Annotated in this window: 50 protein-coding genes and 1 riboswitch (2 of these 51 only partly in view); of the genes, 30 read left to right on the forward strand and 20 right to left on the reverse strand. The window is 65.0% G+C overall.

From position 1 onward, the window contains the following. The 3 genes in view from FHW83_RS18580 to FHW83_RS18590 are tightly spaced (each overlapping or abutting the next) and all read left to right on the forward strand, a layout consistent with a single transcriptional unit that may run on beyond the window. On the forward strand, nt 1-245 hold the end of the coding sequence (locus tag FHW83_RS18580) for a YfiR family protein (RefSeq protein ID WP_176647823.1). The gene continues 322 nt to the left of window position 1, outside the view; only the last 245 of its 567 coding nucleotides appear in the window; its start codon lies off the left edge, out of view; its stop codon occupies nt 243-245. Continuing rightward, nucleotides 242-3,298, forward strand: a complete 3,057-nt coding sequence (locus FHW83_RS18585; protein ID WP_176647824.1) for a response regulator — start codon at nt 242-244, stop codon at nt 3,296-3,298. Before FHW83_RS18580 ends, FHW83_RS18585 begins: the two co-directional genes overlap by 4 nt. Next, nucleotides 3,295-5,934: an EAL domain-containing protein gene (locus tag FHW83_RS18590; RefSeq protein ID WP_176647825.1), complete on the forward strand. Its 2,640-nt coding sequence runs from the start codon at nt 3,295-3,297 to the stop codon at nt 5,932-5,934. The genes FHW83_RS18585 and FHW83_RS18590 overlap by 4 nt, the downstream gene beginning before the upstream one ends. Before the next feature lie 7 nt (nt 5,935-5,941). On the opposite strand, the gene FHW83_RS18595 is transcribed toward FHW83_RS18590, so the two are convergent. The 3 genes from FHW83_RS18595 to FHW83_RS31160 are packed head-to-tail and all read right to left on the reverse strand — an operon-like array spanning nt 5,942 to nt 8,413. After that, nucleotides 5,942-6,526 carry a TadE/TadG family type IV pilus assembly protein gene (locus FHW83_RS18595; RefSeq protein ID WP_176647826.1) on the reverse strand — a complete coding sequence of 195 codons (585 nt, stop codon included), beginning with the start codon at nt 6,524-6,526 and terminating at the stop codon, nt 5,942-5,944. Next, complete coding sequence (locus FHW83_RS18600) at nt 6,513-6,944, reverse strand: TadE/TadG family type IV pilus assembly protein (RefSeq protein WP_176647827.1); 432 nt, start codon at nt 6,942-6,944, stop codon at nt 6,513-6,515. Before FHW83_RS18600 ends, FHW83_RS18595 begins: the two co-directional genes overlap by 14 nt. Further along, nucleotides 6,941-8,413, reverse strand: a complete 1,473-nt coding sequence (locus FHW83_RS31160) for a pilus assembly protein TadG-related protein (protein ID WP_176647828.1) — start codon at nt 8,411-8,413, stop codon at nt 6,941-6,943. The genes FHW83_RS18600 and FHW83_RS31160 overlap by 4 nt, the downstream gene beginning before the upstream one ends. Before the next feature lie 144 nt (nt 8,414-8,557). Between FHW83_RS31160 and FHW83_RS18610 the strand changes: the two genes are divergently transcribed. From FHW83_RS18610 to FHW83_RS18650, 9 genes are all read left to right on the forward strand, one after another. Next, nucleotides 8,558-8,923: a VOC family protein gene (locus FHW83_RS18610; protein ID WP_176647829.1), complete on the forward strand. Its 366-nt coding sequence runs from the start codon at nt 8,558-8,560 to the stop codon at nt 8,921-8,923. A gap of 327 nt (nt 8,924-9,250) precedes the next feature. Further along, nucleotides 9,251-10,513 (forward strand): ABC transporter substrate-binding protein, encoded by a 1,263-nt coding sequence (locus FHW83_RS18615; RefSeq protein WP_176647830.1) that lies wholly within the window; start codon nt 9,251-9,253, stop codon nt 10,511-10,513. 51 nt (nt 10,514-10,564) lie between these two features. Further along, nucleotides 10,565-11,584 carry a LacI family DNA-binding transcriptional regulator gene (locus FHW83_RS18620; protein ID WP_176647831.1) on the forward strand — a complete coding sequence of 340 codons (1,020 nt, stop codon included), beginning with the start codon at nt 10,565-10,567 and terminating at the stop codon, nt 11,582-11,584. A 75-nt stretch (nt 11,585-11,659) separates the two neighbouring features. Beyond that, nucleotides 11,660-12,925, forward strand: coding sequence for a glycoside hydrolase family 5 protein (locus tag FHW83_RS18625; RefSeq protein ID WP_176647832.1), 1,266 nt, complete (start codon nt 11,660-11,662; stop codon nt 12,923-12,925). Nucleotides 12,926-12,929: 4 nt separating this feature from the next. Beyond that, on the forward strand, nt 12,930-14,294 hold the full coding sequence (locus tag FHW83_RS18630; RefSeq protein WP_176647833.1) for a GH1 family beta-glucosidase: 1,365 nt from the start codon (nt 12,930-12,932) through the stop codon (nt 14,292-14,294). 88 nt (nt 14,295-14,382) lie between these two features. Next, on the forward strand, nt 14,383-16,911 hold the full coding sequence (locus FHW83_RS18635; RefSeq protein WP_176647834.1) for an exo 1,3/1,4-beta-D-glucan glucohydrolase: 2,529 nt from the start codon (nt 14,383-14,385) through the stop codon (nt 16,909-16,911). A 20-nt stretch (nt 16,912-16,931) separates the two neighbouring features. After that, nucleotides 16,932-18,218 carry an L-fucose:H+ symporter permease gene (fucP, locus tag FHW83_RS18640; protein WP_176647835.1) on the forward strand — a complete coding sequence of 429 codons (1,287 nt, stop codon included), beginning with the start codon at nt 16,932-16,934 and terminating at the stop codon, nt 18,216-18,218. A 183-nt stretch (nt 18,219-18,401) separates the two neighbouring features. Further along, nucleotides 18,402-20,891, forward strand: a complete 2,490-nt coding sequence (locus FHW83_RS18645) for a discoidin domain-containing protein (protein WP_176647836.1) — start codon at nt 18,402-18,404, stop codon at nt 20,889-20,891. A gap of 83 nt (nt 20,892-20,974) precedes the next feature. Beyond that, nucleotides 20,975-21,973, forward strand: a complete 999-nt coding sequence (locus tag FHW83_RS18650; RefSeq protein WP_176647837.1) for a hypothetical protein — start codon at nt 20,975-20,977, stop codon at nt 21,971-21,973. Here the strand turns inward: FHW83_RS18650 and FHW83_RS18655 are convergent, their stop codons facing one another. The 3 genes from FHW83_RS18655 to FHW83_RS18665 all read right to left on the reverse strand — a co-directional run bounded on the left by FHW83_RS18655 (nt 21,974) and on the right by FHW83_RS18665 (nt 25,381). After that, nucleotides 21,974-22,438, reverse strand: a complete 465-nt coding sequence (locus tag FHW83_RS18655; RefSeq protein WP_176647838.1) for a hypothetical protein — start codon at nt 22,436-22,438, stop codon at nt 21,974-21,976. Between the two features lie 215 nt (nt 22,439-22,653). Further along, entirely contained in the window at nt 22,654-23,121 is a 468-nt protein-coding gene (locus FHW83_RS18660; RefSeq protein ID WP_176647839.1) for a DUF1854 domain-containing protein, read from the reverse strand. A gap of 1 nt (nt 23,122) precedes the next feature. Beyond that, nucleotides 23,123-25,381 carry an ABC transporter ATP-binding protein gene (locus FHW83_RS18665; RefSeq protein WP_176647840.1) on the reverse strand — a complete coding sequence of 753 codons (2,259 nt, stop codon included), beginning with the start codon at nt 25,379-25,381 and terminating at the stop codon, nt 23,123-23,125. A 206-nt stretch (nt 25,382-25,587) separates the two neighbouring features. Here FHW83_RS18665 and cphA (FHW83_RS18670) point away from each other — a divergent pair, with 206 nt between their 5' ends. The 10 genes from cphA (FHW83_RS18670) (at nt 25,588) to FHW83_RS18715 (ending at nt 37,101) form a co-directional block, all read left to right on the forward strand. After that, nucleotides 25,588-27,750: a cyanophycin synthetase gene (gene cphA, locus FHW83_RS18670; protein WP_176647841.1), complete on the forward strand. Its 2,163-nt coding sequence runs from the start codon at nt 25,588-25,590 to the stop codon at nt 27,748-27,750. A gap of 31 nt (nt 27,751-27,781) precedes the next feature. After that, nucleotides 27,782-30,352, forward strand: a complete 2,571-nt coding sequence (cphA, locus tag FHW83_RS18675; RefSeq protein ID WP_176647842.1) for a cyanophycin synthetase — start codon at nt 27,782-27,784, stop codon at nt 30,350-30,352. A gap of 135 nt (nt 30,353-30,487) precedes the next feature. Continuing rightward, nucleotides 30,488-31,942 (forward strand): catalase, encoded by a 1,455-nt coding sequence (locus FHW83_RS18680; protein WP_176647843.1) that lies wholly within the window; start codon nt 30,488-30,490, stop codon nt 31,940-31,942. 46 nt (nt 31,943-31,988) lie between these two features. After that, nucleotides 31,989-33,095, forward strand: a complete 1,107-nt coding sequence (locus tag FHW83_RS18685) for a patatin-like phospholipase family protein (RefSeq protein WP_229224255.1) — start codon at nt 31,989-31,991, stop codon at nt 33,093-33,095. 68 nt (nt 33,096-33,163) lie between these two features. Continuing rightward, nucleotides 33,164-33,772, forward strand: a complete 609-nt coding sequence (locus FHW83_RS18690) for an RNA polymerase sigma factor (protein WP_229224256.1) — start codon at nt 33,164-33,166, stop codon at nt 33,770-33,772. Nucleotides 33,773-33,784: 12 nt separating this feature from the next. Continuing rightward, the gene (locus tag FHW83_RS18695) at nt 33,785-34,255 is read left to right on the forward strand and encodes a hypothetical protein (protein ID WP_176647844.1); all 471 of its coding nucleotides are present in this window, start codon (nt 33,785-33,787) and stop codon (nt 34,253-34,255) included. 23 nt (nt 34,256-34,278) lie between these two features. Continuing rightward, nucleotides 34,279-35,130, forward strand: a complete 852-nt coding sequence (locus FHW83_RS18700) for a hypothetical protein (RefSeq protein WP_176647845.1) — start codon at nt 34,279-34,281, stop codon at nt 35,128-35,130. A gap of 57 nt (nt 35,131-35,187) precedes the next feature. Continuing rightward, complete coding sequence (locus FHW83_RS18705; RefSeq protein WP_176647846.1) at nt 35,188-36,315, forward strand: carboxypeptidase family protein; 1,128 nt, start codon at nt 35,188-35,190, stop codon at nt 36,313-36,315. A gap of 2 nt (nt 36,316-36,317) precedes the next feature. After that, nucleotides 36,318-36,782 carry a CYTH domain-containing protein gene (locus FHW83_RS18710; protein ID WP_176647847.1) on the forward strand — a complete coding sequence of 155 codons (465 nt, stop codon included), beginning with the start codon at nt 36,318-36,320 and terminating at the stop codon, nt 36,780-36,782. A gap of 28 nt (nt 36,783-36,810) precedes the next feature. Then, on the forward strand, nt 36,811-37,101 hold the full coding sequence (locus FHW83_RS18715) for a hypothetical protein (RefSeq protein WP_176647848.1): 291 nt from the start codon (nt 36,811-36,813) through the stop codon (nt 37,099-37,101). 106 nt (nt 37,102-37,207) lie between these two features. Here FHW83_RS18715 and FHW83_RS18720 read toward each other — a convergent pair whose 3' ends face one another. The 6 genes from FHW83_RS18720 to FHW83_RS18745 all read right to left on the reverse strand — a co-directional run bounded on the left by FHW83_RS18720 (nt 37,208) and on the right by FHW83_RS18745 (nt 46,281). Beyond that, nucleotides 37,208-38,470 carry a DUF2863 family protein gene (locus FHW83_RS18720; RefSeq protein ID WP_176647849.1) on the reverse strand — a complete coding sequence of 421 codons (1,263 nt, stop codon included), beginning with the start codon at nt 38,468-38,470 and terminating at the stop codon, nt 37,208-37,210. A 124-nt stretch (nt 38,471-38,594) separates the two neighbouring features. Next, nucleotides 38,595-40,751: a LamG-like jellyroll fold domain-containing protein gene (locus FHW83_RS18725; protein WP_176647850.1), complete on the reverse strand. Its 2,157-nt coding sequence runs from the start codon at nt 40,749-40,751 to the stop codon at nt 38,595-38,597. A gap of 154 nt (nt 40,752-40,905) precedes the next feature. Continuing rightward, nucleotides 40,906-43,614 carry an aconitate hydratase AcnA gene (gene acnA, locus FHW83_RS18730; RefSeq protein WP_176647851.1) on the reverse strand — a complete coding sequence of 903 codons (2,709 nt, stop codon included), beginning with the start codon at nt 43,612-43,614 and terminating at the stop codon, nt 40,906-40,908. Between the two features lie 59 nt (nt 43,615-43,673). Then, nucleotides 43,674-44,186, reverse strand: a complete 513-nt coding sequence (locus FHW83_RS18735; protein WP_176647852.1) for a hypothetical protein — start codon at nt 44,184-44,186, stop codon at nt 43,674-43,676. Nucleotides 44,187-44,197: 11 nt separating this feature from the next. Then, nucleotides 44,198-45,190, reverse strand: a complete 993-nt coding sequence (locus tag FHW83_RS18740) for a CoA ester lyase (RefSeq protein ID WP_176647853.1) — start codon at nt 45,188-45,190, stop codon at nt 44,198-44,200. A gap of 101 nt (nt 45,191-45,291) precedes the next feature. Continuing rightward, the gene (locus tag FHW83_RS18745) at nt 45,292-46,281 is read right to left on the reverse strand and encodes a malate dehydrogenase (RefSeq protein ID WP_176647854.1); all 990 of its coding nucleotides are present in this window, start codon (nt 46,279-46,281) and stop codon (nt 45,292-45,294) included. A gap of 237 nt (nt 46,282-46,518) precedes the next feature. Here FHW83_RS18745 and FHW83_RS18750 point away from each other — a divergent pair, with 237 nt between their 5' ends. From FHW83_RS18750 to gltA, 7 genes are all read left to right on the forward strand, one after another. After that, nucleotides 46,519-47,304, forward strand: a complete 786-nt coding sequence (locus FHW83_RS18750; RefSeq protein ID WP_176647855.1) for a GntR family transcriptional regulator — start codon at nt 46,519-46,521, stop codon at nt 47,302-47,304. A 207-nt stretch (nt 47,305-47,511) separates the two neighbouring features. Beyond that, complete coding sequence (sdhC, locus tag FHW83_RS18755) at nt 47,512-47,934, forward strand: succinate dehydrogenase, cytochrome b556 subunit (protein WP_176647856.1); 423 nt, start codon at nt 47,512-47,514, stop codon at nt 47,932-47,934. 1 nt (nt 47,935) lies between these two features. Then, a complete protein-coding gene (gene sdhD / locus FHW83_RS18760) occupies nt 47,936-48,307 on the forward strand; it encodes a succinate dehydrogenase, hydrophobic membrane anchor protein (protein ID WP_176647857.1) in 372 nt (123 codons plus the stop codon). A 2-nt stretch (nt 48,308-48,309) separates the two neighbouring features. Then, entirely contained in the window at nt 48,310-50,088 is a 1,779-nt protein-coding gene (gene sdhA, locus FHW83_RS18765; protein ID WP_176647858.1) for a succinate dehydrogenase flavoprotein subunit, read from the forward strand. A gap of 12 nt (nt 50,089-50,100) precedes the next feature. Further along, a complete protein-coding gene (locus FHW83_RS18770; protein ID WP_155463463.1) occupies nt 50,101-50,811 on the forward strand; it encodes a succinate dehydrogenase iron-sulfur subunit in 711 nt (236 codons plus the stop codon). 94 nt (nt 50,812-50,905) lie between these two features. Beyond that, nucleotides 50,906-51,187: a succinate dehydrogenase assembly factor 2 gene (locus FHW83_RS18775; RefSeq protein ID WP_176647859.1), complete on the forward strand. Its 282-nt coding sequence runs from the start codon at nt 50,906-50,908 to the stop codon at nt 51,185-51,187. A 52-nt stretch (nt 51,188-51,239) separates the two neighbouring features. Next, nucleotides 51,240-52,541 (forward strand): citrate synthase, encoded by a 1,302-nt coding sequence (gene gltA / locus FHW83_RS18780; RefSeq protein ID WP_176647860.1) that lies wholly within the window; start codon nt 51,240-51,242, stop codon nt 52,539-52,541. A gap of 12 nt (nt 52,542-52,553) precedes the next feature. Here gltA and FHW83_RS18785 read toward each other — a convergent pair whose 3' ends face one another. From FHW83_RS18785 to FHW83_RS18805, 5 genes are all read right to left on the reverse strand, one after another. Then, a complete protein-coding gene (locus tag FHW83_RS18785) occupies nt 52,554-52,895 on the reverse strand; it encodes a hypothetical protein (RefSeq protein WP_176647861.1) in 342 nt (113 codons plus the stop codon). A gap of 170 nt (nt 52,896-53,065) precedes the next feature. Next, entirely contained in the window at nt 53,066-53,197 is a 132-nt protein-coding gene (locus FHW83_RS31365; RefSeq protein ID WP_373997234.1) for a hypothetical protein, read from the reverse strand. 74 nt (nt 53,198-53,271) lie between these two features. Further along, nucleotides 53,272-53,607 carry a PilZ domain-containing protein gene (locus tag FHW83_RS18795; protein WP_176647862.1) on the reverse strand — a complete coding sequence of 112 codons (336 nt, stop codon included), beginning with the start codon at nt 53,605-53,607 and terminating at the stop codon, nt 53,272-53,274. 62 nt (nt 53,608-53,669) lie between these two features. Next, nucleotides 53,670-53,969, reverse strand: a complete 300-nt coding sequence (locus tag FHW83_RS18800; protein ID WP_176647863.1) for a hypothetical protein — start codon at nt 53,967-53,969, stop codon at nt 53,670-53,672. 40 nt (nt 53,970-54,009) lie between these two features. After that, nucleotides 54,010-54,113, reverse strand: a riboswitch (SAM-I-IV-variant riboswitch). Nucleotides 54,114-54,180: 67 nt separating this feature from the next. Further along, nucleotides 54,181-54,591, reverse strand: coding sequence for a hypothetical protein (locus tag FHW83_RS18805; protein ID WP_176647864.1), 411 nt, complete (start codon nt 54,589-54,591; stop codon nt 54,181-54,183). 115 nt (nt 54,592-54,706) lie between these two features. On the opposite strand from FHW83_RS18805, the gene FHW83_RS18810 reads away from it, so the two are divergent. After that, nucleotides 54,707-55,045 carry a hypothetical protein gene (locus tag FHW83_RS18810; RefSeq protein WP_176647865.1) on the forward strand — a complete coding sequence of 113 codons (339 nt, stop codon included), beginning with the start codon at nt 54,707-54,709 and terminating at the stop codon, nt 55,043-55,045. A gap of 409 nt (nt 55,046-55,454) precedes the next feature. Here FHW83_RS18810 and FHW83_RS18815 read toward each other — a convergent pair whose 3' ends face one another. The 3 genes in view from FHW83_RS18815 to FHW83_RS18825 are tightly spaced (at most 55 nt apart) and all read right to left on the reverse strand, a layout consistent with a single transcriptional unit that may run on beyond the window. Then, nucleotides 55,455-55,829 (reverse strand): BlaI/MecI/CopY family transcriptional regulator, encoded by a 375-nt coding sequence (locus FHW83_RS18815; RefSeq protein WP_176647866.1) that lies wholly within the window; start codon nt 55,827-55,829, stop codon nt 55,455-55,457. An 18-nt stretch (nt 55,830-55,847) separates the two neighbouring features. After that, complete coding sequence (locus tag FHW83_RS18820) at nt 55,848-57,134, reverse strand: leucine-rich repeat-containing protein kinase family protein (RefSeq protein ID WP_176647867.1); 1,287 nt, start codon at nt 57,132-57,134, stop codon at nt 55,848-55,850. A gap of 55 nt (nt 57,135-57,189) precedes the next feature. Then, nucleotides 57,190-57,671, reverse strand: partial view of an MBL fold metallo-hydrolase gene (locus FHW83_RS18825; RefSeq protein WP_176647868.1) — the 3' portion only. Its footprint extends 364 nt past the window's final position; the window shows 482 of its 846 coding nt (coding positions 365-846); its start codon lies beyond the right edge, outside the window; it ends in the stop codon at nt 57,190-57,192.

The following is a 57,671-nucleotide window of genomic DNA, read 5'->3' on the forward strand; positions in this document are numbered from 1 at the left end:
TGTTGTACATCGGCGCGCTGGACGGCGCGCGCCTGAGGCGGGCGCTGGACAGCGCGCAAGCGCCGGGCATGCTGGCCATCACCGATGGCGAAGGCACGCTGGCGGCCGGCAGCGCGATCAGTTTCGTGCAGATCGATAACCGCATCCGCTTCGACGTTTCGGTCGCGCACGCCGAACGCAGCGGCTTGAAGATCAGCGCCAGGCTGCTGGCGGTCGCACATAAAATCGAGGGGGACAGGCCATGAAGCTGCGGATACGCTCGGTGCGCCACAAGTTGCTGCTGCTGGTGCTGGTGACCAATCTGTGCGCGCTGGCGCTGGCCGGCGTCAGCCTGCTGTACCACGACCTGGGCGACAACCGCGACACCACGGTGCGCGAGTTGACCTCGATCGCCGCCATCCTCGGCCAAGGCAGCGCGCTGGCGATCGAGTTCGACGACGCCAAGGTGGCCAATGAAAACCTGGCGCTGCTGCGCGCCAATCCCAACATCCTGACGGCGGCCATCTACAACGCCAGTGGCCAATTGTTCGCGAGCTACCGGCGCGACGACTCGGCCCCGGCCGCGCCGGCGACGCTGAAGCCGGGCGACGGCGCGGCATTCGGCGCCGGCGACCTCACCGTGTTCCGCCGCATCGGCGAGGGCGAGGGGCTGCGCGGCACCGTGTATTTGCGCGAGCGCTACGACTTGGCCGCGTGGCTGCGCGGCTACCTGGCCATCCTGGCGGCGGTGCTGCTGGCCAGCCTGTTGCTCGGGGTGGGCCTGTCCTCGCTGCTGGAGCGCTGGATCTCGGGGCCGATCACCCGCGTCAGCGAGATCGCGCGCCAGGTCGTGCGGGAGCGCAACTATCGGCTGCGCGCGCCCAAGGTCGGCGAGGACGAGGTGGGGCAGTTGGCGGACGCCTTCAACGGCATGCTGCAGACGCTGGAGCACGAGATCACGGAGCGCGCCGCCGCCGAGACCGAGGTGCGCGCGCTGAACGCCGATCTGGAGGCGCGGGTGGCGCGCCGCACCGGCGAGCTGCAGGTGGCCAACACGGCGCTGGAGGCGCGCACCGAGGAGGCCGAGGCCGCCAATCGCGCCAAGGCCGATTTCCTGGCCAATATGAGCCATGAGATCCGCACGCCGATGAACGGCATCCTCGGGCTGGCGTATTTGCTCGAGCAGCGCCACCTGGACGCCGACGCGGCCGACCTGGTGCGCAAGATCCGCAACGCCGGCCGTTCGCTGCAGGCGATCATCAACGACATTCTGGACTTGTCCAAGATCGAGGCCGGGCGGCTGGAGATCGAGCGGGTGCCGTTCGATCTGTCGGACGTGCTCGACAACCTGGCCAGCATCATGGCGGCCAGCGCCGGCCACAAGGACCTGGAGCTGACCATCGCGCCTGCGCCGCGCATCGGCCAGCTGGTGGGGGACTCGCTGCGGCTGGAGCAGGTGTTGATCAACCTCACCGGCAACGCCATCAAGTTCACCACCCACGGTTCGGTCAGCATCGGCCTGCAGGTGCTGGAGCAGCGCGACAATCACGCGCTGTTGCGCTTCGCCGTCAGCGATACCGGCATTGGTATTCCCGAGGACAAGCTGCAACATATTTTCACGGCCTTCAGCCAGGCCGACACATCGACCACGCGGCGCTTCGGCGGCTCCGGGCTGGGCCTCACCATCTGCCGCTATCTGGTGGAGCACATGGGCGGCGAGATCGGCGTGAACAGCGTGATGGGGCGCGGCAGCGAGTTCTGGTTCACGCTGCCGTTCGACTGCGTGGCGGCCGGCCAGATGGAGCCGGCGGCGCTGACCAATCTCGACGTGCTGGTGGTCGACGACAGCGACATCTCGCGCGAGAATATCGCCTTGATGGCGCGCGGACTGGGCTGGAGCGCCAGCCAGGCCGTGTCCGGCGAGAGCGCGCTGGAGTGCGTGCGCCAGCGCCACGACGCGGATGGTGGTTTCGACGCGCTGTTGCTGGACTGGCAGATGCCGGTCATGGACGGCATGCAGCTGGCGCGCGAGATCCGCAACAGCTATCCCGAGGATGAGCAGCCGGTGCTGATGATGGTCACCGCCTACGCGCGCGATGAATTGCTCAGGCATCCCGACATTGAACTGGTGGACGGCGTGCTGACCAAGCCGGTGACCAGTTCCTGCCTGTACAACGCGCTGGCGCAGGCGCAGCAGCGGCGCGGCAGCGAGCATGTCAGCACGCAGGATTGGCCGGTCAGCCAGCGCGTGGCCGGGGTGCGCGTGCTGGTGACCGACGACAGCGACATCAATCGCGAGGTGGCCTTGCGCATCCTGAGCGCGGAAGGGGCGGTCGTCAGCCTGGCCAGCAACGGCCGCGAGGCGGTCGATTGGCTGGAGAACAATCCGGACGCGGTCGACGTCGTGTTGATGGACGTGCAGATGCCGGTTCTGGACGGTTACGAGGCGACGCGCCTGCTGCGGCAGTCGCCGCGCTTCGCCACGCTGCCTATCGTGGCGCTGACCGCCGGCGCCTTCAAGAGCCAGCAGGACGAGGCGCGCGAGGCCGGCATGGACGCGTTTGTCGCCAAGCCGTTCAACGTCGACGAGCTGATGGACGTGGTGCGGCGGCTGGCGCGCGTCAGCCCGGACCGGCCTGCGGGCGAAGGCGCGGCGCCGCCGGCGCCGGCGGACGAGCCAGCGCCAGTGGTGGCGCCGCTCGCCGCCCCCACGCCGCTGGCGGGCCTGACGCTGCCCGGCATAGACTGCCGGCGCGCCGCGCTGGTCTGGAAGGACAGTGAACGCTACGGCGCGGTGCTGGGGCGCTTCCTGGCCGATTTCGGCGACATCGCCGACCGGCTGGAGGCGGAGCTGGCGGCCTTCGGCGCGCCCGCCCTGGACGCCGCCGCCCACCAGCTGAAAGGCGTGGCGGGCAACCTGTCGCTGCCGGAAGTGACCCGCCTGGCGACCGCGCTGCAATACGCCGCGCACGGCCAGGGGGGCGATGCCGCAGGCCTGATCCGGTTGCTGCGCGAGGCGCTGGCCACCGTGGCCGCCTCCGCCGCGTCGCTCGCGCCGCGGGCGGGCGCGGGCCCGGCTTCGGACGGCGCCCCCGCCCGTCAAGACCCGCGTGACACCGGCGTCTTGCTGACCGAACTGTTGGCCTGCCTGGACCAGGACAATCCCGACGCCGCCGTGCCGCTGCTGGCGGCGCTGGCGCCACGCTGTCCGGCCGGCGCGCTGGCCGGGGTACAGGACCGGCTGGACGGCTTCGACTTCCGCGGCGCCGAGGCCGAGGTGCGCGCGCTGATCGCCCGGCATGCGGCGGGGGGCCTATGACCGCGCCGATCCTCATCATCGACGACGAGCCGGCCAACCTGGCCACGCTGCGCGCCATTCTGGGCGAGGACCACCCGCTGGCGTTCGCGCGCAACGGCGCCGAGGGCCTGGCGGCCGCGCGCAAGCATCACCCGGTGTTGATACTGCTGGACGTGCAAATGCCCGACATGGATGGCTATGCCGTCTGCCGCCAGCTCAAGGCCCAGCCGGACACCTGCGATATCCCGGTCATCTTTGTCAGCGCCATGAGCGAGGTGGGCGACGAGGCGGCCGGCTTCGCGTGCGGCGCGGTCGACTACATCGTCAAGCCGGTGTCGCCGGCGCTGGTGCGCGCGCGCGTGCGCACCCACATGTCGCTGGTCAACGCCAACCAGCTGGCCCACTATGTGCGGGAGCTGGAATCGCACCAGTTGAAGATCGCCCGGCTCAGCCGCATCAAGAGCGTGCTCAGCGGGATCAACTCGGCCGTGATCCGCATCCGTAACCGCGCCGCGCTCTACCACGAGGCCTGCCGCGTCGCCGCCGAGGATGGCGGTTTCGACACCGCCTGGATCGCCCTGCGCGACGGCGCCGGCATGAAGGCCGTCGCCTGGCGCGGCAGCACGCCGGAACGGCTCGAGCAATTGCTGGAGGCCATGGCGCGCGAGCCGGACGACGAGCGCAGCGCGCCGCGGCGCGCGCTGGCCCATGCGCGCGCCGCCTGCTGCAACGACCTGAGCGATCCCGCCCAGACCGGCGCGGCCTGCGCGGACGCGCGCGCGCATGGCTTCCTGTCGCTGATCGCGCTGCCGTTGATGCTGGGCCCGGCCGCCGCCGGGGTGATGGTGTTCTATGCGCGCGACGCCGGCTATTTCGACGCCGAGGAGCTGGCGCTGCTGGACGGCCTGGCCGGCGACATCTCCTTCGCCATGGAATACATCGCGCAGGAGGAGCGCGTCAACTACCTGTCCTATTACGACGCGGTGACGGGACTGCCCAACCAGGCCCTGTTCCAGGACCGGCTGGGCCAGATCATCCAGTCCGGCCGGCACGAGGGCGGCCATGCGTTCGTGTTCATGCTCAACCTGGACCGCTTCAAGCGGCTCAACGACGCGCTCGGCTCGCGCGCGGGCGACGAGGTGCTGCGCATCGTCGCCCAGCGCCTGCTCGACGGCTTGAACCGCCCCTGCACGGTGGCGCGGCTGGCCGGCGACATCTTCGTCATCGCCGGCGCCTGCGGGGCGGGCGAGGATCTGCTGCCGCTGATCGGCCACGCCGCCGAATTGATCGGGCAGGTGATCCAGCTGGATGGCAACGAGGTCCACCTGACCGTGCATGGCGGCATCGCCAGCTATCCGCGCGACGGCGCCGACGCCGAGGCGCTGTTCCGGCACGCCGAGGCGGCGCTCAAGCAGGCCAAGGCCGGCGGCGAGCGGCTGTCGTTCTATTCGTCCGAGATGAACGCCAACATGCTGGCCAAGCTGGAACTGGAGAACATGCTGCGCAGCGCCTGCGAGCAGCGCCAGTTCGTGCTGCATTTCCAGCCCAAGGTCGACCTGCACAGCGGCCGCATCGCCGCCGCCGAGGCGCTGATACGCTGGGTGCATCCGGGCCGCGGGATGGTCTCGCCGGCCGAATTCATCCCGCTGGCCGAGCAAACCGGCCTGATTCTCGAGATCGGGGCCTGGGTGATCGCCAGCGTTTGCGCGCAGCAGGCCGCGTGGCTGGCGGCCGGCGTGCCGGTGGTGCCGGTGGCGCTGAATTTGTCGGCGCTCCAGTTCGGCCACGGCGATCTGGCGGCGCAGGTCGCGAACGGCCTGGCGCGGCACGGCCTGGGCAGCGACCTGATCGAGCTGGAGCTGACCGAGTCGCTGGTGATGCACGATCCGGCCAGCGCCGAGCGCACCATGCGCCAGTTGCGCGGCATGGGGCTGCACCTGTCGCTGGACGACTTCGGCACCGGCTATTCCTCGCTGGCGCACCTGAAACGCTTCCCCTTCAACAGCGTCAAGATCGACCGCGCCTTCGTCACCGACCTCACCAGCAACCCCGACGACGCGGCCATCGCCTCGGCCATCATCGCCATGTCGCACAACCTGCGCATGCTGGTGATCGCCGAGGGCGTGGAGACGGCGGCGCAACTGGAGCAACTGCGGGCCAAGGGCTGCGACCAGATCCAGGGTTATTATTTCAGCCCGCCGGTGGCGGCGGAGGCGTTCGCGGCGATGCTGCGGGCCGACCGCCACATCGACCTGCCGGCCACGGCCGACACCCAGGAGCGCACGCTGCTGGTGGTGGACCACGAACCGGCGCGGGCGGCGGCGGTGCAGCGCGCGCTGCGCTCGGAAGGGTACCGCATACTGGCCGCGTCCAATGTGGACGAGGCGCTGGAGGCGCTGGCGCGCACGCCGGTGCAAGTGATTCTGTGCGAGCATCGCCTGCCGGACGTGCCGGGCCCGCGCTTGCTGGCGATCGCGAGCCGCCTGTATCCCGACACCATGCGCCTGCTGCTGAGCGACCACGACGGGCTGGCGCCGGTGCTGGACGCGGTCAACAGCGGCGAAATCTACCGCTTCCTGACCCGCCCGTGCGACGATGCCCAGCTGAGGCTGGCGCTGCGCGACGCCTTCAGGCGGCACCAGCCGTCGCCGCCGTGACGGCTGCTCATGGGCACAGCGGGCTTCCGGGCTGGTAGCCCAGCGATTCGGCCTTGGCGATGGTGGTCGCCTGCGACAGGGCGTGGTGGATGCCGGTCAGGGGAAAGATTGGCTGGTAGTTGACCGCGTCGCAGTCCGTGCCCGGGGCGCACAGCCGCGCGCGCACGAAGCGGATGCAGCTGGGGCCGTAGGGGTTGGCGACGCAATTGAAGTGCGCGCGCGCCGGGCAGGCCGGCATGTCGGCGGCCGCGATCGGCGTCATGGCCAGGCCGCCGCCGTCCGCGCTGCGCGTCAGCGACAGGTAATCGATGCGGATATGCGCGTCGCTGACCGGCGCCCCCAGCGGCAGGTGGCCGGCGCCGCCGCGCAGCACGGCCGACTGGCGTATCGCGTCCATCACGGCGGGATTGCTGAAGTCGCTCACGGCGGCCAGGTAGGCGGCGCGGCGCGTGGCTTCCTGCAAGGTGTTCCACAGGTACAGCACGCGCATGGCTTCGATCACGAAGAACAGCGCGCCGAGGAACATCACCACGCTCAGTGCGAACTCGGCCACGGTGGCGCCGCGCTGCGGCTGTCGCTTAGTTGCCCACATAGCGCACGCTGCGGCTGATCCAGAGCCGCTGCCCCAGCAACTCCTGCACATAGCCGGGAAAAATGTTTGGCACGTCCACGATCACGGTGATCGAGATCTCGGTGGGCGCGACGCCGTTCAGCAGCACACACGGCACGCCGTTGCACGCCACCACGATCGCCGCGCCGCTGCCCAGCGTGTCGAGTTCGGCCTGCACGATGGCCTGGGTCAGCGCGCTTTCCTGCGTGGCCAGCGCCGGCGTTTTCAGATTCATCAACGGCGCGCTGGACAGGTAGCGCGTGCCGGCCTGCAGGGCTTTTTGCACCACCTCGTAATGATGCGTCAGGCGGCCGTAGTACAGCACCACGGCCAGCAGCGTCATCAGGGTGGGCAGGATCAGCGCCATTTCGAGCGCCGCGATGCCGCGCTGGCGCCTCATCGCAGCAACTCCACGGCGCCGGCCAGCGAGGCGGCCGGCGCGATGCCGGCGAACTCCGCGCTGAGGCTGGTGGCGGTGGCCGGCACCGTCATGAAGAAGCGGCCGACCCCCAGCACGGTGGCGCTGGTGATGGCGCCGGCCGGCACCGGGCAGGACAGCAGCGCCACGTTCAACACGCGCCGCCGCGCCAGCCCCGGCGGGTGCGTCGATGGCGCCAGGAAGTTGTTGCCGCCGCCGGTGCTGTAGGGCGTGGCGCCGGCGGTGGCGGAAGGGTAGCCGCTGGCGGCCGGCGGTCCCGGCGTGTACAGCTTGGACCAGTCGGCGGTGACGAAGGTGGCGTAGCCATTGGCGGGCTCGACCGGACTGGCGCTGTAGGCCGAGTAGGGCACGGCGCGGGCGTAGGACCACAGCGGCCCGTAAAGCGGCGCGGTGTTGCTGGCGTCGCCGGGCAGGGGATCGGCGCGGGTCCACAGCCGGGTGCCGCCGCTGGTCCAGGGCGCGGCCGTTTGCGTGCCGCTGGCCGGGTTCATCCAGGTGATGCTGGAGTACAGGTAGGCCTTGACGTTGCTGTCGGGCGGCGCGGCCTCGGCGACGCAGTGGTTGCCGGTGTAAATGTCGAAGCGCGAGTTCAGGTGCGGGTACAGCGCGGCCAGCGGGAAGTTGCGCTGCACGTGGAGCGCGCCGCCGGTGACGCTGGGCATCAGCATGGCGCCGGCGCACACGAACGGGCCGACCACGGCGGTGCTGAAGTTGGTGGCCGAGCCGGGCATGCCGGGCGGCGTCAGCGGGTCGATCAGGAAGTGTTCCGGGGTGGTGTCGTCGGGGTTCAGGTTCACCAGGTTGTAGGCGACGCCACGACGGAAGCCGTATTCCACCAGCTCGGTGTAGGCCGGCGCACTGGTGTTGGCGCGCGCCGCCTGCGCCGGCCCCTGGGCGCAGATGGCCAATGGCGTGACGGGTATCTTCAGGCGGCCGGCGATGGCGCGCGCGGCGGCCCGCAGCGTCGGCGGCGCGCCGGCGTTGGCGCGCATGAAGATCGACGGAACCTGGTTGAGGTGGCTGTCGAGCGCCGCCAGCGCGGCGGTGTCGACCCTGGCGTACAGCAACGTGGCCGGGGTGGCGGCGGCGCTGGCGGCGTCCACCCAGCCGGCATCGGGGCCGGCGGGCGCGGCCGCGAAACGCAGCGCGGCGTCCGACCACGGCACGGCCAGCGCGTTGTAGCGGTATTTGAAGCCGGCCGCCGCCGTCGCGGCGGCCTCGACCGCCTTGTCGACGCCGGCCGCCGTGCCGTTCAGCTCGCGCGCGGCGGCCAGCGCGGCGGCGTCCGCCAAGGCCTGCAGCTCGACCTTGCGGTTGTACGCCAGCGCCAGGTCCAGCGCCATCCCGGCCATGCTGAGCAGGGCCAGCACCATCATGGCGAACAGGATGAAGATGGCGCCGCGCTGGCGCGGCAAGCGGGTGGGGCGCATGCGGCGGTCTCCTTGGTGTGGACCGTTCGATTTTATCCATCAGGAAATTTCAACTTATTGACCTGACGCAAGCAGGCTCCTGACAGAAACTGTCAGCGCCGCGCCTTACACTGGCTTCATTGCCAACCTTGCACGGAGAATCACATGAGCCCGGACTATGTTCTGTTGTACGTCGACCAGCCCGCCGCCAGCGGCGCGTTTTATGCCGACCTGTTGAACCTGCAGCCGGTCGAGAGCAGCCCGACCTTTGTGCTGTTCGTGCTGCCGTCCGGGCTCAAGCTGGGGCTGTGGTCGCGCCATACCGCCGAGCCGAAGGTGCTGGCCAGCGGCGGCGGCAGCGAACTGGCGTTCGCGGTGCCGGACCGCAGCGTGGTGAACGACATGTACGCCGACTGGGCGGCGCGCGGCCTGGCCATCGCCCAGCGCCCGACCGCGATGGACTTCGGCTACACCTTTGTCGCGCTGGACCGCGACGGCCACCGCCTGCGGGTGCTGGCGCTGGAGGTGTGACCCCAAGTTAAGAGCCGGTCATTCCCGCGCAGGCGGGAATCCATGCTGAACTGATGATCACGCGCCCTATGGATTCCCGCCTGCGCGGGAATGACGGCTCATCGGTTTGCGGTCAAAAGGCTTGATTTAGCGGCACTGGTCCCGAATTTTGCATTTCCGTTGACACCCAAAAACAAGCGGTGTTATATTTCTCCATGGATTGGTAACGTTTCCAATCTCACCCTCGTCTCTTCGCCCCGCGGAGTTGCCGGCGCCTTTGGGCGGCGCCGGTTTTTTTGCCGGCGCGAAGGCGGTAGTATCGGGTATACGGATAACGACGGAGACTGGATGGACAAGCACACCACGGGCGCACCGCGCCGGGCAGGGACCTTGCTGGCCGCGCTGGCACTGGCGCTGGGCGCGGCCGGCGCCGCGCATGCCGCCGCCGCGCCCAAGGCGGAAGTGATGCACTGGTGGACCTCCAGCAGCGAGTCGGCGGCGGTGCGCAAGTTCGCCGAGGCCTACCGCGCCGCCGGCGGCGTCTGGGGCGATACCGCGATCGCCGGCGCCGATCAGGCCAAGGCGGTCGCCATCAACCGCATCGTCGGCGGCAATCCGCCCACCGCCGCTCAGTTCAACACCACCAAGCAGTTCCGCGACCTGATTGACCAGGGTTCGCTCAACAACGTCGACGACATCGCCGTGCGCGACCGCTGGGACCAGCTGATGCCGCAGCCGGTGCTGGACGTGATCAAGGTCAAGGGCCATTTCTACGCGGCGCCGGTGGACATCCACATGTCGACCTGGATCTGGTATTCCAAGGCCGCCTTCAAGAAAGCCGGCATCGACAAGGAGCCGGCCACGCCGGACGAGCTGTTCGCCGCGCTGGACAAGCTGAAGGCCGCCGGCCTGGTCGGCCTGGCGCACGGCGGCCAGCCATGGCAGGAGAACATCCTGTTCCAGGCCATGCTGGCCAACGTCGGCGGCAAGGAGCTGTACCTGCAGGTGCTGCGCGACCGCAACCCCAAGGCGATCAATTCGGAAGCGTTCAAGAAGGTGCTGCTGGCCTTCAAGCGCCTGCAAGGCTATGTGGACGCCGGCTCGCCCAACCGCAACTGGAACGACGCCACCGCCATGCTGATCAGCGGCAAGGCCGGCGTGCAGATCATGGGCGACTGGGCCAAGGGCGAATTCGCCGCCGCCAGACAGACCGCCGGCAAGGACTTCGGCTGCATCCCCGGCCTCGGCCCCAACGTGCCCTACCTGATCCAGGGCGACGCCTTCGTGTTCCCGAAAACCAGCCAGCCGGACGCGGTGCGCGCGCAAAAGCTGCTGGCCACCACCATGCTGGCGCCGGGCGCGCAGCTGGAATTCAACAAGATCAAGGGTTCGCTGCCGATCCTGAGCAATGTCGACACCTCCAGCATGGATGTCTGCGCGCAGGCCGGCATGGCGATCCTCAAGGACAAGACGCGCGCGGTCGGCATGATCGAGGTGTTCCTGACGCCCGACCAGAACGGCGCGCTGCAGGACGTGCTGACCACGTTCTGGAACACGCGCATGCCGGTGGAGAAGGCGCAGAAGGGGATCGCCTCGGCGTTGCAAGATTGACGGGGGCGCGTTATCCTTGCCGCCGCATAGACTGAACGGATAAGGGATCTCGTGGCAACCATCAAAGACGTAGCCCGGCTGGCGGGCGTGGGACTGGGTACCGCGTCGCGCGTTATCAGCGGCAAGGGATCGGTATCGCAAGCCACGACGGAAAAGGTGCGCAAGGCGATCGAGCAGCTGGAGTTCCGGCCGTCGCACGCGGCGCGCTCGCTGTTGTCGGGCAGCTCGCAGATGATCGGCGTGTACATCCCGTACCTGAGCGGGACGTTCTATACGCCGATCCTGCAGTCGATCTACACGGCGCTGCGGGCGGCGGGCTTGAACATGGTGGTGGCGTTCGGCGTCGGCGACGGCGATGCCCGCAACCAGGCGATCGAGGGCGTGAATTTCCTGATCGAGCGGGGCAGCGATGGCCTGATCGTGATGAGCAACGCGATGGAGGACGAGGACTTTGTGGCGTTGGGACCGTTCCAGTCCAAGGTGGTGGTGATCAACCAGGATTTCGCCAGCATCTCGGAGCAGTGCTTCACGGTGGACCACGAGGCCGGCGGACGGCTGGCGGCGCGCACCTTGCTGGAGCTGGGCCACCGCAAGATCGCGGTGATCGCCGGCCGCGCGGCGGCGCCCGACAACCAGCAGCGTATCGCCGGCTTCAAGGCGGAGCTGGAGGCGGCCGGTGTCGACACGCGCAAGATGTGGATGGCCGACGGCGAGTTCACGCCGGAAGGCGGTCTGGCGTGCGCGGAGAAGCTGCTGCGGTCGGGCGAGGAATTCACGGCGGTGTTTTGTGCCAACGATGAAATGGCGGTGGGGGCCTTGTCGATGTTCCAGAAGGCGGGCGTGCAGGTGCCGCAGCAGGTGTCGGTGCTCGGCTACGACGATACGCACAGCGCGGAATTCACCGCGCCGCAGCTGACCAGCGTGCATATCCCGTGGAGCGAGATGACCCTGAACGGGCTGAATTATCTGCTCAACCGCTGCTACGACTTGAAGCGTCCGGTCGAGCGCGAATACAAGCTGCATGTGGCGCAACGGGCCTCTTTGGCGCCGTTGAAAGGTAAAAAGAAGTAAAGATCAAGAGCACGCGACGACCGCATGCTCTTTTTTTAAAGTGACCTGGAAACGATTCCATAAAATGGAGGCGGGATGTTCATAAAACGATTGCTGGGCATGGCCATGCTGCTGGCCGGCAGCGCGCAAGCGGCGTTGCCAATGCTGCACACCGAGGGCACGAAGTGGCTCGATGCCGACGGCCGGCAGCCGGCGTTGCGCGGCGTCAATCTCGGCAACTACCTGATCCAGGAGTTCTGGATGATGGGCCAGGAGACCAAGGCGGTGGACGACCAGTGCAAGCTGGAGGCGGTACTGGACCAGCGCTTTGGCTACGAAGAACGCCAGCGTTTATATGGCGTCTTCCGCGACAACTGGATCACGCAGCGCGACTGGGATCTGCTGCCGAAGATGAATCTGAATCTGGTGCGCCTGCCGTTCATCTACAGCGTGATTGAAGATGAACAGAATCCGCGCCATCTGCGCGCCGACGCCTGGAAGTATCTGGACCGCGTGATCGATGAGGCCGAAAAGCGCGGCATTTACGTCATCCTCGACCTGCATGGCGCGGTCGGCAGCCAGGGTTGGGAACATCACAGCGGCTGCGCCGGCAAGAACAAGTACTGGGACACGCCGGAATACCAGGAGCGCACCATCTGGCTGTGGCAGCAGATCGCCGCCCGCTACAAGGATCGCGGCGCGGTGGCCGGCTACAGCATCCTGAATGAACCATGGGGCACCACGCCGGAGAACCTGGCGGTCGTGATGCGCACGCTGTACCAGGCGATCCGCGAGGTGGACCAGAACCACGTCATCATCCTGCCCGGCCATAACAAGGGCATCGACGCCTACGGCAAGCCGTCCGACCACGGCATGCGCAACGTCGCCTTCGAGATGCATCCCTATCCCGGCCATTTCGGCTGGGGCAAGCCGGGACTGGCCGTGCACAAGGGCTGGCTGACTTGCGCGGGCGATGGTGACAACGTTTGCAAATGGAAGGCCAAGCTGGAAGGACTGAACACCGCATTCTTCGTCGGCGAGTTCCAGCCCTGGGCCTTCATGGGCGCGGAGCATGGCGGGCAAGTCATGCGCGTCACCTACGACACCTACGTCGCCAACGGCTGGGCCTCGACCGCGTGGGCGTGGAAGGTTTTGACCAACAAGGGCGGGCAGGGCAAGGGCACCTGGGGCCTGGTGACCAACGCGCCCGGCGCCGCCATACCCAAACTCGATTTCACCAAGGCCTCGCTGACCGAGATTGAAAACCTGTTCCGCCTGTACGGCAGCGTGCCGTATCAGCCGCAGCAGACCGCCATCAAATGGATGAACGCCACCGTACCGCCTACTCCCTTCGCCAAATAAAACTATGACCATGATTCTTACTGACCTGCCTACGGCGATCAAGCGCTCCGACTTTGCCAGCGACTTCCTGTGGGGCGTCTCCACGTCCGCATATCAGATTGAAGGCGCGGCCGCCGTTGATGGGCGCGTGCCATCGATCTGGGATACCTTCGCCGCCACGCCAGGCAAGATCCGCGACGGTTCCACCGGCGAAGTCGCGTGCGATCACTATCACCGTTGGGAGGAGGATCTCGATCTGGCGCAATCGATGGGACTGAATTCCTACCGGTTCTCGATCGCGTGGACGCGCATCTTCAACGGCGTGGATGCGGAGCCGAATGCGAAGGGGCTGGCGTTTTATTCGAAGCTGGTGGACGGCATGCTGGCGCGCGGCCTGCAGCCGTGGTGCACGCTGTATCACTGGGACCTGCCGCAGTACCTGCAGGACCAGGGTGGCTGGAACAACCGCGCCACCATCGACGCGTATCTGCGGTACGTCGACGTCATCACCAAACACCTTGGGGGCCGCGTCAAGCACTGGATCACGCATAACGAGCCATGGTGCACGGCCATGCACGGCAACTGGGATGGCATGCACGCGCCGGGCAACAAGTCGCTGCCGCTGGCGCTGCAGGTCTGCCACAACGTGTTGGTGTCGCACGGCCGCGCCGTGCCGCTGATCCGCGCCAATGTGGCGGGGGCGAAGGTGGGCATCGCATTGAGCCTGCATCCGGTGAAGGCGGCCAGCGACAGCGCGGCCGATATCGCCGCCGTGTCGCGCCACGACGCGTTGCGCAACCGCTGGTTCCTCGATGTGCTGTACGGCCGTGGCTATCCGGCGGAAGCGCTGGCGCTGGTGGGCAAGGACGCGCCGGTGGTGGAGGCCGGCGACATGGAAGCCATCGCCGTGCCGTGCGATTTCCTCGGCGTGAACTACTACTTCCCTGAGGTTGTGGTGGACGCGCCGGAGGAATATCCGCTGCGCACCCGCATCGTCTATCCGCAAGACCGCCAGCGCACCGACTTTGGCTGGGAGGTGTCACCGGAAGGCCTGATCACGCTGCTGGAGCGCGTGGCGCGCGATTACCCGACCGGCGATTTGTATGTGACCGAGAACGGCTCCTCCTACGATGACCACATCGGCGCGGACGGCGCCGTCACCGACACCGCGCGCCGCGATTACCTGATCCGCCACCTCGCGGCGATGCGCGACGCGATCGCGGCCGGCGGCAGGATCAAGGGCTATTTCGCCTGGAGCCTGCTGGATAACTTTGAATGGGCGGAAGGGTATCTGCGCCGCTTCGGCCTGACCTACATCGACTACCCGACGCAACGCCGCATCGTCAAGCAGAGCGGCCAGTGGTACAGCGCCTTCGTGCGCGGAGCCTAACCGTCACTCCCGCGCAGGCGGGAGTCTATGCTGAGTATGGATTCCCGCCTGCGCGGGAATGACGACATAAATAACGGAGAGAGACTGAATGAATTCGCATAACCACATCCTGCGCCGCGCCGTCCTGGCCGCAACCCTGGCGTTGAGCGCCAACGCCATCGCCATCGTTGCTCCAGCCGCCAGGCCGCTGACCGACTGGCCGCACATCACCAGCGCCGTCAAGCAGGACAAGGCGATGGAAGCGCGCATCAAGGAAATCGTGGCCGGCATGACGCTGGCGCAGAAGATCGGCCAGATGACGCAGCCCGAAATCAAATTCAGCACGCCGGAGGACATCCGCAATTACTACATCGGCTCCGTGCTGAATGGCGGCGGCAGCTGGCCGCAGAATAACAAGCACGCCAGCGCCGCCGACTGGGTCAAGCTGGCCGACGCCTACTACGATGCCTCCATGAGCACCGACATGAAGGTGCGGATCCCGGTCATCTGGGGAATCGACGCCATGCACGGCAACTCGAATATGTATGGCGCCACGCTGTTCCCGCATAACATTGGCCTGGGCGCGGCGCGCGATCCGAAGCTGGTGGCCGACATGGCCAAATCGGTGGCGAAGGCGGTGCGCGCCACCGGCATCGACTGGGTGTTCGCGCCGACATTGGCCGTGGTGCGCGATGATCGCTGGGGCCGCACCTACGAGAGCTTCTCGGAGGATCCGTCCATCGTGCGCGATTACGCGGCCGGCTACGTCAAGGGCCTGCAGGGCAACCTGAAATCCGATAACACCGTGGTGGCCACCGCCAAGCACTTCGTCGGCGACGGCGGCACCTTCGAGGGCAAGGACCGCGGCGTCAACCAGTCCACCATGTCGGAGATGATCAACATCCACGCGCAGGGCTACTACCCGGCGTTGCAAGCCGGCGTGCAGACGGTGATGGCGTCCTTCAACAGCTGGAACGACGTCAAGGGCGGCGCCGATCACGGCAAGATGCACGGCAGCCGCGAGCTGCTGACCGTGGCGCTGAAAGAGAAGATGGGCTTCGATGGCCTGATCGTCAGCGACTGGAACGCCATCACTGAAGTTCCTGGCTGCGCCGAAGACAGCTGCGCGGCCTCGATCAACGCCGGCGTCGATCTGGTGATGGTGCCGGAGAAGTGGAAGACCTTCATCGCGAACACCATCGCGCAGGTGGAGAAGGGCGAGATTCCGATGTCGCGCATCGATGACGCGGTGACACGCATCCTGCGCGTGAAGATGCGTGCCGGTCTGTTCGATGGCAAGAAGCCGTCGCAGAACATCTACGCCGGCAAGCAGGAGGCGCTGCGGGACCGCGCGCTGGCGCGCAAGGCGGTGCAGGAATCGCTGGTGCTGCTGAAGAACAACGGCAACGTGCTGCCGCTGGCGCGCGGCAAGAAGATCCTCGTGGTCGGCAAGAGCGCTGACAACATGGCCAACCAGTCGGGCGGCTGGTCGCTGACCTGGCAGGGCACCGACAACAAGAACAGCGACTACCCGTACAGCGACACCATCCTGGCCGCGATCCAGGACGTCGCCGGCAAGGACAACGTCACTTTCAGCGAAAACGCTGCCGGCGCGGATGTCAGCCAGTTCGACGCGGTGATCGCCGTGATCGGTGAAACGCCTTACGCCGAAGGGGATGGCGACATCGGCCCGGCCGGCACGCTGCGCCTCAGCGGCCGTCATCCGGAAGACCTGGCGGTGCTGCAGGCCGTGTCGGGCAAGGGCAAGCCGGTGGTGACGGTGGCGATCACCGGCCGTCCGCTGTACACCAACGACCTGCTCAACCTGTCGGACAGCTTCGTGGCCGCCTGGCTGCCGGGCACCGAGGGCAAGGGCGTGACCGATGTGCTGTTCCGCAAAGCGAACGGCAGGATCAACAAGGACTTCCGCGGCAAGCTGTCGTTCTCGTGGCCGAAGTCGGCCTGCCAGTCGCCACTGAACGTGGGCGACGCCAGTTACGACCCGCTGTTCAAGTTTGGCTTTGGCCTGAACTACAGCAGCAAAACAACGCTGCCACTGCTCGACACCAGCTATCCTGATGGCGGTTGTAGCAAAACTACGGCTGTCCCGGTGTACAATCCTACCGACCGCGCGACTTACGGCCTGTATGTGAGCAGCGGCGGCCAGCGGGTGGCGCTGGGGGCGGACCTGAATGCCGTGTTCAACCTGCCGACCGTGAAGGTGGAAACCGCACAAATCAACACCCAGCAGGACGCCAAGCGTCTGACCTGGACCGGGGCGGCGAAACTGGAGGCGCAGGCCGGCAAGGCCATCAAGTTGCCGGCCTACGCCAGCACCGATGGCGCGCTGCAGTTTGACGCCATCGTGTCGGCGCCGCCGCAGGGCAAGGTACAAATCGGCATCGAAACGGTGGAGCTGGACGCCAGCGCTGTATTCCAGCAGCTGGCCGGCAAAGGCAAGCAGACGGTCAAAATCCCTCTGTCGTGCTTCGCGGACCGTGGTTTGCCGCTGGCGGCTTTGAGCACGCCATTCAGCGTGAGCGCCGATGCGCCGTTCACCGCGACGTTCGCTAACATCCAGATCGTTGGCGGCGCCGCCAGGGACAAGGATGCGCTGGCGTGTGGGGACATTAAATAAAACAAGGAGAAAGTAAAAGTATGGAACACTATTCGCAAGCTGCGCCGGTGGCGGGCAGCCCGGCGCACACGGGCAGCAATACCGGGCCGCTGGTCATCGTCACCATTCTGTTCTTCATGTGGGGTTTGCTGACGTCGTTGAACGACGTGCTGATTCCCCACCTGAAGGCGGTCTACACGCTGACCTATGTGCAGGCGATGCTGGTGCAGTTCTGCTTCTTCGGCGCCTACTTCATCGTCTCGCTGCCGGCCGGTATGCTGATCAAGAAGCTCGGCTACCAGAACGGCGCGGTGGCCGGCCTGACCATCGCGGCCGCAGGTTGTGCGCTGTTCTATCCGGCGGCGACCAGCGGTTACACGCTGTTCCTGATCGCTTTCTTCGTGCTGGCGGGCGGCATCACCATCCTGCAGGTGGCGGCCAATCCTTACGTGGCGGTGCTGGGCGATCCGCGCACCGCGTCCAGCCGTTTGACCCTGACCCAGGCCTTCAACTCGCTGGGCACCACGGTGGCGCCATCGCTGGGCGGCATGCTGATCCTGAGCGGCGTGGTGCTGAGCGCCGATGAACTGGCGAAGCTGCCGGCGGCTGAGGTGGCGGCGTATCACGCCAAGGAAGCGGCCAGCGTGCAAGGTCCTTACCTGGCGCTGGCCGGCGCGCTGCTGGTGCTGGCCATTCTGTTTGCGATGGCGCGTTTGCCGAAGATCGCCGATGCGGAGGACAACGGCGTCAAAGGCGGCTTCAGCGAGGTGCTGAAGCACCGTCACCTGGCGCTGGGCGCGGTCGCGATCTTCCTGTACGTCGGCGGTGAAGTGTCGATCGGCAGCTTCCTGATCAACTTCCTCGGCGATCCGAAGGTCGCCAGCCTGTCGGCGGCGGATGCGGCGCATTACGTCAGCTTCTACTGGGGCGGCGCCATGATCGGCCGCTTCATCGGCTTCGCCGTGATGCGCACCATCAGCCCGGGCAAGGCGCTGGCCTTCAATGCGGCGGCGGTGATCGCGCTGGTGCTGCTGGCGATCTTCAGCGGCGGCACGCTGGCGATGTGGGCGATCCTGGCGGTGGGCCTGTTCAACTCCATCATGTTCCCGACCATCTTCTCGATGGCGCTGAACAAGCTGGGTCCGCTGACCGGCCAGGGTTCGGGCGTGCTGTGCATGGCGATCGTGGGCGGCGCGCTGGTGCCGTTCGCGCAGGGCCTGCTGGCGGATAACATCAACCTGCAACTGTCGTTCCTGGTGCCGGCCGCGTGCTACCTGTTCATCCTGTACTTCGGCCTGAAATACGCCAACATGTATAACGAAAAATAAGCCGTCAGGCTGCAAACCAAGGCTCCCCACGGGGAGCTTTTTTTATTCCCTGTTCAATTTAACTCTGCGGTTTGGCGTTTTTCATAATTGTCGTGGCATGGATTTGATTGCATTATTTAACAATTGCCGCACGTCAACTACCATCCAGTCAATTTCACCGCTACTTTGGATAGAGAGGCTTCCATGTTGAACAGAACCCGTTTCGTCGCCGCGCTGCTCGTGGCGAGCTCGGCAGTGCTACCAGGGTGTGGTGGCGATCAGGGCAGGGCGGAGGCGGCTGCCGCGCCGCAGGCGCGCATGCTGTCGGGAGGCGTGTCGGTCTCCCGCGTGTTCGCGCATCCAGGCACACCGCTCACGCTGTCGGATCTGCAGACGCTCAAATCCTACGTCGATCAAGGCCGGGAGCCCTGGAAATCGGGCTTCAACCAGTTGGCGAACGATGGCAAGTCCAGGCTCACCTACGTCATGGCGGGGCCGTTCGCGCAAGTAGGGCGCGCCCCGGACCTGAATCTCTGGCCTTGGCGCAACGACATGGTCGCCATTTGGAATCTTTCGCGGATGTGGTATTTCACCCGCAACGAGGACTATGCAAGAAAGGCGCGCGCCATCCTGTTGGCGTGGGCCACCACCCAGAAGGAGTTTTCGGGCCGTGAGTCGATGCTCGACCTGGGCGACTACGCCTACATGTTCGTGGGCGGGGCCGACATCCTGCGCGGCACCTGGAGCGGCTGGTCGGAGGACGACACGGCCACGGTGAAGAAATACTTCAAGGAGGTCCTGATACCGGCCTCGAACCCGTACGGCGAAAGCCAGTTCGGCGCCGCCAACAAGGGCGCGCTGGCCCTCGCCGCCAAAGGCTTGATGGCCATCTTCAACGACGATGCCGCGACGCTGGACCAGGTGGTTTACCAGACCCGCACGCTGGCCCACATCGGCCTGCGCAGCTCCAACGACATCGGCATGCTGGGCGACTCCCTGCGCGATCAGGGGCACGCCTACGGGCAGTTCCGTTCGCTGGTGATGCTGGCCGAGGCGCTGTGGAAGCAGGGCATCGACGTCTATTCCGATTTCGACAACCGCCTGCTGGCGGCGGGTGAATATTTCGCGCGCGTCAACGAGCTGGCGCCCACGCCGGCACTGCCTTTCGGCACCACCGATGCCTACTACATCGCCGACAACACCAATCGCGGTTGGAGCGGCGCCGGTGGCGGAAGCATCGCGCTCAACCAGGTGCATGGAGCGTACGTGATCCGCAAGGGCTTGCAGGCGCCGTTTGTCACACAGCGGCGCCAGTGGACGCCGGTGGACGGCGGCAGCTTCATGTTCCTCAAGGACACCGACACCTCGACGGCCACGCCCGCGCCGGCGCTGTCGATTCCCGCGACCAGTTCGATCACCGCCGGATTCAGCAATGTCGATATCGGCGGCGCCACCCCGGCCGGCTCGGCCAGCTACGCGGCCGGCAAGTGGACCGTGAAGGGGGCGGGCAGCGACATCTGGGGCGGCGGCGACAGCGGCCACTTCACCTACGTCGCCCTCACCGGCGACAGCGCCATCGTCGCGAAGGTCGAATCGTTGCAGAACACCAGCGTGTCCGCCAAGGCGGGCGTGATGATGCGCACCAGCCTGGCGCCGGGCGCGCCGCGCGCCTGGATGGCCGTCACCAACCGCATCCAGGCCGAGCAGAACATGCAGGGGCTGGCCGTGTATGGCGGCTCGAACTACGGCAACAAGGCGCTTGCCATCGCCAGCGCCACGCCCTCGTATTGGCTGAAGCTGGAACGCATCGGCAACATCATCACCGGCTACATTTCGCCCGACGGCACCAACTGGGCCGCCACCGACGTCGGCCGCATCGACACGCCCGTGCCCGACACCATCTATGTCGGGCTGGTGGTGGCCTCGGTTGCCAACGGCACGCTGAACAGCTCCACCTTCAGCAACGTGCAGATCACCGGAGGTGACGGCGCCGCGCCAAGCGTCGTCCCGGCCGCGCCGGCGGCGCTGCTGGCGGCGCCGGGCGACGGCGCCGTTCCGCTGCGCTGGCAGCGTTCCTTCGGCGCCACCAGCTACACCGTCATGCGCGCCACCGCCAGCGGCGGCCCGTACACGGCCATCGCCTCCGGCCTCACGGGCGGCAGCTACACGGACAAGTCGGTCACCAACGACGTCACCTATTACTACGCGGTGACGGCCTCCAACGCCGCCGGCGCCAGCGGACTCTCTCCCGCCGACAGCGCCACGCCGGCGCGCGCCATGGTGAACGTGGCCGTCGGCGGCGCCGCCACTGACAGTGCCGGCAACGCGGCCAACGCCGGCAGCGCCTTCGATCTGAACTCGGCGACGGAGTGGTTCTACACGGGCGTGAGCGGCTGGCTGCGTTACGACCTCGGTCATACCGAGGTCGTAAGCCGCTACACGGTCGTCAGCGCCAACGACAAGGTCGAGCGCGACCCCAGGGACTGGCGCTTCCAGGGCTCGAACGATGGCGCGAGCTGGACCACGCTCGACACCCAGAGCAACCAGGTGTTCGCCAGCCGCTACGCGCTGAAAAGCTACACGATCGCCAGCCCGGCCGCCTACCGCTACTACCGGCTCGACATCACGGCCAACAACGGCGACAGCACCTTTACCGACCTTTCCGAAGTAGGGTTGTTCGTTTCCAAACCGTAGCAAGCAGGCCGGTGGAGGGCGCGTCCGGCGTGCATCGCCGTCGTGCTAGGATGTATGGTGAAAAAATCCTCTTGGGAGCACGTATGGCTGGCGCTGTAAGCAGGAAGCAGTGGTTCGCTCTGATCGTCGCGGTGACGCTTACCGCGCATTACTTCTTCTTCCGCGTGCCCTTCGTCGCCAACGACTATGGCCGCAACATGGCGGAATGGCCTCTGCTGGCTGATGCGTTGATTTCCTTCCCGCTGCTGTACTACTTCATGTTCCGGCCGTCGCTCAAGCAGTTTCTGACGGCGTGTCTGGCGATAGCCACCGCCGGCGTGCTGGCCGGCCGCATGCTGATACCGGAGGAGAGCAAGCAGCTGTGGCGCGGTATCGAGGGCTACTGGCTGCAGCTGGTGCTGGCCGAGGCGGCGCTGGAGATCTATCTGCTGGTGCTGGTGGTGCGCCGCGTGAAGGCCTTGCTGCGCCTGAGCGGCAATGTTGACGAGGCGCTGGAGAGCGCGATCCATGCGCGCTTTGGCAAGAGCGGCTTCGCGCCGTTCGCCCTGTTCGAGATGCGCATCTGGTACTACGGCCTGTTCATGCGCAAGGGTGAGCGGCTGCGCTATCGCGGCGAGCAGCACTTCAGCTATGACAAGAACGATGGCAATGTCTCCAACCAGTTCGCGTTCATCATGGTGATGTTGTTCGAGCTGCCGCTGTCGCACCTGATGCTGCACCTGATGTCGGTGAAGCCTTGGGTGGCGTGGCTGGCCGATATCCTGACCTTGTGGTCCATGCTGTACTTGGTGGCGGAATATCGCGCCAGCCAATGGCGTCCGGTTTCGCTGGACCGCGAAGCGCTGCTGATCCGCAATGGTGTGTTTGCGCGCGACCGCGAGATCGACTACAGCATGATCGAATCGGTGGTCCGCTGCGAGGAGAATATCCGCCGCCAACGCGGCATCCTCCGTTATCGGCAGTTCGGCCGCTTGAACCTCGAAATCCGCCTGCGCGAAGGCGCGCCGCACTCGAAGATTTACCTCAGCCTCGACAAGCCGGACGCCTTCATCGATGCCCTCCGGCAGCGCCTGCCAGCATGATCAAGCCAGCGCGCCTATCAGTCTCTGCATACGCGTCAGCGGAATCAGAGCTTCGGGCGCATCGACTTCCAGCGCGACATCATTGAATGCGATGGGGCGCAGATGTTCGACCTCCGTTGTGTCGGACTGCCGCGCCTCGTCGAGTAGTTGCTGGAGAGCTGGCGGATCCAACTGGTTCAGCTTGCCGAGCAGCGCGCCATATTTCCTGACGTCGGCTTCGTTGGCGGCAATGCGTTCCGCCGGGCGTATGGCGAGGTTGATGCAACCGAATACAGCGAACGTCGCCAGTAGCCAAGCGGACTGCATCGGCATTTGTGCCGCCAATGTCGCGACGGCACTGCTTCCTGTAAGCAGGCTCATGAAGGTAAGTGAAGTTTGAATGCGGCGGTAAAAGCGGGCTGTACGTTGGCAAAGCCGCTGGGCATAGCGGAAATTGAAATACAGCTCATCCTTGTCTTCATCCATGATCGGTTTCCTCCTTTGTGGGCGGCGGATTAGGGGGCGCGGGCTTGCGACGCTTGCGTTTTCGCTTGGGAGGCGGACGCTGCGGAACATGAGATTTCGGTTCAAGAGATTTCATTGTAGGCCTTTCCCGCGCCGCGCGATGGGCGCACGAATCCATCATGCAGGCGCTTGGCGCGCCTGCTTTGCGATGGATCAGTACGGGGAGGAGGGCGCGCTTACAGGAAGCGGTCGATGATTTTCTTGCTGTGCTTGTCCAGCTCGCGCAGGTCGCGGATCAGGTAGTGGATGCCGTGGATGTCGGTGATCAGCAGCGTGTCGATGGTCAGGCGGCGGATGTCCTCCTCGCCGCGCAGCACGAATTCGGTGTCGCCGCGATCGGTCTTCACCGACCAAGTGCACGGCGTGGCGTAGCTGGTCACACTGTTGATGCGCGCGATCTCGGGCATGAATTCGCGTCCGCCCAGTTCCTCCTTCACCAGCGCGCCGATCGCCGGCGGCAGGTCTTCCACGCGGTCGATCCATGCGACTTCCTTGCCGTCGTTGTTGAGCAGCGAGATGCCGTCTTCCGGCGCCTGCACCGGGAAGGCGCGCACCGGCGACACGCCTTCGTGCACCACGCCTTCGGTGGTGGTCAGCACCAGCTTGCCGAAGGGATTGCGGATCAGTTCAAATTGCGTCGTCATCTTAGTCTTCCTTGGCCAGTTCCGCGTTGCGGGCCTGCGCCTGATACAGGCGGTAGTAAGCGCCTTCAAGCGCCATCAGTTCGTCGTGCGGGCCGTCCTCCACCACCACGCCGCGATCCAGCACCACCAGGCGGTCGGCCTTCTGCAGCGTCGAGAGGCGGTGCGCAATCGCGATGGTGGTACGGCCTTGCACCAGGTTGTCCAGCGCGCGCTGAATTTCTTTTTCGGTCTCCGAGTCGACCGAGGCGGTGGCTTCGTCGAGGATCAGAATCTTCGGATCGATCAGCAGCGCGCGCGCGATCGAGATGCGCTGGCGTTCGCCGCCCGACAGGCCCTGGCCGCGTTCACCCACCATCGAGTCATAACCCTGCGGCAGGCGCAGGATGAATTCGTGCGCGTGCGCGGCGCGCGCGGCGGCGATGATTTCCTCGCGCGTCGCGTCCGGCTTGCCGTAGGCCAGATTCTCGGCGATGGTGCCGAAGAACAGGAACGGCTCCTGCAGCACCAGGCCGATGTTGCGGCGGTAGTCCGACACCGCGAACTGGCGGATGTCGACGCCATCCAGCAGGATCGCGCCCTCGGCCACGTCGTAGAAGCGGCAGATCAGGTTGACCAGCGTGGATTTGCCGGAACCCGAATGGCCCACCAGCCCCACCATCTGGCCGGCCTTGATGTCGAGGTTGATGCCGCGGTTGACCGCGCGGTTGCCGTAGCGGAAGCCCACTTCGCGCAGGCTGATATTGCCCTCGACCTGATTCAGCTTGACCGGATTGACCGGCTCCGGCACCGACGACACGTGATCGAGGATGTCGAAGATGCGCTTGGCCGCCGACGCCGATTTCTGCGTCACCGACACGATGCGGCTCATCGAATCCAGACGGCCGTAGAAGCGGCTGGCGTAAGCGATGAACGATGACAGCACACCCACCGTGATATTGCCCTTGGAGACCTGGTAGATGCCGAACACCCAGATCACCAGCAGACCCAGTTCGGTCAGGAAGGACACGGTCGGCGAGAACAGCGACCACACCTTGTTCAGCTTGTCGTTGACGGCCAGGTTGTGCTTGTTGGCGGTGCGGAAGCGGTTGGCCTCGCGCGCCTCCTGCGCGAAGGCCTTCACCACGCGGATGCCGGGAATGGTGTCGGCCAGCACGTTGGTGACCTCGCCCCACACGCGGTCGATCTTCTCGAAGCCGGTGCGCAGGCGGTCGCGCACCAGGTGGATCATCCAGGCGATGAAGGGCAGCGGCGCCAGCGTGCAGATGGCCAGCCACGGATCGAGATTGAGCAGGATCACGCCGGTCATGATGATCATCAGGCAGTCGGACAGGAAGTCCAGCAGGTGCAGCGACAGGAACACGCAGATGCGGTCGCTCTCCGAGCCGATGCGCGACATCAGGTCGCCGGTGCGCTTGCCGCTGAAGTATTCCAGCGACAGCTGCAGCAGGTGCTCGTAGGTGGTGGTGCGCAGGTCGGCGCCGATGCGCTCAGACGCCAGCGCCAGCACATAGGTTTTGCCCCAGCCGAAAATCCACGCCAGCACTGACGCGCCCACCAGCCCGGACATGTACCACACCACCAGCATCGGATCGACCTCCTTGCCGTTCTGGTAAGGGATCAGCACGTTGTCCATCAGCGGGATGGTCAGGTAGGGCGGAATCATGTGCGCGCCGGTGGACAGCAGCATCAGCGTGAAGCCGAGCGCCAGCTGCCATTTGTACGGCCGCGCGAAGCGCCACAGGCGGAACAGGGTCCAGGTCGACGGCGGCGTGTAGACCACCTTGGTGCACACCGGGCACTCTTCCTGGTCCGGCTCCATCGGCGCCTTGCAGCTGGGACAGATGTTTTTATCGTCCAGCACCACCGGCTCGCCGCTGGCGTGGCTGTCGAGATGGGCGTCGAATTGTTCCACCAGGCGGATCGCCGCCAGGTTCTGGCCCAGCGTGAAGCGCCACGCGGCCAGGCGGCCGTGCGTGTTGACCAGCTCCAGGTGGCCGACGCCGGCGTGGTCGTGATGCTTCAGCACCAGATCCTGCGTGAACGGCCACGATTCCCAGTGCGCCGCGCCCGGCGCGCGCGCCAGCACCCGGCTCGGCGTGATCGCCACGACACCCTTGGAAAAACGAAGTTGCTGATCCAGGTCAACCTCCAGGGCACTTACAACGTTTTCCCCTTGGGAAAGTTGTGCCTGTATCTCGGAACGCCAGCGTTCGGGGAGTTCGCCAGGGCTGGATACGGTCGGAAGTTGTTCGGTTGTCATCGTGTGGCGTACTCCGGAGGGGAAAAGGGCTGATATAACTGTCACTTTACGGTATTCTGTCAGTGATTAAACATTTGACAGAAAACAATAAAGTTGGATGTTTTGCGGTTGCGGCAAGTATACCGCACGGCAGCAGGCCAAGGGTACAGGGTTTAAAATACGGCGCGGGCTGGCTAAGCCGATAACAAAGTTACAAGAATCAATACATGACTAAGAAGAAAGACATCGAAATTCTCCGCGTCACCTATTTGCGCGGGCCCAATATCTGGACCTACCGCCCGGTGATCGAGACGTGGCTGGATATCGGCGAGCTGGAGAATTTCCCCTCGAATTTGCTGCCCGGTTTGTATGAGCGCCTGACGGCGATCCTGCCGGGGCTGATCGTCCACCGCTGCGGCGTGGGCGAGCACGGCGGCTTCCTCGAGCGCCTGCGCGACGGCACCTATGCCGGCCACATCCTCGAACACGTGGTGCTGGAACTGCAAAACCTGGCCGGCATGAAGACCGGCTTCGGCAAGACCCGCGAAATCATCCCGGACAGCGGCCTGTACAAGATGGCCTTCCGCACCCGCCAGGAAGAAGTCGGCCGCGCCGCGCTGGCCGCCGGCCGCGACCTGCTGATGGCGGCGATCGAGGACAAGCCGTACGACCTGGACGCCACCGTGGCCAAGCTGACCGACATGGTCGAGAGCCTGTGCCTGGGCCCGAGCACCGGCAACATCGTCGATGCCGCCGGCGTGCGCAAGATCCCGCACATCCGCCTGACCGACGGCAACCTGGTGCAGCTGGGCCATGGCGCCGCGCAGCGCCGCATCTGGACCGCCGAAACCGAACAGACCTCGGCCATCGCCGAAGGCATCGCCAGCGACAAGGACCTGACCAAGACCCTGATCTCGTCGTGCGGCGTGCCGGTGCCGGAAGGTGAGCTGGTGAAAAGCGCCGCCGAAGCGTGGAGCGCCGCGCAGGACATCGGCCTGCCGGTGGTGGTCAAGCCGTATGACGGCAACCATGGCCGCGGGGTTTCCCTCAACCTGAGCACCGAGGCCGATATCGCCGCCGCCTACGCGCTGGCGGCCGAGGAGGGCGACAGCAGCAGCGTGATCGTCGAACGCTTCATCGCCGGCGACGAGCATCGCCTGCTGGTGGTGGGCCGCCGCGTGGTGGCCGCCGCCGCCGGCGAATCGCTGTGGGTCACCGGCGACGGCAAATCGACCGTGCTGGAACTGTGCGACACCCAGATCAACACCGATCCGCGCCGCGGCGAGACCGAGGAATTCCCGCTGGGCCGGGTCAAGCCGCACGAGTCGGGCGAGATCATCCTGGAACTGCAACGCCAGAACCTGACGCACGCGTCGGTGCCGGCCGAAGGCGTGAAGGTGCTGATCCAGCCGAACGGCAACGTGGCGGTCGACGTCACCGACAAGGTGCATCCGCAAGTGGCCGCGATGGCGGCGCTGGCGGCGCGCGTGGTGGGCCTGGACATCGCCGGCATCGACCTGGTGACGTCCGACATTTCGCGCCCGCTGGAGGAAACCGGCGGCGCCATCATCGAGGTCAACGCCAGCCCGGGCCTGCTGGCCCACCTGAAACCGGCCGTGGGCGAGCCGCGCAACGTGGGCGAGGCGATTGTCGAGCACCTGTTCGGCGAGGCCAGCGGCCGCATGCCGATCGTCGGCATCACCGGCACGCACGGCACCACCATGACCGCGCGCCTGGTCGCGTGGCTGCTGCAAATCAGCGGCAAGAAGACCGGCCTGACCTGCGCCGAAGGCCTGTTCGTCAACGGCCGCGAGCTGCCGCTCGACGGCCTGAGCGAATGGGAAACCGGCGAGCGCCTGCTGCTGAACAAGAACGTCGAGGCGGGCGTGTTTGAAAACAGCGCGCGCATGATCCTGGCCGAGGGCCTGGCCTACGACAAATGCGCGGTCGGCGTGGTGACCGACGTCAGCGGCTTCGAGCAGCTGGCCGACTTCCACATCGACAGCGAGGAACGCCTGTACAACGTGCTGCGCACGCAGGTGGACGTGGTGCTGCCAAGCGGCGCGGCGGTGCTCAACGCCGCCGATCCGCAGGTGGTGGACATGGCCGACCTGTGCGACGGCGAAGTGATTTTCTACGGCGTCGACGAGCACCTGGCCGCGATCGCCGCGCATCGCCAGGACGGCAAGCGCGTGGTGTTCCAGCGTAAGGACTGCATCGTGATGGCCCACGGCGCGACCGAGGCCGCCAGCCTGCCGCTGTCGCCGCTGGTGCCGCCGGAAGCCGTGCTGGCAGCGATCGCCGCCGGCTGGGCACTGGGCCTGACGCCGGACCTGATCGGCGCCGGTCTGCGCACCTGGGAAGCCTCGCCGAAGAAAACGCATCACTGATCGTTATCACTGAAAGAACAAGAAGATTCATATGGAAGTCATACGCACCCGCGCCCTTCGCGGCCCGAACCTGTGGAGCCACCATACCGCGGTGGAAGTCATCGTCTCGTGCCCGCCGGAAGAACAAAACATCGCAACGCTGGCCGGCTTCGAGCAGCGCCTGCGCTCGCGCTTCCCCACCATCGGCGCCCTCCAGCCTAGCGGCACCTCGGACCCGGTATCGCTGGCGCGCGTGCTGGAAGTGGCGGCACTGAGCCTGCAGGCGCAAGCGGGCTGCCCGGTCACCTTCAGTCGCACTACCGCCACGCTGGAAACCGGCATCTACCAGACCGTGGTGGAGTACACCGAGGAAGCGGTCGGCCGTCGCGCCGTGGAACAGGCGGAAGCCCTCATCAACGCCGCGCTGACCGATGCGCCGTTCGACCTGGCCGCCGCCCTGGCCGAGCTGAGCGAACTCGATGAAGACGTGCGCCTCGGCCCGTCCACCGGCGCCATCGTCAACGCCGCCGTGGCGCGCGACATTCCATTTCGCCGCCTGACCGAAGGCTCGATGGTGATGTTCGGCTGGGGTTCGAAGCAGCGCCGCATCCAGGCCGCCGAAATGGACACCACCGGCGCCATCGGCGAGACCATCGCGCAGGACAAGGAACTGACCAAGAAGCTGCTGCACGCGGCCGGCGTGCCGGTGCCTATCGGCCGCTCGGTGGAGGACGAGGCCGACGCCTGGAAGGCCGCGCAGGAAATCGGCCTGCCGGTGGTGGTGAAGCCGAAGGACGGCAACCAGGGCAAGGGCGTCACCGTCAACATCATGAGCAAGGAACACCTGGAGGCCGCCTTCCGCACCGCCAAGGAATTCCGCGACGACGTGATGGTCGAGCGCTACCTGCCGGGCCACGACTATCGCCTGCTCGTCATCGGCAACAAGCTGGTGGCCGCCGCGCGCCGCGACCCGCCGCACGTGGTGGGCGACGGCAAGCACACCGTGCGTGAGCTGGTCGACATCGTCAACGCCGATCCGCGCCGCGGCTCGGGCCATTCGACCTCGCTGACCAAGATCCGTTTCGACGACATCGCGATCGCGCGCCTGGCGCTGCAAGGCTTGCAGGCCGACTCGGTGCCGGCCCACGGCCAGCGCGTCATCCTGCGCAACAACGCCAACCTGTCGACCGGCGGCACCGCCACCGACGTCACCGACGACGTGCACCCGGAAGTGGCGGCGCGCGCGGTGGAGGCGGCGCAGATGATCGGCCTCGATCTGTGCGGCGTGGACGTGGTCTGCGACAACGTGCTGGAGCCGATCGAGAAGCAGCGCGGCGGCGTGGTGGAAGTGAACGCCGCGCCGGGCCTGCGCATGCACATCGCGCCATCGTTCGGCAAGGGCCGCGCGGTGGGCGAGGCCATCGTCAACACCATGTTCCCGCCGGGCGAGAACGGCCGCATCCCGGTGGTGGCGGTGACCGGCACCAACGGCAAGACCACCACCGTGCGCCTGATCGCGCACCTCTTGACCGCCAGCGGCCTGCGCACCGGCATGACCAACACCGACGGCGTCTACATCGAAGGCCGCCAGACCGACAGCGGCGATTGCAGCGGTCCGCGCAGCGCGCGCAACGTGCTGCTGCACCCGGACGTCGACGCGGCGGTGTTTGAAACCGCGCGCGGCGGCATCCTGCGCGAAGGCCTGGCCTTCGACCGTTGCCAGGTCGCCGTGGTGACCAACATCGGCATGGGCGACCATCTGGGCCTGAACTACATCACCACCGTGGAGGACCTGGCGGTGCTCAAGCGCGTGATCGTGCAGAACGTCGCGGAGAACGGCTTCGCGGTGCTGAACGCGGTCGATCCTATCGTCGCCGGCATGGCCAACAATTGCCGCGGCAAGGTGATCTTCTTCGGCGCCGACCGCACCCATCCCGTGATCGCCACCCATCTGGCGCAGGGCAGCCGCACCGTGTACGTGGAGAATGGCCACATCGTGGCGGCGGAAGGGCGCGAGCAGCACACCATTCCGCTGTCGGCGGTGCCGATCACCCGCAACGGCGCCATCGGCTTCCAGGTGGAGAACGTGATGGCGTCGGTGGCGGCGGCTTGGGGCGTGGGCATCAGCTGGGACGCGATCCGTCTGGGCCTGAAAACCTTCGCCAACGACTCCGACAACGCGCCGGGCCGCTTCAACGTGTTCGACTACAAGGGCGCGACGCTGATCGCCGACTACGGCCACAATCCGGACGCCATCCTGGCGCTGGTGAAGGCGGTGGAGACCATGCCGGCCAAGCGCCGCGTGGTGGTGATCTCCGGCGCCGGCGACCGCCGCGACCAGGACATCACGCAGCAGACCGAGATCCTCGGCCGCGCGTTTGACGACGTGCTGCTGTACGAGGACGCCTGCCAGCGTGGGCGCGTCGACGGCGAGGTGGTGGCGCTGCTGCGCGCGGGCCTGAACGGCGCGCCGCGCACCTCGCACATCGAGGAGATCTACGGCGAGTTCAAAGCCATCGACACGGCGCTGGCGCGCCTGCGGGAAGGGGACTTGTGCCTGATCCTGATCGACCAGGTGGAGGACGCGCTGGCGCACATCGCCAAACGCATCAAGGAAGCCTGAACGTCGTCATTCCGGCGAAAGCCGGAACGACGGATTAGATTATAACTATCAAGTTAATAGATATTTATAGTTTTTATTTATGACTCTCGTTGTTTAGAATAGCTCTACGCTATCAAACAACGAGGAGTCATAGTCATGAAAATCACCACCGCATCCGGCATTCCCGTCGCCGACAACCAGAACTCCCTGACCGCCGGCCCACGCGGCCCGGTACTGCTGCAAGACTTCCACCTGATCGAAAAACTCCAGCACTTCAACCGCGAGCGCATTCCCGAGCGCGTGGTGCACGCCAAGGGTTCGGGCGCCTACGGCACCTTCACCGTCACCCACGACATCACCAAATATTCGAAAGCCAGGCTGTTTGCCGAAGTGGGCAAGCAGACCGAGACCTTCCTGCGTTTCTCCACCGTGGGCGGCGAGAAGGGCAGCGCCGACACCGAACGCGACCCACGCGGCTTCGCGGTGCGCTTCTACACCGAGGAAGGCAACTGGGATCTGGTCGGGAACAACACGCCGGTGTTCTTCCTGAAGGATGGCATCAAGTTCCCGGACTTCATCCACACGCAAAAACGCGATCCGCAAACCAACCTGAAATCGCCCACCGCGATGTTCGACTTCTGGAGCCGCACGCCGGAAAGCCTGCATCAGGTGACCACGCTGTTCTCCAGCCGCGGCACGCCGGACGGCTACCGCCACATGCACGGTTTCGGCAGCCACACCTACAGCCTGATTAACGCCGCCGGGGAGCGCGTCTACGTCAAGTGGCACTTCCTCACCCAGCAGGGCATCAAGAACCTGAGCGCCGAGGAAGCCACGCGCATCGCCGGCACCGATCCGGACTACGCCCAGCGCGATCTGTTCACCGCGATCGCGGGCGGCGATTTCCCGCGCTGGGACGTCAAGGTGCAAGTGGCCACCGAGGCCGAACTGGCGGCGTGGGAAGCGCGCACCGGCTGGAACCCGTTCGACCTGACCAAGGTGTGGCCGCACGCGGACTTCCCGCTGCTGCCGGTGGGCGTGCTGGAGTTGAACCGCAATCCGGTCAACTACCACGCGGAAGTGGAGCAGGCCGCGCTGTCGCCATCGAACGTGGTGCCGGGCATGGGTTACTCGCCGGACAAGATGCTGCAGGCGCGCCTGTTCGCCTACCACGACGCGCAGCTGTACCGTGTGGGCACCAATCACCAGCACCTGCCGGTGAACGCGCCGCGCTGCCCGTTCCACAACCAGCAGCGCGACGGCGCCATGGCCGGCGCCAACGGCGGCGCGGCGGTCAACTACGATCCGGTGCAGGCGCAAGGCAGCAACCCGCACGGCATGGGCCACGGCGAACCGCCGCTGGCGCTGGACGGCGCGGCCGGCCGCTACGATGGGCGCGGCAAGGAGGACGATTACACCCAGGCAGGCAATTTGTTCCGCCTGATGCCGGCCGCTGAACAGCAAAACCTGTTCAACAACATCGCCGGTCCGCTGAGCCAGGTGAACATCGAGATCATCGAACGCCAGCTGGCGCACTTCGACCAGGCCGACCCGGCCTACGGCGCAGGCGTGCGCGCCGCGTTAAAAGCACGGGGTGTGAACCTGGCATAAAGATGGCTTACAATCTCCATGTTGCAGTGCATCGTGGAGGCCAGACTTGAAGTCCAATCCTGCTTGTTCACCATCGACCGCCTTGCCGGGCCAGATCGTTCTGGTCCTGCAGGGCGGCGGCGCTTTGGGCGCTTACCAGCTTGGCGTGTACCAGGCCATGCACGAGGCGGGGATAGAGCCGGACTGGGTGATCGGCACCTCCATCGGCGCAATCAATGGCGCCATCATCGCCGGCAATCCGCCCGAGCGCCGGCTGGACCAGTTGCGCGAGTTCTGGCACCGCATGGAGCGCAATTCCTTCGGCTTCTCCACCATGCCGCGCGCGGTCGCCAACGCCATCACGGTGGGGCAGGGCATACCGGCCTTCTTCGAACCCAATCTGCCTTCGTGGTGGAATCCCGAGGCGCGCGTGGGCGTCGAGCATGCGTCCTTCTACCTGACCACGCCCCTGCGCCACACGCTGGAGGACCTGGTCGATTTCCGCTACCTGAACGACAAGCATATGCGCATGACGGTGGGCGCGGTCAACGCCCGCAATGGCGCCATGCGCTACTTCGACACCCGCAATGAACCGCTGTGCGTCGAGCATGTGATGGCGTCGGGCGCGCTGCCGCCGGCCTTCCCGGCGGTGCGCATCGATGGCGAACCGTATTGGGACGGCGGCATCTACTCCAACACGCCGATCGAGGCGGTGCTGGACGACGAGCCGCGCCGCAGCTCGGTGATCTTCTCGGTGCAGGTGTGGAACCCGGACGGCAGCGAACCGGAAAGCGTGCTCGATGTGCTGGATAAGCACAAGGAGATCCAGTATGCCAGCCGCGCCAGCAACATCGAGCAGCAGCGCCGGCTGCACCGCCTACGCCACGTGATCCGCGAACTGACGCACCACCTTCCGGACGCGGAGCTGGCGCTGCCCGAGGTGCGCGAGCTGGCCTCATGGGGCTGCGGCACCGACATGCACGTGGTGTCGCTGCGCGCGCCGCGCATCGGCCACGAAGACCACACCAAGGACATCGACTTCAGCGCGGCCGGCATCCGCGCCCGCTGGCAGGCCGGTTATGACGACACCGCGCGCTTCATCAAGCTGCGGCCGTGGGATCAGCCCATCGATCCTATCGAGGGGATCGCGATCCACGAGTTGCCGGAGCGTTAGCTTGGGGGCTTGAGCAAAATTGTTGGAACTTTTCGGCGGCCCGGCCGGAATATGAGCAAGACCCGACGATGACGCCCCCGACCATGACCATCCCGACCATTACCGCCGATACCGAACTGTTGCGCCAGATGCGCGACGGCGCCGCCTCGGCCTTCCAGGCGCTGTACCAGCGCCATCAAGGGCCGCTGTACCGCTTCGCGCTGCTGCGCAGCGGCTCGGCCGACACCGCCGCCGATATCGTGCAGGACGTGTTCATGGGACTGTTGACGGACCGCCTGCGCTTCGACCCGCTGCGCGGCGAACTGCGTTCCTTCCTGTTTGGCGTCGCCCGCAACCTGCTGCTCAAGCACGAGGAGCCGCGCCTGCGCGAGGCCAGCCTGCCGGAGCCGGACGAGGATGGCGAAATCGCGTTCGACGCCGCCGGCGAGGGCGCGGAACCGCTGGCCCGCATGCTGGACCACGAACTGGCCGAGGAGGTGCGGCGCGCGCTGGCGCTGCTGCCGCCGGCGTATCGCGACGTCGTCATCCTGTACGAACTACACGACCTGTCCTACCTGGAGGTGGCCGCCATCTGCCAGGTCGACATCGGCACCGTGCGTTCACGCTTGTCGCGTGGCCGCGCCGCGCTGGCCAAGCGGCTGGCGCCACATCGATCCACTTTGATTCACTCCGCCTGAGAAGGTCCGATCATGCAAACTGACGACACCCGAGATCCCCGCCTGGACGCGTCCCTTGAGGCCTTGCGCGGCGCGCTGGCGGACCGCCACACGCCGTCGAGCGTGGAAGACACGCTGATGAAAGCCTACGCCCGGCAGTACCCCAAGCGGCGCTGGTATCAGCGCATCTCGCTCCCCCAGTGGGGCCTGGCCGGCGGTTTGGCCAGCGCCGCGCTGGCGGCGACGGTGTTCCTGCTGTCGCCGCCATCCGTGCCGCAGGCGCAGGCCATGGCTCAGGGCAGCGGCGCCTTCATCGCGCTTGAGCCGCTTGAACGCATCCGCCGCGAGCCCGAACCGCGCATCGTCGAGACCATCATCGCGCGCACCGCGCTGGCCGGCCTCGGGGTTCCGATCACGCCGGAAACCGCCGGCGACCAGGTGCGCGCCGAAATGCTGATCGGCGCCGACGGCCAGCCGCTCGCGCTGCGCCTCTCCAGACTGTAGCAACCCACCAACCAGAGGATCATATGAAGACCAGGAAAATCGTACTTTCGGCAGCGCTGATGTGCTTGTTCACGGCGGCGCGGGCGATGAATGTCGACCCGCTGCCGGCCAAGGCGGTCAAGAACGCGCCCTACAGCGCCGTGGGCGAGCAGGAGGTCCAGCGTGATCTGCCCGACGGCAATCAGATCAGCAGCAAGACCACCACGCTGCACTACCGCGACAGCCAGGGCAACACGCGGCAGGAAACGCGCGGCCCCAACGGCGAGGTGCAAGGCGTGACCATCCAGACCGCCGCCGACAACACGGTGTACACGCTGGTGCCGGCGGCGAAGATGGCCATCAAGCTGTCGCTGGACAGGATAAACGCCAAGGCCACTGCCATGGGGGCGGCCGCCGGCGCGGCGATCAAGGCGCGCGCGGAGGGGGAGCGCAAGGACGGTGAAGATGTCCTGATCAAGCGCGCCACGCCCAACAGCAACACCTACGCCAACATCGTGCCGCTGGTGGCGGGCGCCTATGGCGACATGAAATGGGCCAGCAAGACCGTCACCAAGGACCTCGGCGCGAAGAACATCGATGGCGTCAAGGCCGAGGGCAAGTTGCGCACCTACGAGATCCCGGCCGGCGAGGTGGGCAACCGCAAGGCTATCGTGGTGGCGGACGAAAGCTGGTATTCGCCCGAACTGCAGGTCACACTGTATTCGAAACACAGCGACGTGCGCAGCGGCGTGGTGGTGTTCCGGCTGTCCAACCTGAAGCGCGCGGAGCCGGCGGCCTCGCTGTTCGCGGTGCCTTCCGACTACGCGATCAACGACGTGACGGACGGGCCGGAGAAGACGCTGGGGGAGATGGAAGCGCAGTGGAAGAAGAAGTAGGCGCCGGGGCATGCTGGTAAAATATGGTCATAGCAATTCACATCGTATTGGATCAACATGACCATCAAAATCAGCCAGAATTTCGACTCGGGCGCCATCGAGGTGCTGCGCGCCGACAGTGCCGCCACCATTGAACTGAACCTGCGCAAGGACTCGCACGCGGACATTCACCAATGGTTCCACTTCCGGGTTCAGGGCGCACGCGGCCAAAAGCTGAACATGCGCTTCCTGAACGCCGGCTCGGCCACCTACGCCAAGGGCTATGAGGATTACCAGGCCGTGGCCAGCTACGACACCGAGAACTGGTTCCGTGTGCCGACCACGTTTGACGGCCAGGTCATGACGATCAAGCACACGCCGGACACGGACAGCATCTACTACGCCTACTTCGAACCGTATTCGTTCGAGCGCCATCTGCGCCTGCTGGGCGAGGTGGGCGAGCATCCGTTGGCGCGCGTGCACGACCTGGGTTCGACGGTCGACGGCCGCGACATGAACCTGGTCGTCATCGGCAAGCCGGAAGCGGAAAAGAAGATCTGGTTCATCGCGCGCCAGCACCCGGGCGAGTCGATGGCCGAGTGGTTCATCGAAGGCCTGATCGATTCGCTGCTGGACGACGCCAACCCGATCGCGCGCAAGCTGCTGCAGCGCTGCGTGTTCTACATCGTGCCGAACATGAATCCGGACGGCTCGGTGCGCGGCAACCTGCGCACCAACGCGGCCGGCGCCAACCTGAATCGTGAATGGATGACGCCATCGGTCGAGCGCAGCCCGGAAGTGCTGTACGTGAAGCAGAAGATGCACGAAACCGGCATCGACATGTTCTTCGATATCCACGGCGACGAGGCGCTGCCGTACAACTTCGTGGCCGGCAACGAGATGCTGGAGAATTTCAGCGAGGAGCGCCGCCAGAAGCAGCAGGCCTTCATCGACCGCTACAAGAACGCCTCGCCGGACTTCCAAGACAAGGTGGGTTACGCCGCCAGCAAGTACAAGGAAGACATGCTGACGCTGGCCTCCAAATACGTCGGCCATCACTTCGGCTGCCTGGCGCTGACGCTTGAGATGCCGTTCAAGGACAACGCCGACCTGCCGGACCCGCACGTCGGCTGGAATGGCGCGCGCAGCGCGGCGTTGGGAGCGGCGATCCTGCAGCCTATCCTGCTGTCGCTGGACGATTACTGATCATGGGCGTTGAGATCGAGCGCAAGTTCCTGGTGCGCGGCGATGGCTGGATGGCGCTTGGAGAGCCGGTGTTCTTCAAGCAGGGCTACCTGTCGTCGCACAAGGAGCGCGTGGTGCGCGTGCGCATCGAGGGCGAGCGCGCGGTGCTGACGATCAAGGGCGCCAACCAGGGCGCCACGCGCGGCGAGTGGGAGTACGAGATTCCCGTCGCCGAGGCGGCCGAGCTGCTGGACGGTTTGTGCGAGCAGCCCCTGATCGAGAAGTACCGCCGCCGTATCACCTACGCCGGCAATGTGTGGGAAGTGGATGAGTTCCTCGGCGCGAACGCCGGGCTGGTGGTGGCGGAGATTGAATTGCGGTCGGAAGACCAGCCGTTCGACAAGCCGGACTGGATCGGCGAGGAAGTCACCAGCGATTTGCGCTACCTCAATTCCAACCTGATCAAGCGTCCGTACTCCACTTGGTAAGCCGCGCGTTTTGTCCTAAGCTGGAGGGATGGACAGCGAACGGCAAAATGCGCTGGAGGCGCGCTTCGATACGATAGTGCCGACCTTGGCGACCAAGGCCGACGTCGAGGCGTTGCGCGCTGATATACACAAGTGGATGGTCGGCAGCATGATTGGCCTGTTCATTGGCTTTGGCGGGCTTGCCGCCGCGCTGGCGCAGTTGATCAAACCGTCCCAGCCTGCCGCGCCGGTGGTGGTTCAGGCGCAACCTTCGCAGCAGCCGGCCCAAACCCCGCAGTTGCCGCCGACGATCATCATCAATATCCCGCCGCTCAAGTAAAAAGCCCCTGTCAGAGCGGAATGCCGCTAAGTTAAGCCTTTTTGACCAGTCGTCATTCCCGCCTTCGCGGGAATGACGGCATTACTGTCAGAGCAGGGCTTTTGGGTTAGTGGAAGTGCTCGGTGCCGGTGGGGGCGTCCTCTGGCATTTCGGCGTGCGCCAGTTCGCCCTGCGGATCGGCGAACAGCGGGGCGCCGCAGTCGTCGCAGAATTCCATCACATAGCGCTCGCCCAGCTTTTTCACTTGCGTGACGCCGGCCGCGTTCAAATGCGCGGTGATGTCTTCCACCGGCGTCAGCGGTTTTTGCAGCGCGTTCAGGGCGCCCGGACCTTCCGGCGGCGTGCCTTCCTCATCCTCCTGCCCGTACAGCGGCCACACCACGCCATAGATCACGTCGGTCGACGAACGCTGGGTGAACGCCACGCGGTATTCGTCGATCTGGCCCTCGGCGTTTTCCTCGCCAAAGCCGGCGATGACGGCGCGCAGCTCGTTCGGCTCGACCGCCAGCGTGTGCGTCAGGTAGTGCACGGCCGCGCGGATCGAGACCGGACGAATCAGCTTGTCGGCCTCGCGGCAGGCCATGTAATAGGCTTCCGGCAACAGCAGCTCGACGCCGCAACCCGGCAGCAGGCGGTTGACGGTCGGCGTGGCCTGCGTGCGCCATTGTTCCAGCGCGGCGCTGCGCTCGGCGGCGAAGCTGGCCTGGTGCTCCGGCATCTGCCAGCGGAACAGCGGCGCGCCGGCCGGCGCCACCACCACCGCCAGCAGGTAGCGCGTGTCTGCCAGGAATGGCGCGGTTTCGGGCACCTTGGTGTCGGCCTTCAGCGTCGTGCCCTTGAGCGCGGCTTGCGCCAGCTTCTGCACCTTGCCATAGGTCTCGACGTGGCTGCGCGGCAGCTGGTCGATCGAGAACAGGGTGGGCGACATGGCCATCTGCGTGCCGTCGGCCAGCAGGTGCGCCGAGAAGTGGGCCGACAGGGTTTGCAGGATGTCGGACGGAATCGCGCCGGAGGCGATCGCGAAGCGGGTCCACGCCAGGATCGGCGCGGCCACCAGCAGGACGTCGAACTGCTTGCTGACGCCGTCGGCGGTGTCGATGGTGAGGTGGCTCGATTCGCTGACCGCCTCCACGCTGTCCATCAGCACGTCATACGCGTTCAGGTCTTCCTTGAACAGCGCGTTGAGGGTGGCGTCGATGGTGTCCTGGTGGCCGGTTTTCAGGAGTTTCTGGAGCTGTGCATCGAGAGAGTGCTCCCAGGCCCGCTCTTCGATACGGCTGGCCGCCTGCCCGACAGCCTGGGCGTAGGTGGCGAGGCGCTGGCTCTCGGCAGACAATTTTTGGGATGAAGCTTTAGATGAACGACGCATAGCGCAATAAGAGTCTCATAAAGGTGAATAAAACGGATCAGTCATGCAGATGATAACCCTTATGAGACGTATTGTAGTTGATTCGCTCAGCTACTTCCGATTACTTCGAAGCAGCGGTGCGCAATCAGACGCCGGCCAGCGCCGCCACCTCGCCCGCGCTCAGGGCGCCGTGGTAGATGCGGAAGTCATCCACCTTGCCGTTGAAGTAGGGATCGGCCGGATATTGCGAGCGGCCGATCCAGTTGCGGCTGGTGCCGCCCAGGCGGTAGGGCGAGGCCGTCATGGCGGTATTGGTGGCGGCCGCCACGCCGTTGACGTACAGCGTGCCGTTGCTGCCCGACAGCGTCACCGCCACGTGCACCCAGCGGCCGGTGGGCAGCGGGGCGGTGGCGATGGTCTGGCTGCCGTAGCCGCCGCCGGTGCTGATGGTGAAGCTCAAGCCGCCGTTGCGCGCGCGCGGCGTCAGGAACATGTAGTGACTGGTGCCGGAGCCGAAGTCGAAGATGCGCGCCCAGTCGCGCGCGGCGTCCCAGTACACCCACGCCGCGATGCTGAAGTCGGCCAGCCCGGCCACCACGTCGGCCGGCAGCGCGGCGTAGTCGTCGACCCCGTCCAGCTGCAGCGCGTTGCCGTTCCTGCCCGCGCCGAGCAGCGCGCCGTTCTGCAGGGCGACGCCGGCGTCGCCGGCATCGTCGAACGGCAGCAGGGTGCGCAGCGCGACCGCAGTGCCCACCTGCGCCTCGTTGGAGGGGCCGGTTTCGCCGCTGGCGGTGGCGGCCGTCACCACGTAGTAATACGTGCCGGGCGCCATGCCGCTGTCGGTCCAGGTCAGCAGGTCGGTGATGCCGCTGGCGATGGTGGTGTAGGGGCCGCCGGCGTTGCTGGCGCGCTTGACGGTGTAGCTGTTGCCGTAGGCGCAGCCCCACCAGGACAGCTGCACCGCGCCCGCCACCAGGCGGGCCGTCAGCCCGCTCGGATTGGCGTCGCCGGCGATCGGCTCGCGGCTGAAGGTCAGGGTGCCGAGGCCGAGCTGGTCGCCGTTGCCGCCGTCGCCTTCGGCGCGCACCTTGGCCGCCATCAGCGCGGTGTAGGGCGCCGCCAGGCCCATGCGGTTGACGTAGTGGTGGTACACCATCTCCCACACCTGGCGCGTGAACGGCAGCCCCGCCGGCGACACTCCGTAGCCGGTGCCATGGTTGTTGGTGTAGGGATCGAACGGCATGGAGGTGTAGTAGAGATTGCCGCTGGCGTCGGCCAGGTTGGACTTGGCCACGTACTCGGCGCCGGCCAGGAAGCGGTTGTTGTCGTAGCCGTAGAAGTCGTCTCCCTGGTTCCACGCCATCTCGCAGAAGGAGGCGGCCAGGCCGATGCCCAGCGTGCAATGGCCCTGGTCGCGCGAGCTTTCCTGCCATTGGCCGAGGTAGCCCGGGTGGATGAAGCGCACCGCCTGGCTGGCGGCGCCGTTGCCGGGGCCGTTCAGGTAGTAGCCGACCGCCTCGTTGTAGAGGTCCTCGCGGTCGCACAGCACGCCGATGGCCAGGATGGAGGCCAGGCTGCACTGGTCCCAGTTGGCCCAGTAGTTGGTGATGTCGGCGTCGTTGTGCTGGACCAGGAACTGGTGGTTCAGCGGATAGAACACGGTCAGCATCATGTTCTGGAAGCGCGCCAGGTCGGCCGCCGCCCAGCCGGGGTAGGTGCGCATGATCTCGGCGGCGTTGGCGAACTGGTAGCCGTAGATGCCGGCCGCCAGGAAGCGGTCGGCGTTGCCGGTGATGGTGGTCAGGTTCAGGCTCCAGGCGTTGAGGAAGCTGACCGCCTTGTCGGCGTAGGCGGTGTCGCCGCTGATCTTCCAGCGCAGCGCCAGCTGGTAGGCGCGCGCGATGTCGATGTAGAGCTGGGCGTAGTTGCTGTCGTCGCCGCCGCGTATCACGGTCTGCAGCGGACGTGGCGGGTTGTTGAGATGAGAGCGGCCGGTGTTGAGCAGGGCGTTCCAGCCGCTCAGCCATGGCTGCACGCCGCCCTGGACCTTGGCGCGCATGCGCGCGAAATCGGCCTCGGTGTGCAGCAGGCCCGGGTGTACGAAGGTGCGCGGCGCCGATCCGGACGCCGCCGCGGCCATGCCGAGGCGCTTGGGGGCGCCGCTGGGCGAGGGGGGCGCCTCGGGGGCGCCGGCGTCGGCGCCGCAGCCGGCCAGCGCCATCGGTCCCAGCGCCGCCACCCCCAGCGAGTTGGTGCAAAAACGCCTGCGTTGCAGCGACAGTTGTTGTTTATCCTTTTGCATGACACCCTCCCATCGAATTGTGAACGGAAGCTGATTATGCTGTAAACGTTGCCACATGGAAAGAAATATTCATGTGGTTTACGTTTTAAGCGACAGCGCGGACGAAAAAAAACACCCTGCGAGCAGGGTGTTTTCATTTGGCGCATCGGTCGGTTTAAGCGGCCAGTAGCTGGCGCAGGACGAACGGCAGGATGCCGCCGTGCTTGTAGTAGTCGACTTCGATCGGGGTGTCGATACGCAGCAGCACTTTCACTTCCTGGCTGGAACCGTCTTGACGGTGGATCACCAGGGTGGCCAGCTGTTGCGGCTTGATCTCGCCGTCCAGGCCCTTCAGGTCATAGGTTTCCTTGCCGGTGATGCCCAGCGATTCCACCGAGTCGTTACCGATGAATTGCAGCGGCAGCACGCCCATGCCCACCAGGTTGGAGCGGTGGATGCGCTCGAACGAGCGCACGATCACGGCCTTCACGCCCAGCAGCTGGGTGCCCTTGGCGGCCCAGTCACGCGACGAGCCGGTGCCGTACTCCTCGCCGCCGAACACCATGGTCGGGGTGCCTTCGGCCACGTACTTCATGGCCGCGTCGTAGATCGACAACTGCTCGCCCGATGGCTGGTGGATGGTGATGCCGCCCTCGACCGCCGAACCGTCGGCTTTCGGCGGGATCATCTTGTTCTTGATGCGCACGTTGGCGAAGGTGCCGCGCATCATGATCTCGTGGTTGCCGCGGCGCGAGCCGTAGGAGTTGAAATCGGCTTTCGAGACGCCGTTTTCCTTCAGCCATTTACCGGCCGGGCCGTCTTCCTTGATCGAGCCGGCGGGCGAGATGTGGTCGGTGGTGATCGAGTCGCCAAACACGCCCAGCGCGCGCGCGCCCTTGATGTTCGGATCGGTCGCCTTCGGCGTCATCTCGAAGCCTTCGAAGAATGGCGGCTCGGCGATGTAGGTCGAGGCCGGCCAGTTGTAGACGTTGCCCTCGGTCGAGGAGACGTTTTCCCACAGCTTGCCCGGGTTGCCCTTGACGTCGGCGTAGTTGGTCTTGAACACTTTCGAGTTCATGGCGAACTTCATCAGCTTGGCGATCTCGTGCGAGGTCGGCCAGATGTCGCCCAGGTACACGTCCTTGCCATCCTTGCCCTTGCCGACCGGCTGGGTCATCAGGTCGACCGTCATGTTGCCGGCGATGGCGTAGGCCACCACCAGCGGCGGCGAGGCCAGGAAGTTGGAGCGGATGTTCGGGTGGATGCGCGCCTCGAAGTTGCGGTTGCCCGACAGCACGGCCGAAGCGACGATGTCGTTCGAGGTGATGGCGGCGTTCAGCTCGGGCGTCAGGTCGCCGGCGTTGCCGATGCAGGTGGTGCAGCCGTAGGCTGTCACGCCGAAGCCCAGTTTTTCCAGGTAGGGCAGCAGGCCGGCGGCGGTCAGGTACTCGGTCACCACGCGCGAGCCGGGGGCCAGCGAGGTCTTGATGTGCGGCGCCACGGTCAGGCCGGCTTCCACCGCCTTCTTCGCCAGCAGGCCGGCGGCCAGCAGCACGCTCGGGTTGGAGGTGTTGGTGCACGAGGTGATGGCGGCGATCAGCACGTCGCCGTTCTTCACGTGGACGCCGTTGGTGGTGGTGTAGGTGGCGTTCAGGTCCTCGGCCTTCTTGTTGAAGCCGTTTTCCGAGGTCGGTTTCGAGAACAGTTCGATGAAGTTGTTCTTGACGTTGCCGATCTCGATGCGGTCCTGCGGACGCTTCGGACCGGCCAGCGACGGCGTGACGTCGGTCAGGTTCAGCTCCAGCACGCGGGTGTAGTCGATCTCGCCGGCCTTCGGCACGCCGTACATGCCCTGGGCCTTGAAGTAGGCCTGGAAGGCGGCGATTTCCTCCTTGGTGCGGCCGGTGCCCTCGAAGTATTCGATGGTGGCGTCGTCGACCGGGAAGAAGCCCATGGTGGCGCCGTATTCCGGCGCCATGTTGGCGATGGTGGCGCGGTCGGTCACGGACAGGGTCTCGGTGCCTTCGCCGAAGAACTCGACGAACTTGCCGACCACCTTGGCCTTGCGCAGCATCTCGGTGATGGTCAGCACCAGGTCGGTGGCGGTGCAGCCTTCGCGCAGCACGCCGGTCAGGTTGACGCCGATCACGTCCGGGGTCAGGAAGTAGACCGGCTGGCCCAGCATGCCGGCTTCCGCCTCGATGCCGCCCACGCCCCAGCCGACCACGCCGATGCCGTTGATCATGGTGGTGTGCGAGTCGGTGCCCACCAGCGAGTCAGGGTAGTAGACGCCGTTGCTGTCCTTGTGGACGCCGCGCGCCAGGTATTCCAGGTTGACCTGGTGGACGATGCCGAAGCCCGGCGGCACCACGCCGAAGGTGTCGAAGGCTTGCATGCCCCATTTCATGAACTGGTAGCGCTCGTTGTTGCGCTGGAATTCCAGCTTCATGTTCAGGTCCAGCGCCTTCGGCTCGCGGAAGTGGTCGATGGTGACCGAGTGGTCCACCACCAGGTCGACCGGCACCAGCGGCTCGATCTTCTTGGCGTTCTTGCCCATCTTGTAGGCGACGTTGCGCATCGCGGCCAGGTCGGCCAGCAGCGGCACGCCGGTGAAGTCCTGCAGCACCACGCGCGCGACGATGAACGGGATCTCGTCGGTGCGCTCGGCGGTGGCGCCCCAGTTGGCCACCTGCTTGACGTGCTCTTCAGTTACCTTCTTGCCGTCGACGTTACGCAGAACCGATTCCAGCACCACGCGGATCGATACCGGCAGGCGGGAGATTTTGGCGCCCAGGCTCTTTTCCAGGGCCGGCAGCGAATAGAACTTCGCCTTCTTGCCCGAGATAGTGAATTCCTGCAGCGTGTTGAGCGTGTTGTGGGACATGACCTCTCCTTCGGGTGGGTATCGTCTATTGAATAATGTGTCGCTAAAGTGAAGCGTGCTTACTGGATCGTGATCTTGGTGCTGGTCGGCTCGTTGGCGGCGGTCGACACCGGTTTCATCTGCTCGGCGTTGCGGCACTCGTTGGCCAGCTGGCGGTTCTGCTTGGAGTCGAGCAGCATGCCCTTGGCCGGGATGCCGATCCAGATCAGGCCGTACAGCTTGTTCTCGAAGCGGTTGGCGCCGGTGGTGGTGCCGACGCGGGTCAGGCGGTGCAGGCGCTTCTTCCAGCGCAGCGCGATGTGGGCGTCGTCGTTGGCGTTGGCGTAGATGGTGATCTTGTTGCCGAGCTCGCAGTCGAACTCGGTGACGGCGGAGTCGGTGATGGCCGGCTCGTCGGCTTCCTCGTCCGGCGCCTTGGGTTCGGCCGGCTTGGCGGCGGCGGCCTTCTTGCTGGTCTTGGCCACGGCTTTCTTGACGGGTTTCTTGGCGGCGGCGTCCTCGGCGTGGGCGGCGGCCATGGTCAGCGAGGCCAGCGCGAGGCTGCAGGCCATGAATAATTTGGAGATGGACATCGGTGTGCTTCCTATGGGTGATCGGTGGTACTGCCGTTGAACAGCGCGGCCACCGACTCGGGCAGGGTGAGCCCGGCGAGCTTGGCGCGTTGCAAAACGGTCCAATAATATCTGTAGCTGGCGCGGTCGTGCAATCGGCCATTTTGGGAGATCGGCCCCCATTGCACGGCGGCGGCCTCGTGCAGGATGGCGGCCGCCTCGCTGACCTCGGACAGGCGCGGGGTGAAGGTCTTGATGATCGGCTTGATCTGGTTCGGGTGGATGCTCCACATGCGCGTGTAGCCGAATTCGGCGGCGGCGCGCTGGGCGTCGTTGGCGGCCACCGCCGTGTCCTTGATCTCGGTGGTGACGTTGTGCGACGGCACCTTGCCGTGCGCGTGGCAGGCGGCGGCGATCTCGAGCTTGGCGCGCACCACCAGCGGGTGGGTGAACTGGCCCGGCGTGCGCATGGCGTTGGCGGGAATCGCGCCGTAGTGCGAGGAGACGAAATCCATGATGCCGAACGACAGGCTCTGCACCTGGGGCAGGGCGGCGATCGGGTAGGCGTCGCGCAGCGCGCCGTGGGTTTCGATCAGCACGTGCACCGGCAGGTCCTTGCGGCCGGCCTTGGCGGCGTGCGTGTTGATCAGCTTGATGGCGCGCTCGACCTCGGCCACGCTGTTGGCCTTGGGCAGCATGATGTAGGCCAGGCGCGGGGCGGCGGCGCAGATGATCTCGACGTCCCTGGCGAAGTGCGGGCTGCCGGCGTCGTGCACGCGGGCGCCGATGCGGTTGAATTGGTTCTCTTCGGAGTTGAGCAGCTCGACGATCAGCCGCGCGTGGGCCTCCTCGTTGCCGGCGCTGGCGCCGTCCTCGCAATCGAGGGTGATGTCGAACACGGGGCCAAGTTCTTGTTGCAGGGCGATCGACTTGCGCATCAGCTTTTCGGAGCCGGCGTAGTGATCGCAGGCGGGCAGCAGCAGCGGCTGGCGGTTACCCTGGAATAAAACCTCGGATGGGTGCATGCGTGATGGGTCGGGTGAAGAAATAACCGCCGCGCTGCTCTCGGCAGCGCGGCGGGTACGGCGGATCGGTGGTTTGACCGGTTCCACTGGAGCGGCGAAGATTATGGCAGCAGGTGCTTGACGCCTTCGCGCTCTTCGGTCAGTTCCTTCAGGGTCAGGTTGATGCGCTCTTGCGAGAAGGCGTCGATTTCCAGGCCCTGGACGATTTTGTATTCGCCGTTTTCGGTGGTCACAGGGAAGCCGAACACGATGCCTTCAGGGATGCCGTACGAACCATCCGATGGTACGCCCATGGTGGTCCACTTGCCGTTGGTGCCGACGTGCCAGTCGTGCACGTGGTCGATGGCGGCGTTGGCGGCCGATGCGGCCGACGACAGGCCGCGCGCCTCGATGATGGCGGCGCCGCGCTTGCCCACGGTCGGCAGGAAGGTGTTGGCGTTCCATTCCTGGTCGTTGATCAGCTCTTTCACCGATTTGCCGTTCACGGTGGCGAAGCGGTAGTCGGCGTACATGGTTGGCGAGTGGTTGCCCCACACGGTCAGCTTCTCGATGTCCTTCACCTGGGTGCCGGTCTTGGCGGCCACTTGCGACAGCGCGCGGTTGTGGTCCAGGCGCAGCATGGCGGTGAAGTTCTTGGCCGGCAGCGACGGCGCCGATTTCATGGCGATGTAGGCGTTGGTGTTGGCCGGGTTGCCGACCACCAGCACTTTGACGTTGCGCGATGCGACCTGGTCCAGCGCCTTGCCCTGGGCGGTGAAGATCTGGGCGTTGGCTTCCAGCAGGTCCTTGCGTTCCATGCCTGGGCCGCGTGGGCGGGCGCCCACCAGCACGGCGTAGTCGACGTCCTTGAACGCGGTCAGCGGGTCGGAGTGGGCGGTCATCTCGGTCAGCAGCGGGAAGGCGCAGTCGTCGATTTCCATCATGACGCCCTTCAGCGCCTTCTGTGCTTTTTCGTCAGGGATTTCCAGCAGTTGCAGGATAACTGGTTGGTCCTTGCCGAGCATGTCGCCGTTGGCGATGCGGAACAGCAGGGCGTAGCCGATTTGGCCGGCGGCGCCGGTAACAGCAACACGCAGAGGGGTTTTAGCCATGATGAATCTCCAAAGTGGGAAGTGAATCGTTCGTGAAGCAGGACCGGCGGCCGGTCCGGAAACCGTAATCATACTGCAAAATGCAACGCTTATAATCATGTATCTGGCAAGCGTAGCCTCGGGAGTGTAGGCTGGGCGCCACTATCTGTCAATTCTATCTTATGTCTTATATAAGACAGATTAGTTATTGCCATTTTTTCTGGACGGCACAGGTCTTTTGTGGTGAAATCGTGGGCTATGAGTTCCGCGCCGCCCAATCCGAACAACCATCCCGCCGCCGCCAACGCCGGCGGCGCCGGCGGCTCGTCCCCCACTTTCTCTCCCCTGTATCAGCAAATCAAGGCCCTCATCACGCAGAGCCTGCAGTCCGGCGAATGGAAGCCGGGCGAGCTGATCCCCAGCGAAGTCGAGCTGGCCAACCGTTTCAAGGTGAGCCAGGGGACCGTGCGCAAGGCGATCGACGAGCTGGCGGCGGAAAACCTGGTGGTGCGCAAGCAGGGCAAGGGCACCTTCGTCTCCACCCACCACGAGGCGCGCGCGCATTTCCGCTTCCTGCGCCTGATGCCGGACGAGGGCGTGCCGCACTACCCTGAAAGCAAGTTCATCGAAGTCAAGCGCATGCGCGCGCCGGCCGACGTGGCGCGCCTGCTTGATTTGAAGTCCGGCGACGCCGTCATTTTCATCAAGCGCGTACAATCATTCGATGCCGTGCCGACCATCGTCGAGGAGCTGTGGCTGCCGGGCCTGACCTTCAAGGGATTGACCGCCGAGCGGCTGGAAGAGTACAAGGGGCCGATGTACGGCCTGTTCGAGTCCGAATTCGGCACGCGCATGATCCGTGCCACCGAAAAAATCCGCGCCGTCTGCGCCGCCGAGGGCGACGCCGCGCTGCTGCACATCGCCGTGAACACGCCGCTGCTGGCGTCGGAACGGGTCTCGTTTACCTATGGTGACAAGCCGGTGGAGTTGCGCCGCGGCCTGTATTTGACCGAGCGCCACCATTATCACAACGAGTTGAATTGAAGGAGACACAGCGCACACAAAAGGGCGCGTCACACGCCTGTAGCATTGTTGCGCTGATAATACGTTGAGCTACGGAAAGTGGCCGCCAGCCAGTGTTGCCAAACACTATTTTAGTTATATGTGACAATAGATATTGGTTATGGATGCGGAAATCGGCGAAAATCGCAGTCTTACCAAATTTTTGTTATAGCCTGAGGAGGTCTTGTTATGTCAGAAGCCGTAAGGGAAGCCCCTAAAAAAGAACGGCCGGAGTTCCGTAACATTCACGTTACCGAACTGTCCAACTACCGCATGCCATTGGCTGCCATCGTGTCCATCCTGCACCGTATTTCGGGCGTGGGCATGTTCCTGCTGCTGCCGTTCGTGCTGTATCTCTTGCAGAATTCGCTGCGTTCCGAGATCTCTTTCGCGTATTACGAAGGTTTCGTCACCTATCCGCTGGTCAAGCTGATCATCCTGGGCCTGTCGTGGAGCTTCCTGCACCACATGATCGCCGGCATCCGTCACCTGGTGATGGACCTGCACATCGGCCTGGACAAGCACTCGGCACGCAAATCGTCCGCCACCGTGCTGGTCATCAGCCTGGTGCTGACCGCCCTGATCGCCCTGAAACTGTTTGGAGTCTTCTGAAATGTCCATCAACGATAACGGTATCGGCCCTAAGCGCCGCGTGGTTGGCGCGTCCTACGGCATGCGCGACTGGCTGGCGCAACGCGTCACCGCAGTCATCATGGTGCTGTACACCGCCACCCTGGTCCTGTCCTTCCTGAGCGGCCAGAACTTTACCTATGAAGGCTGGGCCGGCCTGTTCGCCCAGCAGTGGTTCAAGCTGGTGACCGCCGTCACCCTGATCGGCCTGTTCTACCACGCCTGGGTGGGCATGCGCGACGTCTGGATGGACTATGTGCGCGCCGTCGGCCTGCGCCTGACCCTGCAAATCGCCACCATCGCCTGGCTGATCGGTTGCGCCGTGTGGTCGATTCAAATTATCTGGAGTGTGTAATCGTGGCAGCTATCAAATCTGCAATCCCTACCCGCCGCTTTGACGCGGTAATCGTCGGCGCCGGCGGCTCCGGCATGCGCGCATCGCTGCAACTGGCCGAGGCCGGCCTGAACGTGGCTGTTCTCTCCAAAGTGTTCCCGACCCGTTCCCACACCGTGGCGGCGCAGGGCGGCATCGGCGCCTCGCTGGGCAATATGGCCGAGGACAACTGGTTCTGGCACATGTTCGACACCGTCAAGGGTGGCGACTACCTGGGCGACCAGGACGCGATTGAATTCATGTGCCGCGAAGCACCGAAGGTCGTGTACGAGCTGGAACACTTCGGCATGCCGTTCGACCGCAACCCGGACGGCACCATCTACCAGCGTCCGTTCGGCGGCCACACCGCCAACTTCGGTGAAAAAGCCGTGCAGCGCGCCTGCGCCGCGGCCGACCGTACCGGCCACGCCCTGCTGCACACCCTGTACCAGCGCAACGTGCGCGCCCGCACCCACTTCTTCGTCGAGTGGATGGCGCTGGACCTGATCCGCGACGCCGAGGGCGACGTGGTTGGCGTGGTGGCCTTGGAAATGGAAACCGGCGAAGTCATGATGCTGGAAGCCAAGACCACCATCTTCGCCACCGGCGGCGCCGGCCGTATCTTCGCGGCCTCGACCAACGCCTTCATCAACACCGGCGACGGCATGGGCATGGCGGCACGCGCCGGCCTGCCGCTGCAGGACATGGAATTCTGGCAGTTCCACCCGACCGGCGTGGCCGGCGCGGGCGTGCTGATCACCGAGGGTGTGCGCGGTGAAGGCGGTATCCTGATCAACTCGGAAGGCGAGCGCTTCATGGAGCGTTACGCGCCTACCCTGAAAGACCTGGCGCCGCGCGACTTCGTGTCCCGCTCGATGGACCAGGAAATCAAGGAAGGCCGCGGCTGCGGTCCGAACAAGGACCACGTCATGCTGGACCTGCGCCACATCGGCAAGGACACCATCGAGAAGCGCCTGCCGTCGATTCTGGAAATCGGCCACAAGTTCGCCAACGTCGACGCCACCAAGGAACCGATCCCTGTCGTGCCGACCATCCACTACCAGATGGGCGGTATTCCAACCAACATCCACGGTCAGGTGGTCACGCCGAACGGCGACGGCACCCAGAAAGTGGTCAACGGCCTGTACGCGATCGGCGAATGCGCCTGCGTCTCGGTGCACGGCGCCAACCGCCTGGGCACCAACTCGCTGCTGGACCTGGTGGTGTTCGGCCGCGCGGCCGGCAACCACGTGGTCGCGTCGAACCTCAAGCAGAAAGAGAACAAGCCGCTGCCGAAAGACGCGGCCGACTTCGCGCTGGACCGTCTGAACAAGCTGGAAACCTCGACCGGCGGCGAAAAAGTGCAGGGCGTGGCCAACGACATCCGCGCCTCGATGCAGAAGTACTGCGGCGTGTTCCGCACCGACGACATGCTGCAGAAGGGCGTCGAAGAGATCATGAAGCTGGACGAGCGCCGCAAGCACGTCTCGTTCAAGGACAAGTCCAAGGTGTTCAACACCGCCCGCGTGGAAGCGCTGGAGCTGGACAACCTGATCGAAACCGCCAAGGCGACCATCGTGTCGGCGGCGGCCCGCAAGGAATCGCGCGGCGCCCACGCCCACAACGACTTCCCGCAGCGCGACGACGACAACTGGATGAAGCACACCCTGTGGTACTCGGAAGGCAACCGCCTCGAATACAAGGCGGTCGTGACCAAGCCGCTGACGGTTGATACCTTCAAACCGAAACCACGTACTTTCTAAGGCTATATCAACATGGCACGCACTCTTAAACTGAAAATTTACCGTTACGATCCGGACCAGGACGCCAAGCCGTACATGCAGGACGTGACTGTCGAGCTGAAAGACACCGACAAGATGCTGCTGGACGCCCTGCAGCGCATCAAGTCCGACGTCGACGACTCGCTGGCCCTGCGCCGCTCGTGCCGCGAAGGCGTGTGCGGTTCGGACGCGATGAACATCAACGGCAAGAACGGCCTGGCCTGCACCACCAACCTGAACGAGCTGACCGAGCCTATCGTGCTGCGTCCGCTGCCAGGCCTGCCGGTGATCCGCGACCTGATCGTCGACATGACCCAGTTCTTCAAGCAGTACGACTCGATCAAGCCTTACCTGATCAACGATTCGATCCGTCCTGAGAAGGAACGCCTGCAAACCCCGGAACAGCGCGAGGAGCTGGACGGCCTGTACGAGTGCATCCTGTGCGCGTGCTGCTCGACCTCCTGCCCGTCGTTCTGGTGGAACCCGGACAAGTTCGTCGGCCCGGCCGGCCTGCTGCAAGCCTACCGCTTCATCGCCGACTCGCGCGACGAAGCCACCGGCCAGCGCCTGGACAACCTGGAAGACCCGTACCGCCTGTTCCGCTGCCACTCGATCATGAACTGCGTCGACGTCTGCCCGAAAGGTCTGAACCCGAACAAGGCGATCGGCAAGATCAAAGAGTTGATGGTACGCCGCGCGATCTAAGTAGGCCCCGTCGTTCCCGCGCAGGCGGGAACCCATGCTGAGTATGGATTCCCGCCTGCGCGGGAATGACGGTTAAGTGTAGAGTAGCAAAATTATGACTGAAACGAACCCTTCTGCGCATCAGTCCGACCCAGCCAACCGCGCCCGCCTGCGCTGGCGCGCCCGCCGGGGTCTGCTGGAAAACGACATCATCCTGACCCGTTTTCTGGATGCGCATGAAACCGAATTGACCGACGACGAAGTGGACGCACTCACGCGGCTCCTCGACTTGTCGGACAATGCCCTGATGGATCTGGTACTGGCCCGTAAAGAGCCGGAAGGCGAGATCGATCTGCCGCACGTGCATGCGCTGCTGCAGCGGTTGCGCCTGGCCTAGTAGCACACCCAGTTTCTTTTACTTGCATCATCTCTCCAAGAAGGAAGAGTCCATGAACATCTCTGATAACAAAGCCACTCTCTCGTTTTCCGATGGCAGCCCAGCGGTTGAATTCCCGATCTACAAAGGCACCGTCGGTCCTGACGTGATCGACATCCGCAAGCTGTACGGCGCCACCGGCAAGTTCACCTACGACCCCGGCTTCATGTCGACCGCGTCGTGCAACTCGTCGATCACCTACATCGACGGCGACAAGGGCGAGCTGCAATACCGCGGCTACCCGATCGAACAGCTGGCCGTGAACGCCGACTTCATGGAATCGTGCTACCTGCTGCTGAACGGCGAACTGCCGAACGCGGCGCAGAAGAAAGAGTTCGTTGAAACCGTGTCCAAGCACACCATGGTGCACGAGCAGATGCAATTCTTCTTCCGCGGCTTCCGCCGCGACGCGCACCCGATGTCGGTGCTGGTGGGTACGGTCGGCGCGCTGGCCTCGTTCTACCACGACTCGCTGGACATCAACGACGCCAAGCAGCGTGAAATCTCGGCCATCCGCCTGATCGCCAAGATGCCGACCCTGGTCGCCATGGCCTACAAGTACTCGATCGGCCAGCCGTTCATGTACCCGCGCAACGACCTGTCGTACTCGGCCAACTTCATGCGCATGATGTTCGGCAACCCATGCGAAGAATACAAGGTCAACGACGTGCTGGTGCGCGCGCTGGACCGCATCCTGATCCTGCACGCCGACCACGAGCAGAACGCGTCGACCTCGACCGTCCGTCTGGCCGGTTCGTCGGGCGCCAACCCGTTCGCCTGTATCGCAGCCGGCATCGCCTGCCTGTGGGGCCCTGCCCACGGCGGCGCCAACGAGGCGGCCCTGACCATGCTGAAGGAAATCGGCTCGGTCGAGAACATTCCTGCCTTCATCGCCCAGGTGAAAGACAAGAACTCGGGCGTGAAGCTGATGGGCTTCGGTCACCGCGTGTACAAGAACTTCGACCCGCGCGCCAAGCTGATGCGCGAAACCTGCTACGAGGTGCTGAACGAGCTGGGCCTGCAGGACGACCCGCTGTTCAAGCTGGCGATGGAACTGGAAAAGATCGCGCTGAACGACGAATACTTCGTCTCGCGCAAGCTGTACCCGAACGTCGACTTCTACTCTGGCATCGTGCAATCGGCGCTGGGCATTCCAGTGTCGCTGTTCACCGGCATCTTCGCGATGGCGCGCACCATCGGCTGGATCGCCCAGTGGAACGAAATGATCGCCGATCCGGAACAGAAGATCGGCCGTCCACGCCAACTGTTCATCGGCTCGGCCACCCGCGACGTGCCGCCGCTGGACAAGCGTTAATCCATTAGCGGATCAGGAAAAACGGGCTGAGGCCCGTTTTTTTTCGCGCCTGCTCAGCAGGTAGGCTGGTATGCCCCAGAACAGCATGCCCACGTAAAACATCGGCGTGATAAACACGGTCACCGCCACCAGACCCCTTAAGCCATCGTACCAGCCCAGTGCAGTGACAGGAATGTGTGCCAGCGGCGCATACATGACCGCCCGCCACGGGATGGCATATTTGTCTGCCTGCGGCGACTTGCCATCTCCCATTTCCTGCATTGCCCGCAGCTCCCTAATCAAGAATAGGCCCAGCGCGGCAAGACCGAGCGCAAGCAAGATCAGCTCGGTAATGGAGACAGAAGAAATGCTCACGCCTGCTCCGGCCGGGTGTTGAATGCCAACTGATCTGCGAAGGCCCGATGGTATGCCGGGCGCGCCTCGCCACGGGCGACGTAGGCGGCCAGGCTGGGGAACTCATCCAGAAGGCCCGACGGTCTTGACCTCTGCAGTACCGAGATCTGGTCAGGTCGCCGGCGCTAAAGTCACCATCCAGTCATGCGGCAGCACCGAGCCGCGCGGCCGGCTTCTTCCAGCGCCCAGCGTACGCGGGTGTCGCGCGCCAGTCCCTTGCCGCCGTCGGGCGAGCGGTCGAAGGCGGTGATCGTGATCGTCATGGGCATCTCCTCAAATGTCGTTCCTGCTATGACGACGAACGGGCGATCGTGAAATCGACCTGCTCAGCTAAAAATCAGGCTTTGTTTTCCTGGAGAAGCAGGTGGAAGACTGCGCGGCTGTTGTCGTCGATGCGCAGGAACTGCACGCCGGTTTTGAAGCCCAGTTCGGCGTCGGGGTCGCTGTAGACCACTTGTCCCATGGCCAGCACGTCGTGGTCGGTGTTGCCCAGCTGGACCTTGAAGGAGACGGCGCAGTATTGCGCCAGGCGGATTTGGCTTTCAGTTTGCAGGCTGATGCCGCCGTGCGACAGGTCCAGCGTATGGACCTCGTGGCGGCTTTCGTCGGTCATGGTCAGCACGGCTGGCTGGCGCACGGCGTGGCGCCGTGCTGTGCGGGCTTTCTGCGTCATGGTGCGGACAGAAGTTGGATTGAGAAAAGAATATCACAATCCGGGATGCCCGCCAGCCAGGATCAGCGCGGTGTCGCGGGGCGATCGAAATGCAGCATGTGTTCGACATGCACCTTGATGCCGTTGTTCAGGCTGGCCAACGCCTTGCGCAAGGCGCGCGCCGAGGCCTCGCCGATGCCGCCCACGGTGATGCTGTGCTCATAACAGCCGCCGCGCCGCAGGATCAGCCATTTGTCGATGCGCGCCTCGGCGCTTTTCAACGTCGTTTCCAGCTGGCTGGCGGCGGGTTCGTTGGCGCCCAATTGCAGATGGAAGGTGTGCGTCATGCGGAACTGGGTATCGAGGGAAGTGTGCGTGCTCATGGTTTCTCCTGAAAGCTTGGCTCGATTCGGAGCAAACCATGTGCGCCCGCTTCGTTGCCGTTAAAAGGCCGCATCGCCACAAAGGGCATCCACCTTGCCCGGGGAGGCAGGTTGGCGTCGGATAACCGACTCTTGATGCATAAATAAATTCGTTATAACGAATTCGAGTTCAATATAGCGGAAAACGTCCAAGAGGGCAATAGGCAGGAAATCAACTTGCGCGGTTGCGGCGGTCCGGACGCAGCACCAGCAGCCACCAGCACAGCACGCCGATGGTCAGCTGCGGCAGGTTGTAGAGGAACTTATCCAGGGTGACATCGCGCCGCTGCGGCCAGACGCTGTTCGCGGTCTCGGCGATGATGTTGGTGTGATAGAAGCAGGCCGCCAGCAGGAACAGCGCGGCCACGCCCCAGATCGCCGGCAGGCTGGTCACCCGACGGCGCAGCAGCGAGGCAAACGGATACACCAGCACGCAGCAGAACACATAGGCAAACAGGTTGACCGGCAGGTTGGCCAAATCAAAGTGTGGCAGCACGACCGGCACGGCGCAAATCGCCACCGCCAGCATGATTGCAATAACGGGATGAGCCTGTTCCGGCCAAGTCGAGAGGTGGTTGTTCATTATGAAACGCGTGATGAAAGGGCACTATTGTAGCTTTGGATAGCGGCGGCCCCACGGAACTTAATGCTGAGTCGCGAGTCGAACTCGTATTCTGTTTTTAAGCAGGGAGAGCGTCATGGATATTTTGGCCACTGAACCGCTCATGCGGCAGTATGGAGTTTCGGAGGATTCTATTGCCAAACTTCGAGAGGCTGCGGCAAATGTTCCAGCGGGGGGATTGCTCAGCTGGGGGGCGACGCCTGTCATCGCGGGCCTCAACGCAGCTGAGAGCGAGTTGCTGTTAATACGAATGCTGGAGCGTCTGGCAGAACGTTTGGAGGCTAAGTTAGACGATCACGATGTGCCTGAGCTGGTGGGCATGCCGAGTGTCGACGAGTTATTGGCCAAGATTAGCAACCCGCAGGTTGCGATCATACTACGAGATGCCTGCGCGCGACTTGACGCCGACAGGTAAAGGCGCTCGATGAGCGATGCAAAATGGATCCCGGTGTTTTTCGGAAGGCTGTAACGGAGCTTGTCGGGTTAAAACCGGTAGGGAAATTTCTATATCGTTCTCTATCGTGGTTCACCTTTATCGAAGAGCATCGTCGGGCTGCGCAATTGAAAAACGAATTGAGTAGCGCCGAAGTCTTAGCGGCAAGGGTCAAGCTTGCGGAGGATGTCTTTAGAATATTGAAAGATGCGGGATTTAGTACGACGGAGATCAAGAGTGTGATGAGGGGTTTGGTCGTGGAGCGTGTCCTCGGGCAGTGTCTCAATGATAGGCGCACCCAATTTCGGGTGGTGTCTTTCCGGCGTAAGGCGAAGGAGCTTGCGCGCGAAAAGCGAGGTGGGGAAGATCGTCGGCAATGACGGAGCTGCGCTTACTTTTCCTGATCCAGCAGGGCCTGGATTTCCTCGCGCTCTTTTTTGCTGACGTGGCCGCCGCGCAGGGCGGCCAGGACCAGGGCTTTGCCGGAGCCGGCGAAGGCTTTCTGGATCAGGTCTTTCAGCAGGCTGGTTTGCACCGAGTCCTGCTCCTGCACCGGCGCGTAGACGTGGGCGCGCTGGCTTTCGTCGCGCTTCAGCAGACCCTTTGTGTGCATCACCTGCAACACGCGCAGCACGTTGGCGTAGCTGGTGTCCGGACGCGTTTCCAGCGCCGCCTCGTGCACTTGCCGCGCCGTGGCGGGGCCGAGCGCGTACAGCAGGCGCAGCATCTCCAGTTCGGCGGCGGTTGGTTTCGGTAAGGTGCTCATGGATGTAGAATAAATTATCTAGACTGGATTGTCTAGCTGTTCTTTGATGTCGTTGAAGCGCGGACCGCCTTGCTGGCAGGCGGTTTGCAGCTGGCGCAGGCGCGGCGGGGCGCCGTCGCAGCGGTCCAGCAATTCCTCCAGCAGGTTGCCGAAGGCGCGCACTTCCAGGGTTTGCAGGGCGTCGGCGTGCGGGCCGGTCGGGTCGTAGAACGAGGCGGCGCCGAAGTCGCCCAGCAGGGTGTGGCCGTGGTCGTCGTGCAGGACGTTGTGGCCGTACAGGTCGCCGTGCATGATGCCGTGGCTGTGCAGTTGCGCGGCGGCCGAGGCGATGCCGCGGGCGATGTTCAGCGCGGCTGGCAGGTCGAAACGTTTGTCTTCGGCGTAGATGTCGCGGGTGCAGCTGTCCAGGCTGGGCGGGCCGGCCAGATTGTGGAAGGCTGGCGAGATCAGTTCCATCACGAGGCCGTGGGCGTTCTCCGGATGGTCTTCGACGTGGCCGAGGATGGGGATCAGGTTGGGGTGCGCACCGGCGCCGAGGCAGGCGGCCATTTCGCTCAGCGGCGAGCCGTCGCTGGTCATGGCGGCGCGGAAGAGCTTGACGGCGACCGGTTCGGCCATGTCATCGTGAGGCCAGTCGGCGCGGTAGATGACGCCCGAGGCGCCTTCGCCCAGTTTTTCGCGCAGCGCCAGCGTCGGCCAAGGGATGGCGGTGGAGGGCGTGTGCACCAGCGTGTCTTCCAGCGCATCGCACAGCGGATTGCCGGCGTAGGCCAGCCATGTCAGGCGCGGCAATGCCAGCAGCCAGTCCGGCAACGCGGTCAGCTGGTTGCTGGCGATGCGCAGCAGTTCCAGCTTGTGTAGCTGCGCCATGGAGGCGGGCAGGGCGCGCAGGCGGTTCCCTGCCAGCATCAGCTTTTGCAGCTGTGGGCGTTCGCCCAGAGCCATCGGCAATGTTTCGATCTGGTTATCGGTCAGCACCAGCCAGCGCAGTTGGGCGGGCAGGGCGGCGGCGGGCACCTCGCGGATCTGGTTGGCCTTGAAGCCGACCATGGTCAGCGCCGGGCACGCGCCCAGCACGGCCGGCAGCTCGGTGAACCGGTTGTCCGAGCAGAAGATGATGCGCAGCTTGCGCAGCCTTGGCAGGTCGTCCGGCAGCGATGACAGGGCATTGCCCGACAGGTCGAGGATTTCCAGGCTGTCGGCCAGCGCGTAGATTTCGCGCGGGAATTCGGTGAGGCCGCAGCGCAAGGTCAGGCGGGTGATGCCTGCCAATGCGCCGCTGCGCAACTGCTCCAGGGTGTGCATGCAGAGGTGGCGGTGAAGTCGGAGGCAGCAGTGTACCACTCCACCGCGCACCTGCTTACCACTTCATCTCGCCTTTCGCGACCTTGGCGCTGGTGTCCAGGCCGCCCAGCAGGCCGGCGCTTGGGTACAGCGCTTTCATGCGGGCGACCAGCGCGGCCGAATCGGCGGCCTTGGCGGTCTCGTTCTCGAAGCTGATCACGTAGTTGCGGGTGTAGCTGATGGCTTCCGTGGTCAGCGCCGCGCCCGGCTTGAAGTGGCCCGGCACCACGGTGGCCGGCTTCAGGGCGGCGATGCCATCCAGCGTGGCCAGCCACTGGCGGCGCGATTCCGGCGTTTGGGTGTCGGCCATCCACACGTGCAGGTCGTTGAACAGCACCACGCCGCCCACCACGGCCTTGATCGACGGGATCCACACGTAGCCGCGCGGCGCGTCCTTGATTTGCAGCGTCTGGCCTTCCAGCTTGATGGTGTCGCCCTGCAGCGGCTGCGGCACGATCACTTCATGCGGCGCGTTGTCCTTCAGGATGGGGCCCCAGA

It is taken from the genome of Duganella sp. SG902, from assembly GCF_013376005.1.
GTDB lineage: Bacteria > Pseudomonadota > Gammaproteobacteria > Burkholderiales > Burkholderiaceae_D > Rugamonas.

Coding starts and splice junctions, on each gene's coding strand:
- sdhC (WP_176647856.1), top strand. CDS start 47,512: ATGTCAGAAGCCGTAAGGGAAGCCCCTAAAAAAGAACGGCCGGAGTTC.
- FHW83_RS18740 (WP_176647853.1), bottom strand. CDS start 45,190: ATGCACCCATCCGAGGTTTTATTCCAGGGTAACCGCCAGCCGCTGCTG.
- FHW83_RS18660 (WP_176647839.1), bottom strand. CDS start 23,121: ATGACGACGCAATTTGAACTGATCCGCAATCCCTTCGGCAAGCTGGTG.
- acnA (WP_176647851.1), bottom strand. CDS start 43,614: ATGTCCCACAACACGCTCAACACGCTGCAGGAATTCACTATCTCGGGC.
- cphA (WP_176647842.1), top strand. CDS start 27,782: ATGGAAGTCATACGCACCCGCGCCCTTCGCGGCCCGAACCTGTGGAGC.
- FHW83_RS18805 (WP_176647864.1), bottom strand. CDS start 54,591: ATGAACAACCACCTCTCGACTTGGCCGGAACAGGCTCATCCCGTTATT.
- FHW83_RS18820 (WP_176647867.1), bottom strand. CDS start 57,134: ATGCACACCCTGGAGCAGTTGCGCAGCGGCGCATTGGCAGGCATCACC.
- FHW83_RS18650 (WP_176647837.1), top strand. CDS start 20,975: ATGGCTGGCGCTGTAAGCAGGAAGCAGTGGTTCGCTCTGATCGTCGCG.
- FHW83_RS18750 (WP_176647855.1), top strand. CDS start 46,519: ATGAGTTCCGCGCCGCCCAATCCGAACAACCATCCCGCCGCCGCCAAC.
- FHW83_RS18630 (WP_176647833.1), top strand. CDS start 12,930: ATGACCATGATTCTTACTGACCTGCCTACGGCGATCAAGCGCTCCGAC.
- FHW83_RS18725 (WP_176647850.1), bottom strand. CDS start 40,751: ATGCAAAAGGATAAACAACAACTGTCGCTGCAACGCAGGCGTTTTTGC.
- FHW83_RS18695 (WP_176647844.1), top strand. CDS start 33,785: ATGCAAACTGACGACACCCGAGATCCCCGCCTGGACGCGTCCCTTGAG.
- FHW83_RS18590 (WP_176647825.1), top strand. CDS start 3,295: ATGACCGCGCCGATCCTCATCATCGACGACGAGCCGGCCAACCTGGCC.
- FHW83_RS18635 (WP_176647834.1), top strand. CDS start 14,383: ATGAATTCGCATAACCACATCCTGCGCCGCGCCGTCCTGGCCGCAACC.
- FHW83_RS18810 (WP_176647865.1), top strand. CDS start 54,707: ATGGATATTTTGGCCACTGAACCGCTCATGCGGCAGTATGGAGTTTCG.
- cphA (WP_176647841.1), top strand. CDS start 25,588: ATGACTAAGAAGAAAGACATCGAAATTCTCCGCGTCACCTATTTGCGC.
- FHW83_RS31365 (WP_373997234.1), bottom strand. CDS start 53,197: ATGACGATCACGATCACCGCCTTCGACCGCTCGCCCGACGGCGGCAAG.
- FHW83_RS18665 (WP_176647840.1), bottom strand. CDS start 25,381: ATGACAACCGAACAACTTCCGACCGTATCCAGCCCTGGCGAACTCCCC.
- FHW83_RS18745 (WP_176647854.1), bottom strand. CDS start 46,281: ATGGCTAAAACCCCTCTGCGTGTTGCTGTTACCGGCGCCGCCGGCCAA.
- FHW83_RS18595 (WP_176647826.1), bottom strand. CDS start 6,526: ATGTGGGCAACTAAGCGACAGCCGCAGCGCGGCGCCACCGTGGCCGAG.
- FHW83_RS18770 (WP_155463463.1), top strand. CDS start 50,101: ATGGCACGCACTCTTAAACTGAAAATTTACCGTTACGATCCGGACCAG.
- gltA (WP_176647860.1), top strand. CDS start 51,240: ATGAACATCTCTGATAACAAAGCCACTCTCTCGTTTTCCGATGGCAGC.
- FHW83_RS18610 (WP_176647829.1), top strand. CDS start 8,558: ATGAGCCCGGACTATGTTCTGTTGTACGTCGACCAGCCCGCCGCCAGC.
- FHW83_RS18795 (WP_176647862.1), bottom strand. CDS start 53,607: ATGACGCAGAAAGCCCGCACAGCACGGCGCCACGCCGTGCGCCAGCCA.
- FHW83_RS18735 (WP_176647852.1), bottom strand. CDS start 44,186: ATGTCCATCTCCAAATTATTCATGGCCTGCAGCCTCGCGCTGGCCTCG.
- FHW83_RS18655 (WP_176647838.1), bottom strand. CDS start 22,438: ATGGATGAAGACAAGGATGAGCTGTATTTCAATTTCCGCTATGCCCAG.
- FHW83_RS18705 (WP_176647846.1), top strand. CDS start 35,188: ATGACCATCAAAATCAGCCAGAATTTCGACTCGGGCGCCATCGAGGTG.
- FHW83_RS18625 (WP_176647832.1), top strand. CDS start 11,660: ATGTTCATAAAACGATTGCTGGGCATGGCCATGCTGCTGGCCGGCAGC.
- FHW83_RS18715 (WP_176647848.1), top strand. CDS start 36,811: ATGGACAGCGAACGGCAAAATGCGCTGGAGGCGCGCTTCGATACGATA.
- FHW83_RS18720 (WP_176647849.1), bottom strand. CDS start 38,470: ATGCGTCGTTCATCTAAAGCTTCATCCCAAAAATTGTCTGCCGAGAGC.
- FHW83_RS18600 (WP_176647827.1), bottom strand. CDS start 6,944: ATGAGGCGCCAGCGCGGCATCGCGGCGCTCGAAATGGCGCTGATCCTG.
- FHW83_RS18710 (WP_176647847.1), top strand. CDS start 36,318: ATGGGCGTTGAGATCGAGCGCAAGTTCCTGGTGCGCGGCGATGGCTGG.
- fucP (WP_176647835.1), top strand. CDS start 16,932: ATGGAACACTATTCGCAAGCTGCGCCGGTGGCGGGCAGCCCGGCGCAC.
- FHW83_RS18690 (WP_229224256.1), top strand. CDS start 33,164: ATGACGCCCCCGACCATGACCATCCCGACCATTACCGCCGATACCGAA.
- FHW83_RS18615 (WP_176647830.1), top strand. CDS start 9,251: ATGGACAAGCACACCACGGGCGCACCGCGCCGGGCAGGGACCTTGCTG.
- FHW83_RS18775 (WP_176647859.1), top strand. CDS start 50,906: ATGACTGAAACGAACCCTTCTGCGCATCAGTCCGACCCAGCCAACCGC.
- FHW83_RS18700 (WP_176647845.1), top strand. CDS start 34,279: ATGAAGACCAGGAAAATCGTACTTTCGGCAGCGCTGATGTGCTTGTTC.
- FHW83_RS18645 (WP_176647836.1), top strand. CDS start 18,402: ATGTTGAACAGAACCCGTTTCGTCGCCGCGCTGCTCGTGGCGAGCTCG.
- FHW83_RS18800 (WP_176647863.1), bottom strand. CDS start 53,969: ATGAGCACGCACACTTCCCTCGATACCCAGTTCCGCATGACGCACACC.
- FHW83_RS18680 (WP_176647843.1), top strand. CDS start 30,488: ATGAAAATCACCACCGCATCCGGCATTCCCGTCGCCGACAACCAGAAC.
- FHW83_RS31160 (WP_176647828.1), bottom strand. CDS start 8,413: ATGCGCCCCACCCGCTTGCCGCGCCAGCGCGGCGCCATCTTCATCCTG.
- sdhD (WP_176647857.1), top strand. CDS start 47,936: ATGTCCATCAACGATAACGGTATCGGCCCTAAGCGCCGCGTGGTTGGC.
- FHW83_RS18815 (WP_176647866.1), bottom strand. CDS start 55,829: ATGAGCACCTTACCGAAACCAACCGCCGCCGAACTGGAGATGCTGCGC.
- FHW83_RS18585 (WP_176647824.1), top strand. CDS start 242: ATGAAGCTGCGGATACGCTCGGTGCGCCACAAGTTGCTGCTGCTGGTG.